Origin of the sequence: Streptomyces sp. SAJ15 (assembly GCF_007595705.1) — a bacterium.
Taxonomy (GTDB): domain Bacteria; phylum Actinomycetota; class Actinomycetes; order Streptomycetales; family Streptomycetaceae; genus Streptomyces.
In genome coordinates this window covers 226,375-282,678 of the sequence record NZ_NISY01000003.1, presented here as the reverse complement: position 1 = coordinate 282,678, position 56,304 = coordinate 226,375, and the positions used below count along the sequence as shown (strand labels likewise).

At 72.7% G+C, this 56,304-nt stretch carries 47 protein-coding genes, 4 tRNA genes and 3 pseudogenes (1 of these 54 only partly in view); 27 read left to right on the top strand and 27 right to left on the bottom strand.

Going from position 1 to position 56,304, the window contains the following annotated elements; genetic code table 11:
• Positions 1–970 carry the 5' portion of a PP2C family protein-serine/threonine phosphatase gene (locus CD790_RS11405; protein ID WP_144383064.1) on the bottom strand. It extends 662 nt beyond the left edge of the window, so 970 of the gene's 1,632 nt are visible here — the first part of the coding sequence; its start codon is at positions 968–970; its stop codon lies beyond the left edge, outside the window.
• Positions 971–1,721: 751 nt separating this feature from the next.
• Between CD790_RS11405 and CD790_RS11400 the strand changes: the two genes are divergently transcribed.
• The gene (locus CD790_RS11400) at positions 1,722–2,450 is read left to right on the top strand and encodes a bifunctional DNA primase/polymerase (RefSeq protein ID WP_144383063.1); all 729 of its coding nucleotides are present in this window, start codon (positions 1,722–1,724) and stop codon (positions 2,448–2,450) included.
• Between the two features lie 661 nt (positions 2,451–3,111).
• The gene (locus CD790_RS11395) at positions 3,112–3,690 is read left to right on the top strand and encodes a hypothetical protein (protein ID WP_144383062.1); all 579 of its coding nucleotides are present in this window, start codon (positions 3,112–3,114) and stop codon (positions 3,688–3,690) included.
• Between the two features lie 763 nt (positions 3,691–4,453).
• Here the strand turns inward: CD790_RS11395 and CD790_RS11390 are convergent.
• From CD790_RS11390 to CD790_RS11380, 3 genes and pseudogenes are all read right to left on the bottom strand, one after another.
• On the bottom strand, positions 4,454–5,434 hold the full coding sequence (locus tag CD790_RS11390; protein ID WP_144383061.1) for a DUF5926 family protein: 981 nt from the start codon (positions 5,432–5,434) through the stop codon (positions 4,454–4,456).
• A 641-nt stretch (positions 5,435–6,075) separates the two neighbouring features.
• Positions 6,076–6,615: pseudogene (locus CD790_RS11385) on the bottom strand (ATP-binding protein); the annotation flags it as partial.
• A 217-nt stretch (positions 6,616–6,832) separates the two neighbouring features.
• The gene (locus CD790_RS11380; protein WP_144383060.1) at positions 6,833–7,657 is read right to left on the bottom strand and encodes a glycerophosphodiester phosphodiesterase; all 825 of its coding nucleotides are present in this window, start codon (positions 7,655–7,657) and stop codon (positions 6,833–6,835) included.
• Between the two features lie 192 nt (positions 7,658–7,849).
• Here CD790_RS11380 and CD790_RS11375 point away from each other — a divergent pair, with 192 nt between their 5' ends.
• Together CD790_RS11375 and CD790_RS11370 are read left to right on the top strand one after the other, a co-directional pair.
• Positions 7,850–9,496: a S1C family serine protease gene (locus CD790_RS11375; RefSeq protein ID WP_144383059.1), complete on the top strand. Its 1,647-nt coding sequence runs from the start codon at positions 7,850–7,852 to the stop codon at positions 9,494–9,496.
• Between the two features lie 43 nt (positions 9,497–9,539).
• Positions 9,540–9,626 (top strand) — tRNA-Ser (locus CD790_RS11370).
• A 212-nt stretch (positions 9,627–9,838) separates the two neighbouring features.
• Here CD790_RS11370 and CD790_RS11365 read toward each other — a convergent pair.
• Together CD790_RS11365 and CD790_RS11360 are read right to left on the bottom strand one after the other, a co-directional pair.
• Complete coding sequence (locus CD790_RS11365) at positions 9,839–10,186, bottom strand: DoxX family protein (protein ID WP_144383058.1); 348 nt, start codon at positions 10,184–10,186, stop codon at positions 9,839–9,841.
• Between the two features lie 265 nt (positions 10,187–10,451).
• A complete protein-coding gene (locus CD790_RS11360) occupies positions 10,452–11,480 on the bottom strand; it encodes a bifunctional DNA primase/polymerase (RefSeq protein WP_144383361.1) in 1,029 nt (342 codons plus the stop codon).
• Between the two features lie 683 nt (positions 11,481–12,163).
• Here CD790_RS11360 and CD790_RS11350 point away from each other — a divergent pair.
• From CD790_RS11350 to CD790_RS11325, 7 genes and pseudogenes are all read left to right on the top strand, one after another.
• Positions 12,164–12,469: a hypothetical protein gene (locus tag CD790_RS11350; RefSeq protein ID WP_144383057.1), complete on the top strand. Its 306-nt coding sequence runs from the start codon at positions 12,164–12,166 to the stop codon at positions 12,467–12,469.
• Positions 12,470–12,632: 163 nt separating this feature from the next.
• Positions 12,633–13,628, top strand: a pseudogene (locus tag CD790_RS11345) (bifunctional MaoC family dehydratase N-terminal/OB-fold nucleic acid binding domain-containing protein); the annotation flags it as partial.
• Positions 13,605–14,066, top strand: coding sequence for a MaoC family dehydratase (locus CD790_RS36790; protein WP_399217441.1), 462 nt, complete (start codon positions 13,605–13,607; stop codon positions 14,064–14,066). The pseudogene CD790_RS11345 and the gene CD790_RS36790, both read left to right, overlap by 24 nt.
• Positions 14,063–15,271, top strand: coding sequence for a lipid-transfer protein (locus CD790_RS11340; protein WP_144383055.1), 1,209 nt, complete (start codon positions 14,063–14,065; stop codon positions 15,269–15,271). The genes CD790_RS36790 and CD790_RS11340 overlap by 4 nt, the downstream gene beginning before the upstream one ends.
• A gap of 117 nt (positions 15,272–15,388) precedes the next feature.
• On the top strand, positions 15,389–16,633 hold the full coding sequence (locus tag CD790_RS36785; protein ID WP_144383054.1) for a DUF1906 domain-containing protein: 1,245 nt from the start codon (positions 15,389–15,391) through the stop codon (positions 16,631–16,633).
• A gap of 252 nt (positions 16,634–16,885) precedes the next feature.
• Entirely contained in the window at positions 16,886–17,464 is a 579-nt protein-coding gene (locus CD790_RS11330; protein ID WP_144383053.1) for a SigE family RNA polymerase sigma factor, read from the top strand.
• 246 nt (positions 17,465–17,710) lie between these two features.
• Positions 17,711–19,363 carry a long-chain fatty acid--CoA ligase gene (locus CD790_RS11325; protein ID WP_144383052.1) on the top strand — a complete coding sequence of 551 codons (1,653 nt, stop codon included), beginning with the start codon at positions 17,711–17,713 and terminating at the stop codon, positions 19,361–19,363.
• A 384-nt stretch (positions 19,364–19,747) separates the two neighbouring features.
• Here CD790_RS11325 and CD790_RS11320 read toward each other — a convergent pair whose 3' ends face one another.
• The gene (locus CD790_RS11320) at positions 19,748–25,597 is read right to left on the bottom strand and encodes a PAS domain-containing protein (protein WP_144383051.1); all 5,850 of its coding nucleotides are present in this window, start codon (positions 25,595–25,597) and stop codon (positions 19,748–19,750) included.
• A 180-nt stretch (positions 25,598–25,777) separates the two neighbouring features.
• The gene (locus CD790_RS11315; protein WP_144383050.1) at positions 25,778–26,347 is read right to left on the bottom strand and encodes an SSI family serine proteinase inhibitor; all 570 of its coding nucleotides are present in this window, start codon (positions 26,345–26,347) and stop codon (positions 25,778–25,780) included.
• Positions 26,348–26,553: 206 nt separating this feature from the next.
• Here CD790_RS11315 and CD790_RS11310 point away from each other — a divergent pair.
• Both CD790_RS11310 and CD790_RS11305 read left to right on the top strand, forming a co-directional pair.
• A tRNA-Ser gene (locus CD790_RS11310) sits at positions 26,554–26,644 on the top strand.
• 559 nt (positions 26,645–27,203) lie between these two features.
• Positions 27,204–27,276, top strand: a tRNA-Arg gene (locus CD790_RS11305).
• 90 nt (positions 27,277–27,366) lie between these two features.
• Here the strand turns inward: CD790_RS11305 and CD790_RS11300 are convergent.
• From CD790_RS11300 to CD790_RS11290, 3 genes are all read right to left on the bottom strand, one after another.
• Positions 27,367–27,495, bottom strand: a complete 129-nt coding sequence (locus tag CD790_RS11300; RefSeq protein ID WP_260867499.1) for a hypothetical protein — start codon at positions 27,493–27,495, stop codon at positions 27,367–27,369.
• A 1,724-nt stretch (positions 27,496–29,219) separates the two neighbouring features.
• Positions 29,220–29,507, bottom strand: a complete 288-nt coding sequence (locus CD790_RS11295) for a hypothetical protein (protein ID WP_144383049.1) — start codon at positions 29,505–29,507, stop codon at positions 29,220–29,222.
• Positions 29,491–29,823, bottom strand: a complete 333-nt coding sequence (locus CD790_RS11290) for a DUF6415 family natural product biosynthesis protein (protein WP_260867498.1) — start codon at positions 29,821–29,823, stop codon at positions 29,491–29,493. Before CD790_RS11290 ends, CD790_RS11295 begins: the two co-directional genes overlap by 17 nt.
• A gap of 161 nt (positions 29,824–29,984) precedes the next feature.
• Between CD790_RS11290 and CD790_RS11285 the strand changes: the two genes are divergently transcribed.
• Both CD790_RS11285 and CD790_RS11280 read left to right on the top strand, forming a co-directional pair.
• On the top strand, positions 29,985–30,728 hold the full coding sequence (locus CD790_RS11285; protein ID WP_144383047.1) for a helix-turn-helix domain-containing protein: 744 nt from the start codon (positions 29,985–29,987) through the stop codon (positions 30,726–30,728).
• 2 nt (positions 30,729–30,730) lie between these two features.
• The gene (locus CD790_RS11280) at positions 30,731–31,201 is read left to right on the top strand and encodes an NUDIX domain-containing protein (RefSeq protein ID WP_144383046.1); all 471 of its coding nucleotides are present in this window, start codon (positions 30,731–30,733) and stop codon (positions 31,199–31,201) included.
• A gap of 998 nt (positions 31,202–32,199) precedes the next feature.
• Here CD790_RS11280 and CD790_RS11270 read toward each other — a convergent pair.
• The 5 genes from CD790_RS11270 to CD790_RS11255 form a co-directional block, all read right to left on the bottom strand.
• Complete coding sequence (locus CD790_RS11270; RefSeq protein WP_144383045.1) at positions 32,200–33,057, bottom strand: hypothetical protein; 858 nt, start codon at positions 33,055–33,057, stop codon at positions 32,200–32,202.
• Positions 33,038–33,931, bottom strand: coding sequence for an aldo/keto reductase (locus CD790_RS11265; RefSeq protein WP_144383044.1), 894 nt, complete (start codon positions 33,929–33,931; stop codon positions 33,038–33,040). Before CD790_RS11265 ends, CD790_RS11270 begins: the two co-directional genes overlap by 20 nt.
• Positions 33,928–35,112, bottom strand: a complete 1,185-nt coding sequence (locus tag CD790_RS11260) for a cupin domain-containing protein (protein ID WP_144383043.1) — start codon at positions 35,110–35,112, stop codon at positions 33,928–33,930. The genes CD790_RS11265 and CD790_RS11260 overlap by 4 nt, the downstream gene beginning before the upstream one ends.
• Before the next feature lie 19 nt (positions 35,113–35,131).
• On the bottom strand, positions 35,132–35,263 hold the full coding sequence (locus CD790_RS35670; protein ID WP_260867497.1) for a hypothetical protein: 132 nt from the start codon (positions 35,261–35,263) through the stop codon (positions 35,132–35,134).
• Between the two features lie 167 nt (positions 35,264–35,430).
• Entirely contained in the window at positions 35,431–35,658 is a 228-nt protein-coding gene (locus tag CD790_RS11255; protein WP_144383042.1) for a hypothetical protein, read from the bottom strand.
• A gap of 235 nt (positions 35,659–35,893) precedes the next feature.
• Here CD790_RS11255 and CD790_RS11250 point away from each other — a divergent pair, with 235 nt between their 5' ends.
• Positions 35,894–37,177: a helix-turn-helix domain-containing protein gene (locus tag CD790_RS11250; RefSeq protein ID WP_144383041.1), complete on the top strand. Its 1,284-nt coding sequence runs from the start codon at positions 35,894–35,896 to the stop codon at positions 37,175–37,177.
• On the opposite strand, the gene cutA is transcribed toward CD790_RS11250, so the two are convergent.
• Positions 37,174–37,491: a divalent-cation tolerance protein CutA gene (gene cutA / locus CD790_RS11245; RefSeq protein WP_144383040.1), complete on the bottom strand. Its 318-nt coding sequence runs from the start codon at positions 37,489–37,491 to the stop codon at positions 37,174–37,176. The genes CD790_RS11250 and cutA overlap by 4 nt on opposite strands.
• A gap of 375 nt (positions 37,492–37,866) precedes the next feature.
• Here cutA and CD790_RS11240 point away from each other — a divergent pair, with 375 nt between their 5' ends.
• Positions 37,867–38,544, top strand: coding sequence for a hypothetical protein (locus CD790_RS11240; protein WP_144383039.1), 678 nt, complete (start codon positions 37,867–37,869; stop codon positions 38,542–38,544).
• A 44-nt stretch (positions 38,545–38,588) separates the two neighbouring features.
• On the opposite strand, the pseudogene CD790_RS11235 reads toward CD790_RS11240, so the two are convergent.
• A pseudogene (locus tag CD790_RS11235) lies at positions 38,589–39,353 on the bottom strand (class I SAM-dependent methyltransferase).
• A gap of 129 nt (positions 39,354–39,482) precedes the next feature.
• Here CD790_RS11235 and CD790_RS11230 point away from each other — a divergent pair.
• Positions 39,483–40,253 (top strand): SDR family NAD(P)-dependent oxidoreductase, encoded by a 771-nt coding sequence (locus CD790_RS11230; protein ID WP_144383038.1) that lies wholly within the window; start codon positions 39,483–39,485, stop codon positions 40,251–40,253.
• Between the two features lie 105 nt (positions 40,254–40,358).
• Positions 40,359–40,814: a MerR family transcriptional regulator gene (locus CD790_RS11225; protein ID WP_144383037.1), complete on the top strand. Its 456-nt coding sequence runs from the start codon at positions 40,359–40,361 to the stop codon at positions 40,812–40,814.
• A 107-nt stretch (positions 40,815–40,921) separates the two neighbouring features.
• On the opposite strand, the gene CD790_RS11220 is transcribed toward CD790_RS11225, so the two are convergent.
• A complete protein-coding gene (locus CD790_RS11220; RefSeq protein WP_144383036.1) occupies positions 40,922–41,650 on the bottom strand; it encodes a hypothetical protein in 729 nt (242 codons plus the stop codon).
• 229 nt (positions 41,651–41,879) lie between these two features.
• Here CD790_RS11220 and CD790_RS11215 point away from each other — a divergent pair.
• The 3 genes from CD790_RS11215 to CD790_RS11205 all read left to right on the top strand — a co-directional run bounded on the left by CD790_RS11215 (position 41,880) and on the right by CD790_RS11205 (position 44,852).
• Positions 41,880–41,953: transfer RNA gene (locus tag CD790_RS11215), tRNA-Met, on the top strand.
• Positions 41,954–42,273: 320 nt separating this feature from the next.
• Positions 42,274–43,812, top strand: a complete 1,539-nt coding sequence (locus CD790_RS11210; protein ID WP_144383035.1) for an MFS transporter — start codon at positions 42,274–42,276, stop codon at positions 43,810–43,812.
• 116 nt (positions 43,813–43,928) lie between these two features.
• The gene (locus CD790_RS11205) at positions 43,929–44,852 is read left to right on the top strand and encodes a TetR/AcrR family transcriptional regulator (protein ID WP_260867496.1); all 924 of its coding nucleotides are present in this window, start codon (positions 43,929–43,931) and stop codon (positions 44,850–44,852) included.
• Positions 44,853–45,250: 398 nt separating this feature from the next.
• Here CD790_RS11205 and CD790_RS11200 read toward each other — a convergent pair whose 3' ends face one another.
• Entirely contained in the window at positions 45,251–46,963 is a 1,713-nt protein-coding gene (locus CD790_RS11200; protein WP_144383034.1) for an MDR family MFS transporter, read from the bottom strand.
• Between the two features lie 24 nt (positions 46,964–46,987).
• Positions 46,988–47,773 carry a MarR family transcriptional regulator gene (locus tag CD790_RS36780; RefSeq protein ID WP_399217328.1) on the bottom strand — a complete coding sequence of 262 codons (786 nt, stop codon included), beginning with the start codon at positions 47,771–47,773 and terminating at the stop codon, positions 46,988–46,990.
• 223 nt (positions 47,774–47,996) lie between these two features.
• On the opposite strand from CD790_RS36780, the gene CD790_RS11190 reads away from it, so the two are divergent.
• The gene (locus CD790_RS11190; RefSeq protein ID WP_144383033.1) at positions 47,997–48,209 is read left to right on the top strand and encodes a hypothetical protein; all 213 of its coding nucleotides are present in this window, start codon (positions 47,997–47,999) and stop codon (positions 48,207–48,209) included.
• A 91-nt stretch (positions 48,210–48,300) separates the two neighbouring features.
• Here the strand turns inward: CD790_RS11190 and CD790_RS11185 are convergent, their stop codons facing one another.
• A complete protein-coding gene (locus tag CD790_RS11185) occupies positions 48,301–48,981 on the bottom strand; it encodes a LysE family translocator (RefSeq protein ID WP_144383032.1) in 681 nt (226 codons plus the stop codon).
• 187 nt (positions 48,982–49,168) lie between these two features.
• On the opposite strand from CD790_RS11185, the gene CD790_RS11180 reads away from it, so the two are divergent.
• Positions 49,169–49,621 (top strand): Lrp/AsnC family transcriptional regulator, encoded by a 453-nt coding sequence (locus CD790_RS11180; RefSeq protein WP_144383031.1) that lies wholly within the window; start codon positions 49,169–49,171, stop codon positions 49,619–49,621.
• 25 nt (positions 49,622–49,646) lie between these two features.
• On the opposite strand, the gene CD790_RS11175 is transcribed toward CD790_RS11180, so the two are convergent.
• The gene (locus CD790_RS11175; protein WP_144383030.1) at positions 49,647–49,919 is read right to left on the bottom strand and encodes a hypothetical protein; all 273 of its coding nucleotides are present in this window, start codon (positions 49,917–49,919) and stop codon (positions 49,647–49,649) included.
• A 160-nt stretch (positions 49,920–50,079) separates the two neighbouring features.
• Here CD790_RS11175 and CD790_RS11170 point away from each other — a divergent pair, with 160 nt between their 5' ends.
• Positions 50,080–50,418, top strand: a complete 339-nt coding sequence (locus CD790_RS11170) for a hypothetical protein (RefSeq protein WP_144383029.1) — start codon at positions 50,080–50,082, stop codon at positions 50,416–50,418.
• Positions 50,419–50,858: 440 nt separating this feature from the next.
• Entirely contained in the window at positions 50,859–51,356 is a 498-nt protein-coding gene (locus CD790_RS11165; RefSeq protein WP_144383028.1) for an RICIN domain-containing protein, read from the top strand.
• A gap of 119 nt (positions 51,357–51,475) precedes the next feature.
• On the opposite strand, the gene CD790_RS11160 is transcribed toward CD790_RS11165, so the two are convergent.
• Positions 51,476–51,826 (bottom strand): hypothetical protein, encoded by a 351-nt coding sequence (locus tag CD790_RS11160; protein WP_144383027.1) that lies wholly within the window; start codon positions 51,824–51,826, stop codon positions 51,476–51,478.
• 145 nt (positions 51,827–51,971) lie between these two features.
• A complete protein-coding gene (locus CD790_RS11155) occupies positions 51,972–53,213 on the bottom strand; it encodes a helix-turn-helix transcriptional regulator (RefSeq protein WP_144383026.1) in 1,242 nt (413 codons plus the stop codon).
• An 89-nt stretch (positions 53,214–53,302) separates the two neighbouring features.
• Between CD790_RS11155 and CD790_RS11150 the strand changes: the two genes are divergently transcribed.
• Positions 53,303–54,547, top strand: coding sequence for a helix-turn-helix transcriptional regulator (locus CD790_RS11150; RefSeq protein WP_186318973.1), 1,245 nt, complete (start codon positions 53,303–53,305; stop codon positions 54,545–54,547).
• A 23-nt stretch (positions 54,548–54,570) separates the two neighbouring features.
• Here the strand turns inward: CD790_RS11150 and CD790_RS11145 are convergent, their stop codons facing one another.
• Positions 54,571–55,392: a hypothetical protein gene (locus CD790_RS11145; protein WP_144383025.1), complete on the bottom strand. Its 822-nt coding sequence runs from the start codon at positions 55,390–55,392 to the stop codon at positions 54,571–54,573.
• 70 nt (positions 55,393–55,462) lie between these two features.
• On the bottom strand, positions 55,463–56,293 hold the full coding sequence (locus tag CD790_RS11140; protein WP_144383024.1) for an RNA polymerase sigma factor SigF: 831 nt from the start codon (positions 56,291–56,293) through the stop codon (positions 55,463–55,465).
• Positions 56,294–56,304: the final 11 nt, after the last annotated feature.

The window sequence follows — 56,304 nt, the reverse complement described above, 5'->3', positions numbered from 1 at the left end:
GGGCGTCGTACCAGTCGCCGCCGCCGTGGGGGCCGGTGCGGTGGCGTACGGCGAGCCGGACCCCGGCGATCCGCGGCAGCCGCGCGGGCAGCAACTCCTCCTGGAGGGTCGCGGCGGTGGCGCGGGCGCGGGTGAGGTCCAGCAGCCGGGCGAGGTGCTCGGCGGCGTACGCGCAGTACAGCCCCATCAGATGGCGCTGCCGCTCGACCGGCTCGGTCGGCTCGTCGTAGAGCCATACGGCGGCGCCCAGCCGGCCGGGGGTGGCGCTGCCCTCGTCGGGGTGGAGATCGGCGGCCCCTCCCGCGCGGGGAGTCACGGGAGGGGCGGACAGGGGGGACGGGGCGGACGCGGCGGACACGAGGGCGGACGGGGCGGAGGGGGCCGGCGGGGTGACGGGCAGGAGGGGAGAGCGGGCGCCGGGGCCGGGCTCGCCGTGCGGGTCCAGCGGGACCGCGTAGCTCGCGGCGTAGCCGAGCCGGGCGGCGACCTCGCGGTGGCGCGGGTCGAGGTCGGCCTCGCGGGCCAGGTCGGGGTGGATCACCTCGGGCCGCTGGGCGTGCGGCTCGGGGAGGCCGTCCAGCAGGTGGGCGGCCGAGGCGGTGCCGCGTGGAATCGTTTCGATGTGGCCGAGGTCGGCGCGGCCGAGGCCCAGGCCGACGGTGGTCACGGGGCCGAGCCCGTCCGCGGGTTCGAGGGCGACCAGCCCCCGGCGGGCGCCGACCAGGGTGGCCCCGGCCTGCAGCAGTTCGTCCAGCGCGGTGTCCAGGGTGGCGGTCCTGGCGAGCCGCTCGGTCAGCTCGTGGAGGGTGGTGAGGTCCGAGACCCAGCCCGCGAGGCGGTCGAGGACCAAGCCGTTCGGCGGGGGAGCCGGGGCGGGGGCGGGGGGTGGGGCGACGGGGTCGGCAGTGTGCGCGGGGGAGGGAAGTGGCGGATCGATTCCAGCCACTTTCGGCAGGTGCCGGGCGCTCATGGCGTGCTGCCCGGGGGGATGGTTCTCGGCAACGGGGGCGATGGCCGGGAATCGCCGCCGGGCCCACCGTCAGAGTAGGGAGATCGCGTGCTTTGGGGAGGATTTTTGCAGGTTGTCGCGCGCTCGGCCGGACGGTCCGTACTGCTCCATAGCATCGCAAACCCCCTGTCGTGCTGCGCCGCTACTGCCCTCAGATGTACACGCACCGGCGACGCGATGTCCAGCATCGGACCGGTGGGGATATTGGTGTCTGTGGGGAATCGAAGATGGCCGAAAAAAGGCCACGACCCTTCAGATCTGCTGTCGACTGGCGAGCACTGGCAGCGCGTCATATCGAGCGCGGTGGGTACGTATTCGGAGACGGGTGGGGGCGGTTGACGTCGCCCCGGAACCCCGTGGCCGGGCCGAGCGTCTTAGTCGGCGACGGCCGCGCCCATCCCCGAGTGGCGGGGGCGGTACACCGGGGTGGCAAGCGCCATGCGCGCGCCACCCCCCGCCACGTTCCACGCTCGGCCCGCGGCGTGATGCGCTGCCCTGTACGCGCAGTGACTTGTGATCCACATTGGCGTGACGGTTCGAGTAATCCCGGCAAGCGCCACGTAATGCCTTGTACAGCGGTGCTTGCGGCCGACGGTTGCAGGCGCTCGTAGCAGTGCCCTGTAGTGCGGCGCCTCGTGGTGAGTGGCGCCTCGTAGTGCGACGGATTGCTATGGATACGGTCCCTCGGCGTTTACGGAAAGGACGAGCGCTCATGCGCGAGATCCCCGGAAGGCGACGCAAGTTCTCGCTTCTGCGGCCCAGTGGGAGCCCCACCGCGGCGCTCCGCGCGGCCCTGGTCTGTGCCACCGAGTGGCAGTGGCCGGTCCTGCCCGGCGTGGGCCTCCAGCCCGCCGGCGAGGACCCCGGCGGCGGACGCGGCGGCCCCGACGCGGGCGACGCCGAGGCGCGCCCGCGCGAGTGCGGCTGCCCGCACCCGGACTGCGTGGTGCCCGGCGCGCACCCCTTCGACCCGGGGCTGCTCGCCGCGACCACGGACGCCCGCATGGTGCGCTGGTGGTGGACCAACCGCCCCACCGCCCCGATCATCCTGGCGACCGGGGGCCGCGCCCCGTGCGCGGTGAGCCTGCCGGCCGTGGCGGCGGGCCGGGCGCTGGCCGTCCTCGACCACGCGGGGGTGCGGCTCGGCCCGGTGGTCGCCACCCCCACCCGCTGGTCGTTCCTGGTCGCGCCGTACGGACTCGAAGAGCTCGGCGAGCTGCTGCACCGCCAGGACTGGGTGCCCAGCTCGCTGCGGTTCCACGGGGAGGGCGGCTATGTGGTGCTGCCGCCCTCGCGGACCGGGGCGGGCCGGGTGCGCTGGGAACGCCCACCGCTGCGGCGCGCCCGCGCGCAGTGGCTGCCGCGGGTCGAGACCGTGGTGGACGCGCTGGTCGAGGCCAGCGCCGGCGCCCCGGGCGGCGGCAGCAAGCTCGCGTACTGACCCGCCGGTCGAGACGGACCGCGGAACGCGGCCGAACGGTCGGGGCGCGCCGGGGCGACGGTGGCGACGGGACCGGTCGGGCGCGGTACGGCGTGGGGGCGCCGGGTCGGTCCGCGGTGACGGCCGTCGGCTGTGGGTGACGGCGGAAGAGTGCGCTGGGCGGAGGCAGCGGACTCGCTCATGAGGGCCGTACGGCGGTGAAGCCGTGCGGCCCTCGCCTCACTCGTTCGGGTGCCGTGTGCGGGGAGTCCCCCGGATGGGGGGCGCGGTAGATCGGAATGGTGCGATCTGAGCGCTATGTTCGGCATGCCGACAAACGTTCCCCGAGGTGCCGATGGGGGTCTCCATGGCGCGCAGGTTCCGGCCCACCCGGCCCACCGAGCCCTCCCGGCCCGCCGGGGCCCGCCCCGGTGCCGGGGGCCCGGCCGGCCATGCCCGGGGCGTGGCCCGCCCGGACGGCTCGGGGCGCCCGGCGCGCCTGCGACTGGTCGCGCTCGCCGGCGTGGTCACGCTCGGCGCGGGCGTGCCACTGGCCGTGGCGACCGCGGGCTCGGTCGGCTTTCCGGAATCATCTGGTCCAGAGGCGGCTCCAGTTGGCCTGAATCACCCGGTCGATGGGCGGTTCCACCCGGAGGGAGGAGGCCGAAACCCGAGCATCCGGGTGGGTCCCGGCACCACCGCCGCCTGCGGCCCCGAACTCGCTTCACCCGAAGGGGTGGAGGCGCAGACCTGTGTGCTGACGGAAGGCCGGGAGAGCTGGGCGCGCACCTACTACCGCAACGCCACCGGCGGCCCGCTGACCGTCGCGCTGACCCTCATGCGCGCGGACGGCCAGACCCGGCAGGTCTACTGCCCGGTGGCCGCCGACGACGACCCCGCGACCTGCGAGACCCCGCGCGGGGCGGCCTCACGCGGGGCGGAGACGCGACGTGGGGCGACCGCCCAGGAGGCCCCTGAGCAGGGCTCCGAGCCGTCGGGAGCGGCCCCGGAGGCCGCTGACGGCGCCGCTGAGCGGGTCGGCGGCCCCGGGGTCGCGGAAACCACCGCGATGGCGGAGGTGGCGTCGGCGGAGGGGCTGCTGCTGCTTCGTTCCGGCAGCTCGGACGACACCGTCACGGGCACGGAGAACGGCCGGGAGAAGGGCCGGGAGAACGGCTCCGGAGGCGGGCGGCGGGACGCCGTGGATCTTGCCGGCACGGGGCGCTCGGCGGGCAACTCCGCGCGGGAGGCGGGGCGTTAGCCCGTACGCCTCCCCGGACCGGGCCCGGGCATGGAAGCGCCCGGTCGCTGGCGACGGGGGATGCACCAGCGACCGGGCTTCTAGAACCGTAACAAGAGATCGGCGGTTCGCAAATTCGATCGCGGATTTCCGGACGCCCAATTCCCGGCCACCGACGCGAGTTGTGAGCAGGGTCACGCCACCTTGACGACGCTCCGGAGGCCGCCGCGAGCCGGGCGCGTGCCGGGCGCGGGGCGACCCGCGCGGCGCGCGCCGGAGATCGCCGGCGAGGCGTGCGTGCGGGGGGCTGGAGATCGTGGGCGGGTCGCCTGCGTGGGGGCCGGAGATCGTCGGCGGGATCGCTCGCGTGGAGTGTGCGGGGGCGGATCCTCGGCGGGCCCACTGCGCGGCGTGGCGTTGAAGATCGTCGAGGTTGCCCGTGCGGCGTCCCGTCGATCCTCTGCGGGTCACCCGCGCGGAGTGTGGGAGATCCTCGGCGGGGTCGCCCGCGCGGCGCGCGCGGGGACGGATCCTCGCCGGGGCACTGCGCGCGGGGCGGGGCGGATCTTCGGCGGGCCGACCGCGCGGCGTGTTGCGGGGCGGATCCTCGGCGGGCCGACCGCGGGGCTGTTGCGCGGCCGATCCTCGGCAGGCCGACCGCGGGGTGTGTTGCGGGGCGGATCTTCGGCGGGCCGACCGCTGGGCTGTTGCGCGGCGGTTCCTCGGCGGGCCGACCGCGGGGCGTGTGCGGGGACGCCCGCGCGGTCGGCTCGTCCGTCGGGCGTCAGCTCAGGGTGACCTGACGGTTGGTGAGACCGCCGCGCGCCCGCCGCTCTTCGGGGGTCAGCGGGGCCTGGGAGGCCAGCGCCTCGCCGAGCCGCTCCGCGAAGGCAGCGGCCGGCTTCTCCACGTCGTCCGCGCGGACCGACTGCGGCAGATCCCACACCGGCACGACCAACCCGTGCGCCCGGAAGGAGCCGATGAGCCGGGTGCCCTCGCCGAGCGAGGACGCACCCGAGGCGTGCAGCCGCGCGAGCGCGTCCAGCAGCTCCTCCTCCGGGTGGGCCATGACCCAGCGCAGATGGTTCTTCTCCGTGGCCTGGCACCAGTACGCGGCCTCGACGCCGGTGAGCCGGGCGGTCGGGATCGCGGCGGCGTTGGCCCGCTCCAGGGAGGCGGCGACCTCGCCGCTGGCCCCCTCCGCGTTCTCCAGCCAGAACTCGAAGCCCTCGTGCACGACGGGCGTGAACGGCGCCGCCGGGTCCAGCAGGTCCTGGAGCCGGACCCCTTCGACGCCGGCCCGCGCGGCGGCCACCGGCGTGCCCGGCTCGGCGGTCAGCGCGCGCTGGAGGGTGTCCGCCAGGTCGCGGCTGATGTCGCCGGAGGCGGTGTCGTTCTGCAGCCCGAGGAGGACGGCGCCGGTGTCCCGGCGCAGGGCCGGCCAGGCCATGGGCAGCACGGTCGCCAGCGTCACCGACGGAACGCCCTCCGGCAGGCCGTCCTTCAGGCGCAGTTCGGCGGTGGCGGCGGGCACCAGCTCGCGCAGCGCCACCCAGTCGCACTCTCCGGGCAGCCCCTCGAACGGCCGCTGCACCAACTCGGTCGCGGCGTGCGCGGCGGCCCGCCCGTGGCACGCCTTGTAGCGGCGACCCGAACCGCACGGGCAGGGCTCGCGGGCGCCCACCACCGGGTAGGTGGCGTCAGCGGATCCGGGGCTGACCCGTGCTCCTGCGGCCTTCGTCTGGGGGCGGCGCTTCTTGGCCATGGTGTGGCTGTCTCCCGGTCGGTACGGCTCAAGGCGGGCACCGCACGGGTCGATGCGGCCCGTACGGCGGTTACGGGCGCGAGCCTAGTCCTTGGGTCGAAGCTCGTCGGTTACGCCGGCTCGTCCAGGTCGGCGAAGTCGAGGCCGTCCAGGCCGTCGAGGGCCTCGTGACCGGAGGCCGGGCGGCCGTGGGCGGCGCGGCCGTGTCCGTAGCGCCCGGGAACGCGGGGGCGGGGCGCCCGCGGACCGGAGCCGCCTCCCTCGCGGAGACCGGGCTCGGGGCGGTCCCGCTCGGAGCGCTCCCGCTCGGAGCGGTGCGGGCCGGAGGGGTGCCGGACCGAGTGGCCGAGCTCGGAGACGCCGAGCTCGCGGGGGCCGCGCTCGGAGCGCTCGGGCTGGGAGGGGACGCTGCGGGAAGGGCCCGGCTCGGAGGGGCTTGTACTCATCCGGCGGGCGCCCATCTCGGGGACGCTGTCGGGAATTCCTTCGGGGATCCCCTCGGTGATTCCTTGGAGGATGCCTCCGGGGATCCCCTCGGGGATGCCTCCGGGGTTGGCTTTCGGGGTGTGGCCGGGGACGTTCCCCAGGACGCCGCTACCGGTGGCCTCCTCCTCGCCGTGGTCGATGTCGGGCGAGAGCATGACGCGCGTAGCAAAAGCGTCGCGGGTGGACAGGACGGCCCATACGGTGACCTCGCCGGTGGCGTCCCGTACGCCCCAGTCCTTGGACAGGGCGGTGATGATGTTGAGCCCGCGGCCGCCGCGGGCGGTCACCGAAGGTGTGGCCGGAAGCGGTCTTGTGGGTCCACCGCCGTCCGTGACCTCGACGGTCAGACACGCGCGGTCGTCGACGCGCCAGGCGGCTCGTATGTCCCCCCGGCCCTGAGCGTCGGTGCGGAGCGGGCGGCCGTAGCGACACGCGTTGCTCAGGAGCTCGGAGAGGATGAGAACCGCGTCGTCGATGACCGAATCCGGCACCCCGCTCCGGAGCAGATCCCCACGCATCCGGCGCCTGGCCTGACCGACACCCATCGGACCATGGGGTACGGCCATGCTCGACGACGTCGGCACCTCCTGTGCCACCACCAACGCCACCCCCGAGACCTCCTTTGCCCCACGCCAGGGGATGGATGCCCCGCGCAGCTGGAACGGAAACCGGCCACCTGGCATCGAGTGACGCACTCGTCACGATCGAACACCTTCCGAACGCGCCGGTGCACTCCATGTAATGGCCGCAGAGCGGGAGGACGGGGAGGATTACGGGCACGCCGTCGCGCGGCCGAGCGTCCAATTCCGGCCGCCGCCCGAGTGTGGCCCGAGTGTGGCCCGAGTGTGGCCCGAGTGCGGGTCGAGCACGGGCCGAGCGTGGGCCGGTCGAAGGCCGTTCTCGCAGGTGGCGTCAGCCGCGGCCGAGCTGGGCGAGAACCTCCTTGGGCCGGTTGGTGATGATCGCGTCCACTCCGAGCGCGACACACAGCTCCACGTCCTCGGGCTCGTCCACGGTCCAGACGTGCACTCGGTGCCCCGCGCGGTGCAGCCGGGCGACGTAGTCGGGGTCCTTCCGGACGATCCGGATGCTCGGGCCCGCGATGTTTACGCCGGGCGGCAGCTGGCCGTCGCGGTGGCGCGGCAGCACGAACTGCATCAGATAGACGGTCGGGAGGGCCGGGGCCGCGGCCCGCACCCGGTGCAGCGAGCGCGCGGAGAAGCTCATCACGCGGACCGACGAGGGCTGGCCGGCCGGGGGCGCGTCCAGGCCGAAGCGGCGCAGCAGCTCGAGCAACCGCGCCTCGACCTGGCCCGCCCAGCGGGTGGGGTGCTTGGTCTCGATGGCGAGCTCGACGCGGCGCCCGGCGTCGGCGACGTACTCCAGCAGCCGCTCCAGGGTGAGCACCGCGGTGCTGTCGCGGTCCGGGGATTCGGGGTCGCCGCCCCGCCCTTTCCAGGAGCCGAAGTCGAGGGCGGCGAGGTCGGAGAGTTCGAGCGCGGAGACCGCGCCGCGGCCGTTGGAGGTGCGGTTGACCCGGCGGTCGTGCACGCAGACCAGATGCCCGTCCGCGGTCATCCGGACATCGCACTCCAGGGCGTCGGCGCCGTCGTCGATCGCGCGCCGGTACGCCGCCAGGGTGTGTTCGGGCGCGACCTCCGAGGCCCCGCGGTGGGCGACGACGGCGAGGGTGTGCGGACTGGGCTGGATCTCCTCGGCCGGGCGCGCATAGGTCATCGCGTTATCGTGCCACCGCTGGGCAGGAGTCCGTGGATATGGTCTACCTACGGTCCGCTATGTCTGACTTATCGCGCCTGTCGCTCCTTACGGTGGCCTGACGTGCGGTGGGAAAAGCTGGTGGAAGGCTCGTCACCACGTGTCGTGGGCCGGCCGTGCTGTGAAAACCGTCGTGCACCTGAGGAGAGAGCTGTGAGCACCGAGAACGAGGGCGCCGCCGTTCCGTCTGCGGCGCTTCCGGCGCCCGACGTCGAGCCCGCGGTGGCCGGTGCCGAGTCCGGCCCGGCGACGGAGCGGGCGACAGGACCGACACCGGAGGCGCGGGAGACGCGCGAGGCGCGGGCGGACGGCGACTACGACCTGCCGGCTCCGGCTTCGCCCCCGGCTCCGGCTTCGCCCCCGGCTGTGGCCGCGCCCGCGGAACCCCTGGCACCGGCGCCCGCGTTGGAGACTCCACCCACGTCGGAGTTCGCGTCCACGACGGCCACGGCGGCCATGCCGGCGACCGCCGCGGCGGCGGGGTCGGCCACCCCGCCGTCTCCGCCCCCGCCGCCCCCGGCCCAGGACGGTTCGGGGACCTGGTGGGACGGGACCGGTGCGGGTGCTCCATACGGTTCCGGCGGCCCGGTCGACGGCGCGGCGGGCGGCGGCTTCGCCGGTGGTCCGGGTGGCGGCGCGTGGGGCGCGCCGCCGATGCCGCCTCCGCCGCCCGGCCGCAGGCGCTCCGGCGGGATCGTCGCCGCGGTGCTTGCGGCGGTGCTGGTGGCCGGCGGGATCGGCGGCGGGGTCGGCTACTGGGCCGCGGACCGCGACGAGACGTCCACCTCGACCACCGTCTCCTCCTCCGGCGATCCCAAGGCGGAGAGCCGGGCGCCGGGCTCGGTGGCGGACATCGCCGGCAAGGCGCTGCCCAGCGTGGTGACCATCGAGGCGCGGGGCAGCAACGGCGAGGGCGGCACCGGCACCGGCTTCGTCTACGACAAGCAGGGCCACATCCTCACCAACAACCACGTGGTGGCCTCGGCCGCCGACAGCGGCAGGCTCACCGCGACCTTCTCCGACGGCAAGCGGTACGACGCGGAGGTGATCGGTCGCGCCGAGGGCTACGACGTCGCCGTGATCAAACTGAAGAACGCCCCCGACGGTCTGAACCCGCTCCCCCTCGGCGACTCCGACAAGGTCGCCGTGGGCGACGCGACGGTGGCGATCGGCGCCCCCTTCGGTCTCTCGGGCACGGTCACCACGGGCATCGTCAGCGCCAAGAACCGTCCGGTGGCCTCCAGCGACGGCGGCGGCACCAACGCCTCGTACATGAGCGCGCTGCAGACCGACGCCTCCATCAACCCGGGCAACTCCGGCGGCCCGCTGCTCAACGCCGACGGCGCCGTGATCGGCGTCAACTCCGCCATCCAGTCCGCCGGTGGCGGGGGTGGCTTCGGCGGCGGGTCCCAGCAGTCCGGTTCCATCGGCCTCGGCTTCGCCATCCCCATCAACCAGGGCAAGAACGTCGCCGACCAGCTCATCAAGACCGGCCAGCCCGTCTACCCGGTCATCGAGGCCACCGTCAACATGAAGGACACCGGCAACGGCGCCACCATCGCCTCCACCGGCGCCGGCGGCAGCGACGCCGTCGCCGCGGGCGGCCCCGCCGACCGCGCCGGCCTCAAGCCCGGTGACGTCATCACCAAGCTCGACGACACCGTCATCGACAGCGGCCCCACCCTGATCAGCGAAATCTGGACCCACCAGCCGGGTGACAAGGTCACCATCACCTACGAACGCGACGGCAAGCAGTCCACGACCCAGCTCACCCTGGGCGAGCGCCAGGGCGACAGCTGACGCGCTAGGCTGATCCCCGCGTCTCCCCTTCGGGGTGACGCGGGGAGAGTTGCCCGAGCGGCCTAAGGGAACGGTCTTGAAAACCGTCGTGGCGGCGACGTCACCGTGGGTTCAAATCCCACACTCTCCGCCGAGGTCGGCTACGTAGCTGGTCAGAAGGGGTGCCCCAAGGAACGGGGCACCCCTTTGTGTTGGGCTCTGTCCTGTGGCCAACGTCTGGCCCACCGTTGACCGGCGCGTGGGGGCCAGGCGTGGACCAAGACGGCCCGGCCTCTACGCGTTCGCGGCGTCCGTGTCAGTGGCTCACCGGCGCACGCCGGCGCGCGGCTGCGGGACGTGGGCTCAGGAGGTGAGGCCCAGGGTCAGGGAGGCGGCCGCCGGGGCCAGGTAGATGAGGGGGAAGGCGATGTGGCCGTACCAGCGGGCGCGGGCGACGGTGATGACGGCGCCGGTGAAGTAGAGGATCAGGCCGATGGCGGCCAGCGCGCCGATGACCGGTATGGCCAGGCCCACGAGGAGGCCGATGGCGCCGGCGGCCTTGGCGATGCCCAGCCAGGTCCACCAGCCGCGCGGGACCCTGTAGTCGATCATGGGCTGAACGACCCAGGGGGCGTTGAAGAAGATCGAGCCCGCGGAGAAGCCCGACATGACGGCGGCCAGGACGGTGACGACGACGTAGGTGGTGGACATCCGAGGGTGCTCCTCATCAGGCGGTGTACCGGTGCGGGCCGCGCCGGCCGGGCGCGGTGAGCCCGTCACCTGATTGACACGGCGCACCGCGCGCGTGTGACAGGAGCGGTGAAGATTTTTTCCGGACCGGGTGGGAGTGGGGGCGGCTGCCGGCTGACTGGTCGTTACTTGGCTGGTCGGATCGGGAGTTCGGCGTCGGCTGCGGCCTGGAGGAGGTGGCGGACCGGTGCGAGGGGCGGGCCCGGGAGCACGGCCAGGGAGGTGGTCAGGGTGAGCCCGGCCAGCGGTCGGAGGGCGACGCCGGGGAGCGGCGGCAGCCCGACCACGTCGTAGAAGACCGTCGGAGCCCGTCCCGGCGCGCCGCCGAGGCGAGTGTGGCGGCGGCTTCGTGCGGCGGGAGGCCGGTGCTGAGGGCCGCGTCCAGCAGGGCATGGGTGAGGGCCGGGTCGGCGCCCGCGTCGCAGGCACGGCAAGCCGCCCAGTAGAGGCGGGAGTTGCGCTCCCCCGGACGGGAGGCGCGGACGAACGCGACCAGGGCGGCGGCACGATGGCGCGTGAGGGGTCGGGTCGGCCGCGGGTGGGAGACGGGACGGGGCGGGGCGAGCAGGCGCAGCAGCGCCTCCGGCGCGGGAGCCGGGGTCCAGAGAGGGGAGCCGGGGGCCCGGCGGTAGTCGCCGCGCGAGCTGCGGGAACCCGGCCCGACCAGATAGCCGCCCAGGCCGCGGATGTCGACGCCGCGTGCCAGCCGGCCCACCGAGTTGTGGACGGGGGCGTTCCCCGGGGCGGTGAGCCACAGATGGCGACCGCCGCTGGGGGTGAGGACGGTCACCGTGTGGGGGACGGCGAAGGCGTGCTCGCGCGCCAGCCGGGCGAAGGCCGCCAGGCCGTCGGTGGCCGTCGCGGGCTTGTGGTCCAGGTCCACCCCGACCAGGTGGTGCGGGGGGACTCCGCACGCGATGCCATAGCCCGTGGCCCAGGGGGCGGCGGCGAAGAGGGCGCGGATGGTGTCGGGGTCCGTCGAGGCGTCGTAGACGCCGTGACCGAGCCGTCCGCACTCACCGTGGCAGGGGGCCGCCCGTGCGGGGCCGGGCGTCGCCGGTCCGGGTCCCGGGATGGGCGTCACCGGTCCGGGTCCCGGGATGGGCGTCACCGGTCCGTGCCCCCGGCCGGGCGTTGCCGGAGCACCCCCTGGCCCGCGGCCCGACCTCGGGCCCGTGCCGACGTCCGGGCTCGGGCCTGCGCCAGCGTCCAGGCTCGGGCCTCTGCCAGCGTCCGGGCTCGGATCGATGCCCATGACCGACCAGGGGTCCGTACCCGTGACCGACCAGGGGTCCGTACCCGTGACCGACCACGGGTCCGTGTCCGTGAACGACCACGGATCCGCGGCCCTGGCCGCCCTCGCGCCCGCGCCGGTGGTCGGGGCCCGTCCCCGTTCCGGCTCCGGAGGCTCGGTGGGGTCCGGGGCGACCGCCGGTGGTGGCGCGCAGGCCGGGTCGCGGTGGTGCGGGGAGCGCACGGCGGGCAGTTTCGCGCGGGTCAGTGGGATCACCGCGAAGCCGTGCGCCGCGGCGGCCAGGGCGTGGACCAGGGGGTTGTCCGCCATACGGCCATTTTCGCGCTGATGTTCGATTCTGGGAAGAGGGGGGAGGTTCGGAGGGCGGGGTCCGGGGAGGCGGGGGCCGTACACGGCCGAAGGCATGCGGGAACGGTTCTCCCCTTCTCCCTTGCGGCCCGTGACCGCCTGGGGTGCGGCAGAGGGTGCATTGGGGGCGCAAGCGGTGTTTAAGCAAGGTTCCTCATACCTGCGAGGTAATTGGGACAACACGGGTGGTTCGCCAGGGAGTTCATGGGCAACTCTGCTTCCGCGGCGTCGTCACGCCTCAGCACCACCGTGGCGGAGCGACGCCGAGGGGTGGCCGGCCGACCGCCATCCCGGGCTCCCCACACCTCGGCTCTCGATTTCCTGGAGGAATGGACATGGCGCGTATCCGTCCCGCCCGCACCCTGGCCGCCGTTGCCGCTCTCCCCCTCGCCGTCGCGCTCTTCGGGGGCGTTGCCCACGCGGACGGGGACGACGGCGCGGGTGACGGGCCGAACAAGTCCGTGGGGTCCATCGTCGGCAGCGGCGTCGGCGACGACAACAACGGCAACTCCACCACCACTCAGCAGATCGCCACCGGCACCGGTGCGTCGAACCAGAACAACACCGCCAGTGTCATCGGGGCCGAGGACGTCTTCATCGACCAGCACAACGCCACCGTCGTCTTCGTTCCGTGGTGGTGATGCGGTGAACTGAAAGGGACTGGGTGAGGTCAGATGGTCGCGCGGCGGCACTTCGGTGCCGTCGCGCTTCCGTCTTGACGGATCCCCGGGCCCGGCCGTCTCCGCCCGCTCCGCGACGCGATGTGTTGACGGGACAGCAGAGCTGACGGATAGTCAGAAAACCATGAGCGCCGACTCCTTCTACCAGCAGCTGAAGGCGTACGAGGGCCACGCCGCCGTCACCGGCGGGCGCGGCAAGGACCCCGTCAACGAGCCGATGATCCGGCACTGGTGCGAGGCCGTCGGCGACACCCACCCCGGTTACCCCGCCGTCGCCCCGCCCGCCATGCTCCAGGTGTGGACGATGGGCGGGCTCTCCGGCCACGGTGCCGGCGGCGGGCGTTCGAGCGCCTACGACGAGCTGCTGTCCCGGCTGGACGGGGCCGGCTTCACCTCCGTCGTCGCCACCGACTGCGAGCAGGAGTACCCGCGCCCGCTGCGTCCCGGCGACCGCGTCACCTTCGACGCCGTGATCGAGTCCGTCTCACCGCTCAAGACCACCAGGCTGGGCCGCGGCCACTTCGTCACCACGCGCATGGACCTACGGGCCGACGGCGAGCTCGCCGGGACTCATCGCTTCCGCATCCTCAAGTACGCGCCGCCCCGCGCCCGGCTGGAGCGGCCCGACCCGGCCCCGTCCCCGGATCCCGCCCTGTCCCCGAATCCCGCCCCGCCCCCGGATCCCGCCCCGCCCCCGGATCCCGCTCCCGTCCGCACCGGTCATCGGTCGGCGCGTCCGCGGCCCGTCGTGAACCGCGACAACGCCGGGTTCTGGGAGGGCGTCGCCGCCGGTCGGCTGCTGATCCAGCGCTGTGTCGACTGTCGTGCCCTGCGCTTCCCCTGGCTGCCGGGGTGCAACGGCTGCGGCGGGCAGGGCTGGGACACCGTGCGGGCTTCCGGCCGCGGCACCGTCTTCAGCCGCGTCGTGATGCACCACCCGCGGTTCCCCGCGTTCGACCCCCCGTATGTCGTCGGGCTCGTCGAGCTCGCCGAGGGCGTCCGGATGATCAGCAACATCGTCGGGGTGCCGCCGGAGGCGGTGCGGATCGGCATGGAGGTCGAGCTGGAGTTCCTCCATGACGCGGAGGGGGAGCCGCTGCCCGTTTTCCGCGCCGCCGGGGCGCCGCCCCCGCTCCGCATCCCCGTCACCCGCACCCTCATCGTCGCCGGGGCCCTCGCCTCCCGTGACTTCCAGGACGTGCACCACGACCCGGAGGCGGCACGGGCGCGCGGGACGCCGGACATCTTCATGAACATCCTGACCACCAACGGCCTGGTCGGTCGCTACGTCACCGACTGGGCGGGCCCGGGCTCCGTGCTGCGTCGGCTCGCCATCCGGCTCGGAGCGCCCAACTATCCGGGGGACGAGTTGACGTTGACGGGGACCGTCGCCGCCGTGGAGGGGAGCACGGCGCGGGTACGGATCGTCGGCCGCAACTCCCTGGGACGGCATGTCACCGGCGAGGCCACCGTCGAGCTGGGCTCCTCCGCACGACGCACACCACCTGGGCCCTCCGAGTCGCCCCGGTCCGCCCCCCGGAGCCGGAGGACGCCATGAGTCTGCACCGTGCCGACAGCCTCGGCGGTCGGGCCGCCATCGTGGGGATCGGCGCCACCGAGTTCTCCAAGGACTCCGGCCGCAGCGAGCTGCGGCTGGCCGTGGAGGCGGTGCGGGCGGCGCTCGACGACGCCGGGCTGACCCCCGCCGACGTGGACGGGCTGACCACGTTCACCATGGACACCAGCCCGGAGATCACCGTGGCACAGGCGGCCGGCATCGGCGAGCTGTCCTTCTTCTCCCGGGTGCACTACGGCGGTGGCGCCGCCTGCGCCACCGTCCAACAGGCCGCGCTGGCCGTCGCCGCCGGGATCGCGGACGTCGTCGTCTGCTACCGCGCGTTCAACGAGCGCTCCGGCCGTCGCTTCGGCTCCGGCGTCACTCACCGCGAGCCCTCCGCCGAAGGCACGGCGCTCGGCTGGGCGCTGCCTTTCGGCCTGCTCACCCCGGCCTCCTGGGTCGCCATGGCCGCGCAGCGCTACCTGCACACGTACGGGCTGACCCCCGAGGCGTTCGGCCATGTCGCGGTCACCGATCGCCGGCACGCCGCGACCAACCCGGCGGCGTACTTCTACGGCCGTCCGATCACCCTCGCCGACCACGCCGCCTCGCGCTGGATCGTCGAGCCGCTGCGGCTGCTGGACTGCTGCCAGGAGACCGACGGTGGGCAGGCCCTGGTGGTCACCGGCGTGGAACGGGCCCGGACGCTCCGCCACCCGCCGGCCGTCATCCGCGCCGCCGCGCAGGGGGCGGGCCGCGCGCAGGAGCAGATGACCAGCTACTACCGCGACCGCGGCTACGACGGCGGGCTCACCGGGCTGCCGGAGATGGGCGTGGTCGCGCGGCAGCTGTGGCGCACCAGCCGGCTCACCCCCGAGGACATCGACGTGGGCATCCTGTACGACCACTTCACCCCCTTCGTGCTGATGCAGCTGGAGGAGTTCGGCTTCTGCGGGCGGGGCGAGGCGGCGGACTTCGTCGCGGCGGACGCGCTGCCGCTCAACACCCACGGCGGCCAGCTCGGCGAGGCGTATCTGCACGGCATGAACGGCATCGCCGAGGCGGTGCGGCAGCTTCGCGGCACCGCCGTCAACCAGCTGCCGGAGGTCGACCACGTCCTGGTCACGGCGGGAACCGGGGTGCCTACGTCCGCCCTGATCCTCGGCACGGACGACGGGACGGCCGGTCACCCGACCCTGACGTGACACCCTCGCGGCCTCGGAATCGGCGCAGGCGGTCGAATCGGTGCAGACGGCTGAATCGCGGCTCCCCGCGCGCGTGTCTACGGGACCGGTCCGGCGGTCGCCGCCTTGACTCGCCGTATGGACCGACTCAAGACGATCAGACGAAGAAAGATCACCGGATTTACGGTCGGCCTGCTCGCGGTGGTCGCCGCGGGCGCCGGGCTGGCCGGGCAGACCGTGTTCGCCGGTGCCCCGCAACCCGGCTCCACCCACGCCTCCGCCGCCACTCCGGCGGTCGCGGCTTCCTCCGCCGATCCGTCCACTGTCGCCCGGCTCGCCCTGACCAGTGCGGCCGCCGCCGCGGTGGCCGCCGAGTCCATGGCCACGCAGGCGGCGACGGCGGCCCAAGCAGCGAAGGCCGCCAGCGCCGCCAAGGCGGCCAAGGGCGCCCGCGCACCGAAGACGACCGCGGACGGCAAGAGCACGAAGGCCCAGGACACGACGGACGCGAAGGGCGCCGAGGACCCCAGGAACGCGAAGGCAGGGAAGGAAGAGAAGGAAGAGAGGGAAACGGCGGGGGTGAAGGGCGAACGGGACGCCATGACCGGGCCCCGCGCCGTCGGCCCCGCCATTCCCGCCGCTCTCCCCGACCCCCGCGTCCACGGCGCCCGCATCTTCCGCGGCTGGGGCATCGACACCTGCCACGCCCCCTCCCTCGCCACCCTCCGTGCGTGGCGCTCCTCCCCGTACCGCGTGATCGGCGTCTACTTCGGCGGCCGCGGGCGCGCCTGCCCGAGCCAACCCCGGCTCACCCGCTCCTGGGCGCTGGGCGCCGAGGATCTGGGCTGGCGGCTGCTGCCGGTGTACGTCGGCTCGCAGTCCCCGTGTGTGCGCAACTCGGCGAAGATGGGCGTCCGGATCGGTGCCCACCCCTGGGAGCAGGGCCGCAACGAGGGCCGCGACGCGGTGCGGCGCGCGGAGGCGTTCGGCCTGCGCCAGCGCAGCGCCCTCTACCTCGACATGGAGGCGTACGACCACACCCGCCGCGCCTGCGCCCGTGCCACCCTCTCCTTCATCCGCGGCTGGAACCGCGAGGTGCGCGACTCCGGCTACTTCCCCGGCTTCTACAGCAGCGCCGAGTCCGGGGTGCGTCACCTGGAGCAGGCCCGACGGGCCGGGGTGCGTGATCTGCCGTCGGCGATGTGGTTCGCGCGCTGGCGCGTGAAGGCCACGGTCTTCGGGGAGCCGGTACTGCGCCCGAACGCGTGGCAGCCCCACCGCCGCATCCACCAGTACGCGGGCAACGTGAGCGAGAAGCACGGCGGCAAGCGGTTGAGCATCGACCGCAACAGGGTGGACGCCCCGGTGGCGATCGTCCGCTGACCATCGGAAGTTGAGTGATGAATAAGCACGGATGGCCGCCGGCCCCTGCCTCGCGGGTCGGCGATCATCGGCCTGACCACCGCTGATACCGGGGTCCAGGGGCCGCGACCCTCAGAGTCGACCCTGAAGGACCTCCTCCTCCCGTCCGCCCCCAGGAGGTGGTGCCAGCCCCACCCCTACAACCTGAGGGGGATCCGGCTTCGGCACCTGCGGCCGATCCGTGAGGCGCTAGGCGCTCATAGCGTGTAAGCCATGACCACGCCAGTGTGCCCCAGCGCATCGACCGTCGTGTTCCCGTCGTTCTCCTCGTACGTCCGGGCGCGGGGGCCGGTTCTGCTGCGTACCGCCCGCTCCCTCACCTCCAACCCCTGCGACGCCGAGGACCTGCTGCAGACCGCGCTGACGAAGACCTATCTGGCGTGGGAGCGCATAGAGGACCACCACGCGCTGGACGGCTACGTCCGCCGCGCGCTGGTGAACACCCGCACCTCCCAGTGGCGCAAGCGCAAGGTCGAGGAGTTCGTCTGCGACGAGCTGCCGGAGCCCGATCCGATCCCGGCCCCCGACCCCGCCGAGCAGCAGGTGCTGCGCGACGCGATGTGGCGAGCGGTGCTGCGGCTGCCCGCCCGCCAGCGGGCCATGGTCGTCCTCAGGTACTACGAGGATCTGAGCGAGGCTCAGACGGCGGAGGTGCTCGGGGTGTCCGTCGGCACCGTCAAGAGTGCCGTCTCCCGCGCTCTCGGCAAGCTGCGCGAGGACCCCGAGCTGAACCCCGAGCCGACCCCCGAGCCGCAGCTCGGCCGCGGCGCCGAGCGGCTGCGCGCCGCCTGAGCCCCGCCCCCGACGGCGTCCGACGGCGTCCGACGGCGTCCGATGACGTCCGACGGCGTCTGACATGCCCGACGGCGTCCGACGCGCCCGATGGCGCCGGTGGGCGCTGATGGCGCCGGCCCCGCATCAGGCCCCCTCGCGACGCGCCGAGAGGGCTCGGTCACGCCGAAGTAGTGACATCCCGCCCGGTCGAATGGAGAATCAGCGGCACCTACTGGCGCGTAACCGGTCCTTCAGGAGGCCCCGGTGCTCAGCACGATGCAGGATGTCCCGCTGACCGTGAGCCGCATACTGCGGCATGGCGCGGTCGTGCACAGCGGCTCGTACGTCGTCACATGGACCGGGGATTCCACACCGACCAGGCGCACGTTCGGAGAGGTCGGCGCGCGCTGCGCGCAGCTCGCCCACGCGCTGCGGGACGAGCTGGGCGTCACCGGCGACCAGCGGGTCGCCACCCTGATGTGGAACAACGCGGAACACCTTGAGGCGTATCTGGCGGTCCCCTCCATGGGCGCCGTGCTGCACACCCTCAACCTGCGGCTGCCGGCCGAACAGCTCGCCTGGATCATCAACCACGCCGCCGACCGGGTCGTCATCGTCAACGGCTCGCTGGTGCCCCTGCTCGCCCCGCTGCTGCCGCACCTGCCCTGCGTCGAGCACATCGTCGTCGCCGGCCCCGGCGACCGCGGCCCACTGGAGGGCGCGCGGGCCCGGGTCCACGAGTACGAGGAACTCATCGCCGGCCGCCCGGTGGAGTTCGACTGGCCGGAGGTCGACGAGCGCGACGCCGCCGCGCTCTGCTACACCTCCGGGACCACCGGCGACCCCAAGGGGGTCGCCTACAGCCACCGCTCCATCTATCTGCACTCGTTGCAGCTCAACGCCGCGGAGTCGTTCGCCCTCGCCGCGCACGACGTGCTGCTGCCGGTCGTGCCGATGTTCCACGTCAACGCCTGGGGCACACCGCACGCCGCCTTCATGGCGGGCAGCTCCCTGCTGATGCCCGATCGCTTCCTCCAGCCCGCACCGCTCGCCGAGATGATCGAGCGGGAGCGGCCCACGATCGCGGCCGCCGTCCCGACCATCTGGTCCGGGCTGCTGACCGAGCTGGACGCCAGGCCGCGGGACGTGAGCTTCCTGGGGCGCGTGATCATCGGCGGCGCGGCCTGCCCGCCCGCCCTCATGCGGGCGTTCCAGGAGCGGCACGGGCTGCGCGTGATCCACGCCTGGGGCATGACCGAGACCTCGCCGCTGGGCTCCGTCGCCCACCCGCCGGCCGGTCTGACCGGGGAGGACGAGTGGCGCTACCGCGTCACCCAGGGCCGCTTCCCCGCCTCGGTCGAGGCCCGGCTGCGCGACGGCGAGGGGCGCGTCCTGCCCTGGGACGGCGCCTCGGCCGGCGAGCTGGAGGTGCGCGGCCCGTGGATCGCGGGCGCCTACTACGGGGGCGAGGGCGCCGCCCCGCTCCGCCCGGACGACAAGTTCAGCGAGGACGGCTGGCTGCGTACCGGCGACGTGGGCACCATCAGCCCCGACGGCTATCTGACGCTGACCGACCGGGCCAAGGACGTCATCAAGTCGGGCGGCGAGTGGATCTCCTCCGTCGAGCTGGAGAACCACCTCATGGCCCACCCGGCGGTCGCGGAGGCGGCGGTCGTCGCCGTCCCCGACGACAAGTGGGGCGAACGCCCGCTGGCCACGGTCGTGCTCCGGGACGGGAGCACCGTCGACTACCGGGAGCTGCGCGCCTTCCTCAGCGAGCGGATCGCGCGCTGGCAGCTCCCGGAGCGGTGGGCGCTGGTCCCCGCCGTGCCCAAGACCAGCGTGGGCAAGTTCGACAAGAAGGTGATCCGGCGTCAGTACGCGGAGGGCGAGCTGGATGTGACGACGCTGGACTGAGGCCGGTACGGCGGGAGAGCGGCGGCGCCCTTGGGCGCCGCCCCTCCGTACGCCGCCCGTATGGCGTCGGTACGGCTTTCGTGCGGCGCCCGTGCGGGGGTGGGACTCCGCCCGTACGGCGCTCGGCTCGGCCGTTCGGCGTGACCGCCCCGTGTCGCCCGGTGGCAGGCCGCGTCCGGCGCCCGGCTGACTGGTCGCTCGTCGCGCGTCACGCGTCCGTGTCCGCTGGCGGCGTCCGCGTCGGTGTCCGCGTCCGTGTCCGCTGGCGGCGTCCGCGTCGGTGTCCGCGGCCGTGTCCACTGACGGCGGCCGCGTCGGTGTCCGCGGCCGTGTCCACCGGCGGCGTCCGCCGGACGCCGTCAGCCGGTCGACGGCCGGACGCCGTCAGTTGGTGCCGATCTTCGCCAGCAGGTCCACGATCCGCGTCTGCACCTCCGCGCTCGTCGAGCGCTCCGCGAGGAACAGCACGGTCTCGCCCGAACTCAGCCGGGACAGCTGGCCCGGGTCGATGTCCGCCGAGGTGTAGACGACCAGGGGGGTGCGGTTGAGCAGCCCGTTGCCGCGCAGCCAGTCCACGATCCCGGCCCGGCGACGCCGCACCTGCATCAGGTCCATGACCACCAGATTGGGCCGCATCTGCCCGGCCAGCGCCACCGCGTCCGCGTCCGTCACCGCCCGTGCGACCTGCATCCCGCGCCGCTCCAGCGTCGCCGTCAGCGCGCCGGCGATCGGCTCGTGCTCCTCGATCAGCAACACCCGCGGCGGGTGCTGCTCGCTGTCGCGCGGCGCGAGCGCCTTGAGCAGCACGGCCGGGTCGGCGCCGTAGGCGGCCTCGCGCGTCGCCTGACCGAGCCCCGCCGTCACCAGCACCGGGACCTCGGCCGCGACGGCGGCCGTGCGCAGCGACTGCAGCGCGGTCCTGGTGATCGGACCGGTCAGCGGGTCGACGAACAGCGCGGCCGGATACGCCGCGATCTGAGCGTCCACCTCCTCCCGGGAGTTGACGATCACCGGGCGGTAGCCGCGGTCGCTCAGCGCCTGCTGGGTGGAGACGTCGGGCGCCGGCCAGACCAGCAGCCGGCGCGGGTTGTCCAGCGGCTCCGGCGGCAGTTCGTCGTCCGGCGGCGGCTGCGGGGTGCGGTCGTCGACGACCTCTATGGCGCCGTTCGGCCCGTCCAGCGGCTGCGGCCCCTCCTCGCCCTCGTCCGGCGCGCCGATCGCGAACGTCCGTCCGCGCCCGGTGGTGCCGTCCGCGGGCGCCCCCGGCCGGTGCGGCTGCGGCGGTGTCCCGGGCAGCGCGGGACCCGCGGAGCCCTGCGGCTGCGCGCCCTGCTGCGGTCCGCCGGGCGACTGCGAACGCGACTGCGAACGCGGCTGAGGGTGCGGTGGGGTGTGCGGCGGCGTGGCGCCCGGGCGCCCGGCGGGCATCGGCCCGACCTGCTCGTCCAGTTCCGGTCGCGAGGCCAGCTTGCGGCGCCGGCCCGAACCCGCGACGGGCATGCCGCCGGCCGGGGTCGGCGGCCCCTGCCGCTGCGGGTCGGTGCCGGGCGGCGCGAACGGCACGCCCTGGCCCAGCGTTCGCACGCTGATCGGCCGCCCGTGGGAGGTGTCCTGACCCGACTGCACGGCCCCGCCGGGCACGCCCTGGCCCAGGCCGCCCGGCCCAGGTCCCATGGCCAGGCCCGTACCGGGTCCGGGCTCCGCCGACTGGCGGGGCTCCTCGGCCAGGGGGCGTCGGGCCCGCCGTCGGCCGGTCGGCTCCTGCCCCGGCGTTTGCGGCTGTCCAGGCGCGATGGGCCGCGCGGGGTCGTACGGTGCCCCGTCGCTCGCTTCGCGCGCGGCCGGCAACGCGTGCCCGAGCGCGGCTCCGTCGGCGTCGAGACCCTCGCCGGGGCCGGCCGCCGTCGGGCCGTCCGCCGGGTAACCGGTGCCCCGGCCGCCGTCCGGCCGTCGCGCGGCGGGCAGACCGGCGGCCCCGGGCCCGTGCGGTCCCTCGTCCGCCCCCGTCCGCTGGCCGGGGGCCGGGGCGTCGCCGGCCCAGCCGCCCTGCGTCCCGGGGTCCTCGTCGAAGGCCGGCGCGTCCACGTCGGGGCCGTACGGTCCCGCCGCCCGCCGGCCGTCGGCCCAGCCGTCCCGCGCCGCCATGGCGCCGTCGCCGTACGGGGGTTGGGCGCCGCGGGCGCCGGTCGAGGCGGGAGCCCCCGGGGCCTGCGGGCCGTCGGCCCAACCGTCGTCCAGGGCCGCGTCGTCATCGGTGACGGGCATACCGCCCGGACCGTACGGGGGTTGGGCCCCGCGGGCGCGGCGCGCGCCGGGCACGGCGGCCGCGCCGGGGGCGTCGTCCTGGCTGTCCTCGGGGGGACCGAGGGCGTCCGGCCCCTGCGGATGGCCCGGGCCCTCCGCCCAGTCGGCCGAGGCATCGCCGGCACCAGGAGCACCAGGAGCACCGGGAACGCCCGGGGCGCCCGGCAGCGCGGTCGCGGGACCGCCGCGGTGGGCGCGTCGGCCCGCGGCGGGCGCACTCGCACCGGCGACGGCCTGTGGCGCACCGTGCTGGGCCGGGGCGAACGCGTCGCCCGGAGCGTGGCCCCACTCCTCCGTCCGCGACGCGGCGCCGTGCGGGCCGTCGGGCCAACCGGCCCCGGCTGCCCCGGCATCGGCCTCGGTTGGCCGGCGGTCGTCGTCCCGCGCCGGCAGGGCGCCGCGCGCACCGGCCTGTTGCGGTACGGGCATGCCCGCGGCGTCGTGCGGGGCGGCGCCGCGCGCCGTGCGGACTCCAGGGCTGCGCGGATGGGGTGCGCCGCCCGGAGCCGTGCCGTCGTCGAGCCGTCCGCGCGTGGCGGCGCCGGGCCCCGCCAGCGCCATGCCTCGGGCGGCGGCGAGGTCCTGCGAGCCGGGCAGGCCGTGCGGGACCCGCTGGGTGGCGGGCACGCCGTTCACCCCGTCGGCGTCGGACCCGTCCACACCCTGTGCGCCGGGAACGGCCCGCGCGTCGGCGGCCGCCGGGGCGCCGGGAACGGGCAGGGGGGCGGCGCCGCCCGGCAGACCGCGTTCGTCCGGGGCGAGCTGGGGACCGGGCACAGCCGGCAGCCCGGCGGGGCCGTTTCCGCCCGGCGCGTCGCCGGGCACACCCTGGGCGGGCACCAGGCCCGCCGGACCCGGGTCAGCCGGAGTCAGGCCCGCCGGACCCCGGTCTGCCGGACCCAGGTCGCCCGGCAGCGGGGACGCGGGCGCGCGGTCGGCGGCGGCCGGGGGGAGGGCGAAGGGAGCGCGGGCAGCCGGCGGCGCGCCGCCGTCGGCCGGGGCGCCCTGGGGCTGCGGGCCGGTGGCCTCGGGAGCGTGGGGCGCGCCGGGTCCGGCCTGGTCCGCGCTCTCCGAAAGGGCGCGCCGGGCGCGGCGGCGACCGGTGCCCGGAGGCGCCGGCTGGGCCTCGCCGGGAACAGACACGGCGGGCAGTGCGGGGACCGGGCCGTAGGCGCCCGTGGGCCCCTGGGGCGGGGTGGCGGCGGCGTCGGCGGCGGCCGGGGGGAGCGCGAAGGCCGCACGGGCACCCGCCGGGGCCTCCGACTCCTGGGCGGGGGCGCCGCGTCGGGCTCGGCGGCCGGTCGGCGCGGGTGCGGAAGGGACGGCCTCGCCCGCCGGACCCTGCGAGGGCACCAGCCGCTGGCCGGCCGGCCCGACCCCCGCGGGGCCGACCGGGCTCAGCCCGGCGGGGCCGTCGAGGGCCGGGATTCCCTGCTCGGGAGTGTGGCCGTCGCCGGGCGCGCTGGAGCGCCCGGCGGGCGCGGCGGATCCGTCAGGAGTGGCGGCACCGGCCGCGAGGACGCCGGGAGCGTCGCCGCGCGCCTGCCCCTGGGCCGTCGCGGGCAGCGGTTCGGCGCCGGGAGCCTGCTCCGGGGCGCGGCGCGCCCGACGCCGCCCGGTCGGCCGGGGCAACTCCTCCGGCGCGACGGCAGCCGCGTCCGCGACCGCCACCAGGCCGTTCGGCGCGCCCGCGCCGGCCCCCGGAGCCGCCATGGGGAGCGCGCCACCGTCGGTCGCGGGCGGGAACTGATCCTGGCCTCGGCCCTGGTCCTGGTCCTGGTCCTGGCCCTGGGCTCGGGCCGCGGTGCCGTCGCCGGGCGCGGCGCGGCGGGCACGGCGACCCTTCGGGGCGTCGGCGGCCGTGGGCTCCGCGCCGGCATGCGGCTTGGCGTCCTGGTCCGGCTCGCCGTCCTCGACCGGCACCGGGGTCGAACCGGTGGCGGCGACGGCGCCGTCCGTGCGGCCGCTCCCGTCGGTATGGCCCGCGCCGTCGGTCGCGTCCGCGCGGCCCGTGGCGTCCGCACCGTGCGTGGCGTCTGCGCCGTGCGTGCCATGCGTGGCGTCCGCGCCGTGCGTGGCGTGCGTGCCGGCGGTGCCGTTCGCGCCGTTCGTGCGTTCGCCCGAGGCGGCGGCTCCAGGGAGAGCGGTGGCTGCGGCGGCCGCGGGGCCGGCGGCCGCCGCCGAGGCCGGCACGTCCAGGACATACGCGCTGCCGCCGCCCATTCCGGGCACCTCGTGCGTCTGCAGCACCCCGCCGTGCAACCGCACGATGCCGCGGACGAGGGGACCGTGCACCGGGTCGCCGCCCGGGAAGGGCCCGCGGACCTCGATCCGCACGGCCTGGCCGCGCTGGGCGGCCGCGACGACGATCGTGGAGTCTCCGGCGGGGATTCCACCGCCGGCCGCGTTCCCGGTGGAGTCGACCCCGGCGACGTCCGCGATCAGGTGGGCGAGCGCCTGGGCCAGCCGCACCGGGTCCACCTCGGCCTCGATGGGCGGCGCGTGCACCGCGAACTGCGCCCGGCCGGGGCCGATCAGCTCGACCGCGCCCTCGACACCCGCGGCCACCACGGCGTCCAGGGAGACGCGCCGCCGCTCCAGCCGCTCGGCGCCGGTGTCCAGGCGCTGGAAGCTGAGGACGTTGTCGACGAGAGTGGTCATCCGGGTGTAGCCGGCGGCCAGGTAGTGCAGGATCTGGTTGGCCTCGGGCCACAGCTGGCCGGCCGGGTCGGCGGCGAGCGTGCCCAGCTCGGCGCGGAGCTGCAAGAGCGGCCCGCGCAGCGACTCGTCCAGCACGGCGAGGAGTTGCGAGTGCCGGGCGGCCAGCGCGTCGTGGCGCGCGGTCTGCTCGGCGAGCATGGCGTCGTACGCCTCGGTCTTCTCCGCGAGCATGGCGTCGTAGGCCGCGGTCTTCTCGGCGACCATGGCGTCGTAGCGTTCGGTCTGTTCGGCCACCATCGCGTCGTAGCGCGCGGTCTGCTCGGCGAGCATGGCGTCGTACGCCTCGGTCTTCTCGGCGACCATGGCGTCGTACGCCTCGGTCTTCTCCGCGACCATGGCGTCGTAGCGCTGGGTCTGCTCGGCCACCATCGCGTCATAGCGCTCGGTGTGCCGGGCGACCGTCGCCTCGTACTGCCGCCGGTCGGTGAAGGTCATCACCGCGCCGACCAGCTGGTCCCCGTCGCGGACCGGGGCGGTGGTCAGGTCGACGGGCACCTTGGTGCCGTCCTTCGCCCACAGCGTCTGGTTGCGCACCCGGTGCTTGCGCCCCGAGCGCAGCGTGTCGGCGAGCGGGGACTCCTCGTACGGCAGCGGGGAGCCGTCCGCGCGCGAGTGGTGCACCAGCGGGTGCAGCTCCTGGCCGCCCAGGTCGCTGGCGCGGTAGCCCAGGATCTGCGCGGCGGACGGGTTGACCAGGACGACCTTGCCGTCGGTGTCCACGCCGACCACGCCCTCGGCGGCGGCGCGCAGGATCATCTCGGTCTGCCGCTGCTGGCGCGCGAGTTCGGCCTCGGTGTCCACCGTGCCGGTCAGGTCGCGCACGACGAGCATGAGCAGCTCGTCGCCGGTGTAGCTGTGGTTGTCGGCGTACGGGGTGCGGCCGTCCTCCAGATTGGCACTGGTCACCTCGACCGGGAACTGGAACCCGTCGGTGCGCCGCGCCATCATCCGGGTGGGTCGGGTGCGGCCGCCCTCGCGGTCGTCGATGGGGCGGCGCATCGATCCCGGGATGCGCTTGGAGTCGAAGTCCGGCAGCAGATCGAGGAGCCCACGGCCGACCAGCGCGGTGCCGGGCGTCTCGAAGCTCTCCAGTGCGATGTGGTTGGCGTTGACCACCGTGCCGTTGCAGTTGACCAGCAGCAGCGCGTCGGGAAGGGCGTCGAGTATGGCTGCGAGGCGAGCAGCGCCTCGGGATGGCCTGCTGCTCACGACGACGCTTCCTCCCTGGTTACCGCACCTTGCCGACACTCGCGGCCAGTCTGCCGCCCGGCCCTTGGAGTGTCACTAGAAGGGAGTCTAAGGGCAGGGGATACGGGAGCGGCGGCGGATGAGAGGGAGGTTCTGCCACGCCTTTGTGCGACTCGCCGCACGCCGGACATGTGGCGTCCGTCACGAGCCGATCTTCGGCAACAGGGGCACGAACTTGTTCCAGCGGGCAATCTCGCAGCCGTCCTCGCGGTTGAAGTGCGCGTCTACGGGGCGGCCGGCCCAGACTCCGGTGACGTGTGCGGTGGCCGGTCCGCCGTACTGCAGGGTGCAGTTCGAGCCGGGCGAAACGGGGGCGAACAGGTCGCGACCCCAGCGGGTCTGGCCGTCCAGCGTCGTGCACGCCTCCTTCGCCTTGGGGTGGTCGCCGCCGGTGGGGTGGCAGGTCAACTCGTACGTCCCGTCCGTGCCGAGCCCCGCGCCGTGGACGGCGACGGTGAGGTGCTGCTCCGGATCGCGCGGCTCCTCGGCCTCGCCGGCCCCCGCCCCGTCGCCCGGCCGGCCGACGGGGTCGTGCACCGGCCCGCCCGGCGCCGAGCCCTCGGGCGCGGCGCGGTGCTCCCGCTCGGGGAGCGGCAGCGGCAGCGGTGCCGCGAGGGCCGTCGCCGGGACGCTGGTCAGGGCCGCGGCGGCCGCGGCGGTGGCGACGGCGGCCCGCCGCAGCAGCAGCGGCAGCGGCGTGGACGTGCTCATGGTCGTACTCCTGGGCTCGGAGGGCCGGGGGCACACACTGCCCCCTTTCCTCTAACGCGCACACGCCTCGCACGTTGCGGCCCCGGCGAGCGCTTTGCTCCGGTGCCGGGCGGCCTAGTACCGTAGAACGCGATTGGTGACCTGCCGCACGGCTGTGTCATCATCTGCACACGCCACCTCGCGCTTGCGCGGTGTGGAGTGGCAATGGAGGCGTCGCCTAGTCCGGTCTATGGCGCCGCACTGCTAATGCGGTTTGGGGCTTACCCCCCATCGAGGGTTCAAATCCCTCCGCCTCCGCTTACGAGAAGGGCCCCGGTCGCTACCGACCGGGGCCCTTCGCCGTTCCCGGCCAGAGGGCTCTTCCCGCTTCCGACCCGACGGGTTCTTGCCCCTCTTACCGGTCCTTCCGGCCGGAGGGCTCTTCGCTCTTCCGGCCGCGCGGCGCTCCCTTCCGGCCGACAGGCTCTTCCCGCTTTCGACCGCGTCGCGCCCTTCTCCTCTTCCGGCGGACTCGCATGGCCCTCTGGTGGTCTCCGGACACCTTCCGGCGCGCTCCCCGTCCACCCCTTGGACAACCTCGACCCGCCGTCCGCCCATCGGCGCCCCCTCGAACGCCCCTCGAACGTCACTGCCGCGCCCCTCGGACATCCCCGACGGCCCTCAGGGATGTGCAAGCGCTCACATTCGGCCCTCCGAAGCGGTCCGCGCTCCGCGTGGGCCCACACCGGTCGATCTTGCGTAGTCGGCGTTTTCGCAGGTCAGAGGGGGTGTGGCAAACGGATTTCGCGTGACGGCGCAGGTCATGTAATGTTGTTCCCGCAACGCCGACCGGCAAGAAAAACCGCCGGGAAGCCAAGCGCTCGTAGCTTAACGGATAGAGCACTTGACTACGGATCAAGAGGTTGCAGGTTCGAATCCTGCCGAGCGCGCAGCAGGCCAGAGGCCCCTTCCGGGAACGGGAGGGGCCTCTGGCGTTTGCGATGACGGCAGTTTTGACGGCAACCGCTCCGCAGGGTGGATCAGACCGCTGCCAGCACACCGCCCGCGCCGGCATCGTCGTCTGGCTCGTTGCCGTCACGCAGGGCGTCGCCGACGCGGTCGAAGGCGGCACGCTGAGAGTCCAGCCGGACGAAGGTGTAGATGTCCATCGTCACGCGTATGGAGCTGTGCCCGAGAACTTCCATGATCGTTCGGGCGTCGGCCCCGCGCTCGCGGAGGCTTCCCTGCGCAGACGGTCGACCATCTCTGCGATCTCCGCGAGCAGCGCGCGGCCCTCCGGGCTCAAAGTGAATCCTCCCCGTGCTCGTACATGCCAGAACTGCCAGGACTTGCAGGGCCTCGGGCGGACAGCTCCGCCTACCCACCGGCCAGGAGCTGTTCAGAGTTTCTTTACTGGATCAAGGCGGCCCGCTTGCGCGGGCCGCGCGCGCTGGCGGCCCGTGGCCGCCGCCCGCTCCTGTCTACCGCCCCGCTCGCGCCGCCCCCGGCCCACTCAGCGCGCACCCCCAGCAAGCGCCCCGGCCGCGCCAGCGAGACACCCGGCAGCCGGCAACCGCTCCACCAGGCCGACGCCGACGACGAGCCCCTTTCGGCGACCACCACCAGGACCACGCGCTTGCGACCCCGCTCCACTGCCCACCAGCGGGAACGACGAGCGGCTGGCCGGAGCGGCGCCTACGACCGTAAGCCTCCGTGGCCAGCACCATCGGCGACCGCGGCCCGTCCGGGCGACTCACAAGCGGCCAGCAGCGGAGGAGGGGGCCCGGCTGAACTCCGGCCGCTGTCCGCACCCCCGGCACGTGACCGGCCGCCGTACCCCCGCCGTCACGCAGCTGCTGCCGCGTGGTGGCTGAGCCCGCCGCGGTCGCTCCGCGTCGGCTCGCGCATCGTCGTGGCCGAGCAGCGTGACGACACCCCAACACAACCGCCGTGCATCCGGACATCCGAGCCGGCCCCCTTCACTCCCTGGTCTGCGAACTGGAGGGGCTGATCGAGCGCGAGCACGACAACCACCCCGGTACCATCGGCACCGGGGTCTTCACAGAGGGCTCCCGACCGGATCACCCGCAGCCTGCCAGGGTTTGAGGGGTGGTCCGGTCTTTTGCGTCTGAAGTTGTCGAAAGCGGCCCGGCCCCTCCAAGGCCGGGAGGGCTGGCCGGGACCGGGCCGCAGGGCGGCAGATAGAGAGAGCCGCCCCCTTCCCCCGCGCGTCTTCACCAGGCAACGGGGGGTACCTGGGCTTCGACAGACACACCGGGGGGATCAAGGACAGGGTCGACGCTTACTCCCCAGGGCGACGACCCCGCCCAGCTCTACGGAGGCCTGCTCCCGCCGGCGCAGCCTCCGTCCAGTGCGGGGCCGGACCCATCGGCTGCCAACGACCACGCCCGCGGGTCCATCTCACGAAGTCGCCGGGCAGAGTCCGCCTGAAGATCGGGCTCGTCCACCAGGTGCAGCCCGGCGGCGTCCTGTCGGCCTTTGTCCAGCCACTCGTAGAACTCGCGCTGGCTCAGGTGCCGGCCCCACCAGGTGCTCACCGCGTCAACGACCCGCGAGCATCCTCGCTCCACGGTGCGCGCCCATCGGACACCCCACCGCCCACCACCGGCCCGGTTCCTCGACCCGGACCGGACCGGCACTAGTTGAGCACCGGGCCCACCAGGGTCAGTCACCGCCCAATAGCGCGTCACCGTCTCGGTGAACCGCTCATGCTCCCGGAACCGAGCACGATGCAGCCGCATCCACAGCTCGAACAGCGGCGCGCCCTCGGTAGCCCAGACAGAGCCGGCCCCACACGCGTCGCAGGTCACCCGGACCCGCAGAACCGGCGCATCCGGCGCCACCTCGAACCGCAACCGTGACACCAGATCGATCACGAACACCCACCCCCCGTCACCGAGACGAGCCGGCCCTCACGCTCCACCAGGAGCCGCGACTGATCCGGCAGCCACCACGTGGACCCCGCGTCGAAGACCAGCACCACAGCCGGCGCACCGGAGGCGTACCGACCCGACTGCACCGCGCGCACCGGCAACCAGCAGCCCGCCAGCCGCACCCGATCCCCCGGCACCACCGCAGCCGCAGCCACCTGAGGACCGGCAGGCCAGGTGGAGGCGAGCCCCGACGGCGCCACCAGCCGCAGGTCACTCCTCATCGTCACCCACCGGCCCCTTCAACCCGGAGTTGTCCAACAGGAACTGGCAGGTACGTCCCAGGTGTCGAACGTGATCGCTGGCCGACTGCAAGCCCGGCCCGAGCCCCGCGATCAGCAGGTGAGGAACCGTGTTCAGCTTGCAGCGCCGTCGGTACCACGCAACCGAGCCCCGCCACAGGCCGTCAACCTGCCGCTCAGCCAGCGGCAACAACACCACCGCATGCCCCAACAGCGCCCCATACAGCTCGCGCAGTTCCTCATACGCGGGCAGCGCCGACCGCTCCACCACGGCTCGGGCGATCGTCGTCTCGATCTCGTCCACATCAATGTCCGTTCGAGGACTCGTAGTCCTGTCGGTGCCCATGGACCGGAGCATCTGGCAGTTGGCCGGGACGTCGGAACTACCGACAAACCCCACTTCGGGACGTCCCGCATCGGGTAGAACGTCCCTAGTGCCGTCCTCGGATACAGGGAGAGACTGAGATGCCGAACGAGAGGCTACGTGCCGCAATGGCTGCTGGCGGCTGGACGTGCGCCACCCTCGCAGACAAGGTCGAAGTCGATCCCAAGTCCGTCGAACGCTGGGTCAACCTGGGGCGTACTCCGCGTCGTGCCACGGCCATGTTGGCGGCCGAAACACTAGGAGAAGACGTGCATGCTCTATGGCCAGCGCTCCGCCAGGCGCGCGCTGCCCGCGCAGTCAGCCCGGAACTCGTGGCGCTCTACGATCAGCGGGCGGACATCCCCGTGTCCGCTTTCGTGGACATGCTGACCCAGGCTCGCGAGCAAATCGACGTGCTGGTGTATGCCGCTGTGTTTCTGCATGAGGCGTACCCGCGCCTCAACGATCTCTTGCGAGAGCGAGCGACCGAGGGCTGCGCGGTCCGCATCGCGGTCGGCGACCCGGACAGTGCGAATGTCCGGCAGCGTGGCGAAGAAGAGAGGTTCGGGCACGGGATTGAGTCCCGTTGCCGATTGGCTCTCATGCACTACCGCCCTCTTGTCGGGGTACCCGGCATCGAGGTGCGGGCCCACTCGACGACGCTCTACAACTCGATCTATCGCGCAGATGATCAGATGATGGTCAACGCCCACGTCTGGGGTGTGAACGCCTTTGGTGCTCCTGTGTGGCATCTTCGACGGAGCGGAGAAGGCGGCATGTTCGACACATACGTCGACAGCTTCGACGCGGTGTGGGGGACCGCGACGCCGGTACGAGAAGGGTGACCATGGCGCGGACCGAGTACTACGACGACCCAGCGGCACCCGAGCCGAACAGTTTGGTGGTTGCTGCATCTGCCGTGGTCACCGACCAAGAGGGTCGCATTCTCCTTCAGCGCAGACGAGACAACGATCTCTGGGCGCTGCCCGGTGGCGGCATGGAGATGAACGATTCACTGCCAGGAACGGCCGTCCGGGAGGTGAAAGAGGAGACGGGCCTGGACGTGGAGATCACGGGCCTCGTAGGCACCTACACCGACCCTCGGCACGTCATCGCCTACTCGGACGGCGAAGTCCGCAGACAGTTCAATATCTGCTTCACAGCCCGCGTGGTCGGCGGCCGGCTGGCGATTTCGGATGAGTCCACTGAACTGCGGTTCATCCAACCCGAGGAAATTGATCAACTGCCGATGCACCACACGCAGCGGCTCCGACTCCGCCACTTCCTGGAGCACCGCGGGCGACCCTATCTCGGCTGATTTCGTACGCCCCAGTAACGACAATGACAGCACCTAGATGATCTATTCCAAGTGAGTTTAGGGGTGATCCCGACAGTCGGTCGCCACGGTGCGAGATGCGGCGATGCCTTCAGCAGGTCGTCGGATTTCACGTACAGTGCGGTGGCGAGGGAGGCCAAGTCTGGCGTCACAACCGCACTTTGGGCTCCCTCGCCTCATGCGCGCAGCCGATCCCTTGGAATCGATCATCTAGGGGCGGCGGCATCCACAACCCCCTTGAAAGCCGTTGTGGCGGTGCGTCACGTGGAGCGCAGCTGACATCAGTGCTGACATCAACGACGGCACACGATGCCCGCCACCGGGCCGCCATGAGCACCAGACCAGAGTGCGGTCGAGGGCTGTACCAGGACCCCGCCCGAACCTACGGATCAAGAGGTTGCAGGTTCGAATCCTGCCGAGCGCGCAGCAGGCCAGAGGCCCCTTCCGGGAACGGAAGGGGCCTCTGGCGTATGTGGTGACAGCAACGGTGACAGCAACCGCCGGGCGAGTTGCATCAGACTTCGGCCGGGACTCCGCTCAGACCATCGTCGTCGCGGTCGTTGCTGTCACGCAGGGCGTCGCCGACGCGGTCGAAGGCGGCGCGCCGACAGCAGCGGGACGTACGCCAGGCACGCACAGGTCACCGCGGATTGCCCTTCACCCAGATGTGGCCGGGGCGGTCGGCCTCCACGGCTTTACCCACCTGTTCGGCTCGGGGCCCGTGTCGGGCAAGTCCAGGGGGCCACTCGTGCTCATTTGCGGTCAGGCCCCAAGCTTGCCCGAGTTGCCGGCCAGCGTACGGCCCGTGAACATGCCCGACCCCAACCCGAACAGGTCACCGGCCAAACCGCTCCGGCCGACCGCGATGCACAGGCGCGGCAGCCGTCACCAAATGCCACGGAGAGGGCGGGAAGGCGGGAGTTAACGTACGCGAGCCCCAGCGGGGAGGGGTGCGCTGGGGCTCGTACGGGAGGCGCCAATCAGGCGGTCGGATGGGCGAGGGCCGGGGCCGGGGGACGGACCCCCGTCAGTTCCTCCGCTCGCTCTCGCAGGAGTGGGGCCAGCTCGACGTACCAGCCACGGCCCACGGCTTGGAGCATCTCGGCGAGGGCGATCTGTTGGCCGATCCGGCCGGCGGGGGTGTCGAGGACATGGGCGAACTCGGCACGGATGCGGTCGGCGACGGTGGGGACGCGGAGGCTGTTCACGTAGAGCATCGCGGGGTCGTAGCCGACGGGGACGGCGCCCCAGCGCTCCCAGTCCAGGATGACGAGCGGGTCATGGGTGAGGTTGGCCCACTGGAGGTCGGCGTGTCCGGTGACGCGTTCGGTGATGGCCGGGGCGGGGATCCCCAGGAACTCGGGGAAGACCCGGTCGGCCCAGGACTGGCGGATGGTCTCGCGGGGCGGTTCGGCGGTGCTGAGGGCGTCCAGGCTTTCCCGCAGGGTCGTCCACCAGGAGTCCGGCAGGCCCGGATCCTCGGTGAGGTCGGGTGTCTCCGGCGAGATGACGGGCTGAGCGATGTAGTCGATCAGCTCCGCTTCGAAGACGTACTCGCCCCCGTCCCAGCGGTACAGGTCGTGGAGGTGCGGGCGGGACACCTTGCCGGACACCCGTTCCTCGGCGAGGGCGATCCCCTCGTTCCGGGTGGCGGGGGTCTTCGCTGCCTCGCCGCAGTGGACGCGGAGCCAGTGGCCGCCCTCGGTGCGGCTGCCGATGGTGCGGCCGAGCCACCCCCAGGCCGGCGCACCCGTCGTCGTGGCGGCGAGGTGGGCAGCGGCGTGGGCCAGGGCGTCCTCCATGCGTGCCCTGGTGGTCTCATCCTTGGGCGAGTACATCGGTGACCTTCCTGAGGTGGCCCGGATCGAGCGGGGCGGCAGTGGTGGCCTTTGCGGCGGCCCAATGGTGGGCGGTGCCAGCAGACAGCAGTACCACGTCCAGGCTCGGGCAGGAGGCCGCAGCGAGGAGACAGGCGGTGGCCGGCGAGGCCCCCGGGCGGATGAACTCGGCGAGTTCGGGCGTGACGAGGCCCGGCAGTTCGCCGCCGTGCAGAGGCGAGGAACCGAAGGTGATCAGGCCCGCCGCACGGGCCAGGATGAGAGGGCCCCGGCCATCGAGGGCGAGGGCGATCGGCCTTGCCATGACGAGGCTGACCGGCTGTTGGACGGCCCGCAGGTGATGTTCACCCGAACCAGCGGCCTCGATGGCCAGGCCCAGGAGTTCGGACACCGAGAAGGCGTCGTGCAGGAACCCGGACCAGGTGGCCACTCCGTACCCGCCGATCCTGCCGGCGGCAGCGAACTCCTCCAGCACCGCGAACACATCACGAAGCGCCGAATGAAGCTCCGTGGGACACAAGCCGGCGTGCTCCGGGTTGTGGACGAACACGAGGTCGATCCGGCCGAGAGCGGCCAGGGACCTATTCGTCTGCCATCGGACGAAGCCGGGGTCGAGGCTGTGTCCGGCCCGGACCTGGGCAGCGGTGAGGAGCCCGGCTCGAAGAGCAGCCGCGCCTTCATCCGGGCCGAAGAAGCCTGTCTTCGTTGCCACCATGGCGCGCGGGTGGTCGGCGATGACGGGGCCGAGCGCCTGGTGGGCGCTGCCGTAGTTGGGGGCGGTGTCGATCCACACGAGCCCGTCGGTGCAGGCGGTGCGGGCCGCCTGTTCGACGGCGCGCACCCGGTACGTTCCCAGTCCCAGGGAAGCGGTCACGAGGAGCCTCCGACCACGGCGACGGCCTGACCGGCAACCAGCGCGGAGACGACCTCCGCCACCTGGACGAGGGTGAGAGCGGACTCGGCGGCCAGGTCCGCGAGGGTGGCCGGCGGTCCACCAGCGAGGAGGCGAAGGACCGGGGCGGCGGGGAGGGCGAAGGTCCACTCGTTCCCCGCCCCGGCGAAGGTCACGGCCTGGTCGTCCTGGTCGATCCGGGCACGGGGCACCGTGGCCTGCACCGTGATGCCTGGTTCGGCAGGCACGGCGGTGAGGTGTGGCAGTGACAGGCGCGGGCGCCCGGGGTGCGTCGCGTCCAGAGACCTTTCCCAGCGGTCCAGAACCGCAGGGTCGTCCAGGGCGGCCAGTACATCCTTCCGTACAGCAGCCAGGTAGTCCGCCCGCTCCTCCGGAGTGCCGAAACGCGGTACGTCCGCCCGGACGGTCACACTCGCCCGCAGGTCGTCGCAGAGCCAGCCCAGGAACTCGGCGCCGGTCCGTGTGGCGAGCCCGAAGGTCAGGTGCAGTGAGGCGGTGCCCTGGTCGGCGCTCACGGCGTGCCACCAACCGCGCGGCAGATAGAGCACGTCGCCGGGCGTCAGGACGATGTCCGCGATCGGGTCGCCTGTCGGGACCTCCGGAGCTTCCACGTCGCGCCAGGCGGGGGCCTGCCGGGTGGGGCCGTAGATCTTCCACCGCTTGGAGCCTTCGAGCTGGAGCACCACCACGTCGTGGTCGTCCCAGTGGGTGCCGAAGCCTTCCTCGGCGGTCCACGAGGCGTACGCGTTGACCTGCACGGAGGTGCGGAAGAACTGTTCGAGGCCGGCTGCGGCTTCCCGGACGGGCGGGTGGATCTGGTCGATCGCGTCGATGACGAGGGACGCGCCCTCGGCGAGCCGGGCGTGGAACTCGGCAGGCTGGGGCTGGTACCAGGAAACCCCGCGACGGTTCGTGCGGAGGATCGAGTACGTCGTGGCGGGGACGGCTTCCCCGGTGCGAGAGAGCCGCATTCGGGGAGGTTCGAGCCGGTGAGCGGCCACGATCTCGTTGAGGTCGTCCCAGGCCAGCAGCGAGGGGTGGGCGTTGCCATTGGAGCGGATCACTTTGTGGGCCCGGAAGCACGTCTGGGCGAGGAACGTGTCCCCGCCCAGACGCTCGGCCCACGATGCGGAATCGATCACCGTGGGTCTCCTCGGTCGATCAGGTGTCGTTCATGTCCGACTTGCCGCCGGTGTTGTCCGAGGCTTCCTCGGCACGCGAGCGGGCCGCGGCGATGCGGCGGACACCGATCAGCAGGCCACTGGTCTGCTCGGCGGGAGCGTTCTCGTTCATTCCGTACTCCTTCCTGATCTCGATGGGTCCCGCCGGGGTCCCGGCGGGAACTCTGCGGGTCAACTCCCGTGGTCTCCAGCTACGGTCAGGGTGACCACCAGGACGCTGGGCGACGACGTACAGGAGGACGGCGAGCTGTTGACGCCAACCCCAGGGGGCGCGTGCGGTCAGCCGCGTTCCAGGCTGGAGGGGTCCTCGACCACCCACTCCACCCCGCCGCTCTCCGGCCGGGCGAAGACGGCGTTCTGCATGACGACGCCGGTCTTCGGGTCCTCGAACTCGCCGATGAACTGCACGATGCCGGTGCGGCCGTTCAGCGGGTCGCGGATGAGGGTGCCTTCGCTGACCCAGCCGGGCACGGTCTGCCGTTGACGAGTACGGCTCTTGGTGGACACTGCGCCTCTCCTCGGTCTCGGTCGGGCACTGCACTCCAGGGACACAGCGGCCACAGGTCTGACGTCGCGGACGGTCCTACGGCCCGCTGCGAGGGGGGAGACCGCCTCTCCGGGCGGCTGTGACCAGTCAACTGCCGTCAGCGTTTGGACGGATGGGCCGGAAGGCATGGCCATTCCGGGGATATAGCCAGGCTTTATGGCCAGGCTGGGATCTGGGCTCAGTGGACAGCCGAGGATGGCGATGATGACCACGAACGAGGACGACGGCGTGGAAACGATCGGGCCGCTGTTGCGGCGCCTGCGTATGGCTAGCGGTCGCACTCAGGAGGAACTGGCGGCTGATCTCTCCGCGCGGCGGGGGTACCCGCTGGAGCAGGGTGCGGTGTCGCGGTGGGAGACCCACGAGCGTCTCCCGGACCCGGCTTCGCGGGCGCTGCTGTCCGCGGAGTTCGGCGTGCCGGAGGAGGAATTGCGGCGGGCCGTCACTCTCGCTCGGCGTCTGCGACGTCAGGAGAAGAAGGGCGAGACCGACCAGGAGAACGACGTGTTCGACCGCCGTGGATTCATGACGGCTACGACCGGCGCCGGGATCGCCGTCATACAGCCCTCTTCTCTGCTTTCGCCGGGGAGGAGGATCGGGGCCGACGTCCCGAAGCAGTTGAGCCACCGCACCGCCAGGCTCCGCCGCCTGGACGACTTCGTGGGTGGCGGAGACACGTACCAGATGTATGTCCAGGAGCTGGAGAACACGACCCGGCTGGCGGACGAAGGGGTCTACAGCGAGGCGACAGGCCGGGGCCTGCGCGGAATCATCGCTGAACAGGCCCAGCTTGCGGGCTGGGCGGCGTATGACGCCGGGAACTACGAGGGGGCTCGCGGGCACTACATGACGGCTTTAGCCGCGTCGCGGGCCGCAGAGGACACCGCCCTGGAAGGCAACTCGCTGGCGTTCCTGGCTTACCTGGAGTGGACGGTGGGCGGTGGCTCCGGGATCAGGTTCGCCACGGCCGCGTACGAGGCACTCGGCTCCGGGACGGCGCCTGTGGTGCGGGCGCTGCTGGCGGACCGGCTGGCGTGGCAGCACGCGACCGCGGGAAACGGCCGGGAGGCGGACTACGCCCTGGGCGTTGCCGAAGAGGCCATCCACGAGCACAGCGACGAGCCAGGCCCGGATTGGGCGTACTGGGTTGACCGCGACGAGATCGCGATCATGACGGGGCGCTGCTGGGCGGAGCTGCACCGACCGCTACGAGCCATCCCAGCCTTGGAGGACGCTTTGGCCCGGTACGACGACACCCGGGCTCGGGACAAGGCGCTGTACCTGTCATGGCTGGCAGCGGCGTACCTGGACGCGGGAGAGGTCGAGCACTCGACCGCGATCACGGCGCGGGTGTTCGACCTCTCCGAGGGACTCGCGTCGATCAGACCGATGGCGCGAGCCCGTCTGATGGCCAAGCGGCTGGAGCCCCACCGGTCCCTCGCCCCGGTCGGCGCGCTACTGGAGCGTGCGAAGGGCTAGTGGGTGGCCCGGGTGATCCAGTCCAGGTACTCCGCACGGCCGGCATCGATCGTGAACGCGATGACCTCCGGCGAGTCGTAGGGGTGGTTATCCACCAGGTGCTTCTCCAGTGCCTCACGCCGGTCACCGGTCGTACGGAAGGTCACCTGATACTCGGTGCCCTCTGAAACTTCGCCGAGGTGTCGGTACGTCGTCTCGATGGGTCCGGTCACCTGCCCGGAAGCGGCTAGGCTCGCCTCCACCGCCGAGCGCGACAGCGTCCGCGCAGCGTCCTGATTGTCCACGGTCGTGATTACGATCAAGAAGTCAGCCATGGGGGCAACGTATCCGCCCCATGCATCGCGCCCATACGGTGCCAGCGGACCAGGTGTGGACCACCGGAGGCCCCGAGGGACCCGAGAGGCCGGGGGAACGAGCAGGTCGGGCACGGCGAACACGCTCCCCGCAGCACCCTCTTGAAAACCGTCGTGGCAGTGCATCACGTGGGGCCCGAGGACTTCCATGATTGTTCGTGCGTCGGCTCCGCGCTCGGAATCGCGCCCTGGGACCTCCGGATGACGCCGCCTCAACGGCAGGCAGCCAGCCATCCCGGGGCGTCGCCCCCTCGGTGAGAACTGGTTGGCGTCGTGAGTGAATCGTGGGATTGACTGTGTACATCCAAGTTAGGCCCGATGGTGAGGGAGCTGGGCGTGTCCAAGTGGGGGCGGGGGGTCGTGGCGGGTGTGGCGCTGATGGCGGTGCTGACCGGTTGCGGAGACGAGGACAAGGGCGGCGACGGCGGTGGCTCACATAAGGGTGCCGTCGGGGGAGCGTTCGGCGACGGGCAGAAGTCCGCGTCCGGTATCAGCAGCACGCAGCAAGTGGGTCAGGCACTGCCCAGCACGCGCAGCCTCGGCGATGAGTGGCAGCTGATGAACCAGCCCACATTGCGCGACAGCGCGGAGACCGCCAGCGCATGCCAGAAGTACTCCGGGACGGCCTGCACCGGGGTGTTGGCCGGCGGCGGTAACAAGTTCATTCTGGAGAGCCAGGGCTCGTCCGCCGTCTTCGCGGAGTTCTCGATGTACGCGGTCGACTCCCCGGAGAACGCCAAGGTGGTCTACCAGGCGATGCAGACCTCGATGGGGCAGAACGCCTACGGCGATCTCCAGCAGGAGACGGTTGACGTGGGGGCCGACGAGTCCTACGCCTACGCCGACTCCGACGGCCCTCACGTGATGGTGCGAGTCGGTGGCACGATCGCCCTCATCGAGGTGCGGGGCGAGGACCTCGACGACACCTCCAAGCTCGAAACGGCCGAGAAGTACGCCAACCTGCAGGCCGAGCGGATCAAGAAGGTCGCGGCGGGCGAGAACCCCGACGCCTGACCTGCGTCGGTCGTACCGCCCGTAGCCGGCCTTATCCCCCCGCGTCAGGCCGGCTTGCGGGCCTCGATCAGGAAGCGGGTGGTGTGCGCCAGGAACGGGCCCTCGGACCGGATCCGGTCGTGCAGCTCGCGCAGTCGGTCCCGGTACGCGTCGACCGTGAAGCCCGGCACCATCCAGATGACCTTCCGCAGGAAGTAGATCACCGCGCCGATGTCCTGGAACTCGGTGCGCAGCGACTCCGCGCGCAGATCGACGACCTCCAGCCCGGCCGCCTCGGCGGCCCGGCGGGCGTCGTCGGGGTGCCGGCGGCGGCGGACCTCCTCCGGCTGGGGGCCGAGGAAGTACTCGACCAGTTCGAAGACGCTGGCCGGGCCGACCTGCTGGGACAGGTAGGTGCCTCCCGGGCGCAGGACGCGGGCGATCTCCTCCCACCACACGGTCACCGGGTGCCGGCTGACCACCAGGTCGAACGCCTCGTCGGCGAAGGGCAGCGGCGGCTCGTCCTCGTCGCTGACGACGACCGCCCCGAGCGGATGCAGCAGCCGCGTCGCCTTGGCGACGTTCGGAGGTCAGGACTCCGTGGCCACCGTCAGCGGCGGCAGCTTCGGTACGCCCGCCAGCACCTCTCCACCGCCGGTCTGGATGTCCAGCGCGGCCGAGGCCCGCGCCATCCGCTCGCCCATCAGGCGCTGGTAGCCCCACGACGGGCGCTCCTCGGTGGCCCGGCCGGCCAGCCAGGAGAAGTCCCAGCCCTCCACCGGGGCCGTCTCCGCCTCCGCCACCAGATCTTCAAACGTACTGCCTGCCATATACGCATCGTTCCAGCTCAGCCCCCGTATCCGCGAGCGGGAATCCCCCGGCGCCCGTCGGCGGTCCGGCTCCGTACGCCGTCCGGCGCTTGACCTTGACGCTGGCGGCAGGGTTTCAGGCTTGCGCCCATGAACCACACGAGCGAGAGCGACAACACGCTGCGCGGCAAGGTCGCCGTCGTCACCGGGGCCGGTACCGGGATCGGCCGGGCCACGGCGCGGGACCTGGCGGCCGCGGGCGCGCGGGTGGTCGCGGTGGGGCGCCGGCCCGGGCCGCTGGCCGAGACCGCCGACGGCTTCCCCGGCATCCATCCGCTGGCCGCCGACATCACCGCCGACACCGCCCCGGACGACATCGTGCGGAGCGTGCTGGACTCCCACGGCAGGCTCGACATCCTCGTCAACAACGCGGGGATCGTACGGGGCGGCACCTTCGGCGGCGTCACCCGCGAGCTCTTCGAGACCCAACTGGCGACCAACCTCATCGCCCCGGCCCTGCTGACCCAGGCCGCGCTGCCCGCGCTCGAGGCGGCCGGCGGAGTGGTCGTCAACGTCAGTACGGCGGTGGGGCAGCGCGGCTGGCCGGGCGGGTGGGTCTACGCCTCGACCAAGACGGCCCTCGAACTGCTCACCCGCAGCTGGGCGGTGGAGCTCGCCCCGCGCGGCGTACGGGTGGTGGCCGTCGCGCCCGGAGCCATCGAGACCCCGATCGCCGACCACTCCGGCTTCACCCCCGAGGAGCGCACGGCCACCCGCGCCTGGCAGATCGCCCACACCCCGCTGGGCCGCATCGGCGGCGCCGAGGAGGTCTCCTGGGCCATCACCCAACTGGTCTCGCCGGGCGCGTCGTTCGTGACCGGCGTGGTCCTCCCGGTGGACGGCGGCGCCGTGGTCGGCTGATCGCCCCGATCACTCCCGTACCCCGGTCGCCCCGATCTCCCCCGTCGCGGAACCCGTGGAGAGCCCGACCGCCGGCCCCGTGCCTGGTAGAAACGGGGCCCGGAGGTGGAACGGTTGCGGATCGGGGAACTCGCACGGGAGACGGGGGTGACCCCGCGTGCCCTGCGCCACTACGAGCAGGCCGGGCTGCTCAGCTCCGAGCGGGGGCACAACGGCTACCGGGACTACACCGAGCAGGCCGTCCGGCGGGTGCGCAACATCCGCTATCTGCTGGATGCCGGGCTCACCCTGGAGGACGTGAGCTGCTTCCTCCCCTGCCTGGACGGCGACCTCGCCAACGGGCCCGTCGGAGCCGCCGGTCTGAACGTCGCGCGCAACCGGCTCGCCGTCCTGGACGCCCGCATCGCCGCCCAGACGCGGGTACGGGACCGGCTGGCGAGCGCGCTGCGCGCGGTGGACGTCGGAGAGTCGGACACTCCCGTGCCGGACCCCCCGTCGGACCCGTCGAACCCGTCGGACCCGTCGGGGCCGTCCAGGCCGCCGGGTGGGCCACGGCCCTGATCTTGACCGTGTCCGCAGAGGGTGCGCAGGGAGCCGGAAGGGCCCGTCTCGCCTCGACGGGCCTTCCGGCGTCAGAGAGCGCGTCAGCGCGTCACCGCGTCAGCGCGTCACCGCCTCTTCGTGCCCTTCGACGTCTTCGGGTTGTCGGTGCCAGACCCGCCCGTCGAACCGGACCCTCCGGTCGAGCCCGCCCCGCCCGTGGTGCCCTTCTTGCTCTTGGAATCCTTCGCCTCCGTCACCTTCCAGAAGACGGGCTCGGTGTCGTAGTCGCCGCGGTAGAGGACGACGGACGGGGTCTCGCCCTGGGGGAGGAGGAAGACGGTGCAGAGGGTGACCGTGGCGCCCGCGGTGAACTCGTCCGGGTCCTTCCCCGGGCACGGGGTGACCTCGTCGCCGATGGTGACGGGGGACTTGGCGTCCTCGCCGCGGCCGTCGCGCAGGTCGACCGGGGAGGTCAGGAAGGGGTACGTGATGGTGTTCTTGCCGATGTTCTTGAAGTCGAGGGTGACGTAGTACGGCTGGAGCTTCCGCTCGGCGGCGTCCAACTTCACCGCGCCCAGGTCGGCTTGCGACCCCTTCTTCACGCTCGTCGCCGCCACCTGGAGCGTGGCCTTCTTGTCCGAGCCCCGCTTGTACGTGAGCGGGGTGGCCTCGCCCAGGTCCAGGGTCTTGCCGGCGTCGCTGTCAACGGCCTTGCTGGGCGCTGGCTTGGGCTGCTGGCTGGGCGACTGGTCGGCGCCCTGACCGCCTTCGGCGAGGTTGTCGTTGCACGCGGTGCCGAGCAGGGCGAAGCTGGTCGCGCAGGCGAGGGCGGCGGCGGAGCGGCGTATGTGCATGGAAGGGATCCCCGTGGTGATGTATGCGTGAGCGGGCCGATGCGCGCAGGGCAGACGGTTCTGGTGGGGGCTACGCGATCTTGTGCGGTACATCTTGGCGGGGCCGGATGGCATGGTCATGCATAAAGATCCGTCCGCAGCGAGGCTGGGACTGTGCCGTTGCAAAGTAACGTCGCCGGAAACCCGATTTCCCCTCACCGGCCCGGTGCCGTATGGTTGTGCCTACCGACGCGGGGTGGAGCAGCTCGGTAGCTCGCTGGGCTCATAACCCAGAGGTCGCAGGTTCAAATCCTGTCCCCGCTACTGAAGCGAAGGGCCCGGCACGTGAGTGCCGGGCCCTTCGTCATGCCCCGGTGTCTTTCGTTCAGCCGGTGTCTTTCGCCGGGTCTGGGTCTCTCGCCCGTGCCTCGTGCCTCCGGGTCTCGTGTCCCGCGCCCCCTTGTCCCGTGCCCCCCGTGTCTCATGCCCCCCGCACCTCGTGCCGCTGCTGGTCGTGGTCTGCGGGTCGGCGCTCACCTGACCTGTCTGGACGGGATCTGATCAAGCCGAGCGGTTAGGCCGGCCGTCCGAGCCCCTGTACGGTGTAGGGCGATCCAGCCTCGTACACCGTATAGGGAGCCCGCATGACGGCGGTGCCAGCAGAGACCACCACCGCCGCGCCGGGTGCGGCACCCCCGGACGAGGGCCATCCGCAGCGCTGGCTGATCCTCGGCGTCATCTGCCTCGCCCAGCTCACCGTGCTGATCGACAACACCGTGCTGAACGTCGCCATCCCCTCCCTCACCGAGGAGATGGACGCGTCCACCGCGGACATCCAGTGGATGGTCAACGCCTACTCCCTGGTCCAGTCCGGTCTGCTGCTGACCGCCGGCAGCTCGGCCGACCGCTACGGCCGCAAGAAGATGCTCGCCGTCGGGCTGGCCCTGTTCGGTCTCGGCTCGCTGGCGGCCGGGCTCTCGCAGACGACGGGACAGCTGATAGCCGCCCGCGCCAGCATGGGCGTCGGCGGGGCGCTGCTGCTCACCACCACGCTCGCCGTCGCGATGCAGATCTTCTCCGCGGAGGAGCGGATCCGGGCGATCAGTGTCTGGGCCGCGGTCAACGCCCTGGGCTTCGCCACCGGGCCGCTGCTCGGCGGGGTGATGCTGGACCACTTCTGGTGGGGTGCGATCTTCCTGGTCAACCTGCCGGTGGTGGCGATCGGACTGGTCGCCGTCCTGGCGCTGGTGCCGGAGTCCAAGAACCGGGAGGGCGACCGGCCGGACCTGGTGGGCGCGGTGCTCTCCACCGTCGGCATGGTCGGGGTCGTCTACGCGATCATCTCCGGCCCGGAGCACGGCTGGACCGCCGCCCCGGTGGTCGCCGGCGGCCTCCTGGGGCTGCTGGTCCTCGGCGGCTTCGTCCTGTGGGAGCGCCGGGTTCCGTACCCCATGCTGGACCTGCGCTTCTTCCACGACCGTCGGTTCTCCGCTGCCGTGGTCGGCGCGGTCGTCATCACCTTCGGCATGGGTGGGGCGCTCTTTCTGCTGACCCAGCAGCTCCAGTTCGTCCGCGGCTACGGGCCGCTGGAGGCCGGGCTGCGGACGGCGCCGCTCGCGCTCACCATCGTGGCGCTCAACTTCACCGGGATCTCCGCGCGGGTCACCCGCCTGCTCGGCCTGCCGGGCGCGCTGTGCACCGGGATGACGCTGCTCGCGGTGGGGCTCACCAGCGTCGCCTTCCTCGGCGGAGCGGGCCATGGCTACGGCGGGCTGCTGCTCGGCCTGGTGCTCATCGGCGCGGGCTGTGCCTTCGCCAACCCCGCGATGGCGGAGGCGATCATGAGCGCCATCCCGCAGGAGAAGGCGGGCGTGGGCGCGGGTGTCGACGGCACGGTGGTCGAGTTCGGCAACGGACTCGGCGTCGCCGTCCTCGGCGCCGTCCTCAACGCCCGCTTCGCCGCGCTGCTGCCCGCCGTCGCCGCCGGTGCCAGCTCGCTGCCCGCCGCGATCGAGGCGACGGACGTGGGGAGCGCGGACCGGGCGGCCGTCGTGGACGCCTTCGCCTCCGGGCTCCAGACCAGCCAGCTGGTCGGTGCGGTCGGGGTGCTGGTCGGCGGGGTGCTGTCGGCGCTGCTGTTGCGGCGCGCCCAGCGGCTCTCGGCCGCGACGCCCGCGGAATAGCATCGTTTACGTAGCGCGGGAACAGGACGAGCACGCCCAGTACGACCAGTACGACGAGCACCACCAGCACGACGAGCACGACGCACCGCAGCGGCGTCGGAGAAGGGGAGCGCGCCTTGGCAACCGGCCGCCGCGTCAGCCGCCCGCGTATCAGTGTCTGGCTCGCGGAGCGCCCGGCCTCCCGGCGCAAGCCGCACCAGGCCCCGGCGCCGGAGCGGGGGGCGGTCCGCGCTCCGGACCAGGGTCCGGGCCGCGAGGCCGCACAGGGCGCCACCGCACAGGACGCCAGCGAGCAAGGGGCCACCGACCAGGGCGGCACCGGCCAGGGTGGCGCCGAGCAGATCGGCACCGAGCAGGCGGCCGGGCTCGATCTCGACCGGATCGTCGCGGCCACGGTACGGCTGCTCGACGCCGAGGGGCTGGCGAAGTTCTCCATGCGCCGCCTCGCGGCGGAGCTCGGCGTCACCGCGATGTCGGTTTACTGGTACGTCGACACCAAGGACGACCTGCTCGAACTCGCCCTGGACGCGGTCAACGGCGAGATGGCGCTCCCGGACCCGACGGACGAGTCGGCCGACTGGCGCGAGCAGCTGCGCCAACTCGCCGTCGAATACCGTCGGCTGCTCCTGGCGCACCCCTGGGTCTCCCAGCTGACCGGCCAGTTCATCAACGTGGGCCCGCACTGGCTCGCCTTCTCGAACGCGACGCTGCGCGTCATGGGGCGCAGTGGACTGCCCATGGAGGGGCGCACCGGCGCGATCGCCGCCGTCTTCCAGTTCGTCTACGGCTTCGCCACCAACGAGGGCCTGTTCGACGCCCGCTGCAAGGAGGCGGGGATGGAGATGGACGACTACTTCAAGCACATCATGACCACCATCCGGGCCCGCCCGGAGTTCGCCGAGCCGCTGGCCGAGCCGGCGAGGGTGATGGAGGCACGCGGCGGCAGCACCCTCCAGGAGATGCGCGAGCGGGACTTCGGCTTCGCCCTCGACACGGTGATCGCCGGCATCGAGGCGATGCGGGACCGCGGCGGCCGCTGACCCGAAGCGATCGGTGCGGGGAGGGCGACGTCCCTGTGGCGCGGCGGCGCGGTGGCGCGGTGGCGCGGTGAGGCAGTGACGCGGTGCGTATGGCACCGCCCGTACGACGGCGGGGGGCATCGTACGGGCGGCGGCTCGGTGCGGCCACGGTGCGGCGTGCGCGAGTCCGGGCGGCGGCGGGCAGGCCGTCCCCTGCCCGGCCCGCCACCGCCGGGACCCACTCTCCGGAACCGTCCGTGGCCGAACCGGTCCCGGGCCGGATCCGGGGCGCGTCTCCGCTCATCGCGCGCTCCGGACCCGGGGTCTTGTCGCTCTCTTCGAGGCTTGTCGCTCGCCTCTCGAGTCTTGCCGGTCTCTCCTCGAGGTCTCCTCGATGCCTGTCGGGCTCTCCTCGCGGGTCAGTCCTCGGTGCGGGTGAGCGCGGGCCGCCGGCCCCGCCCGTCCGCGGTCGCAGTCTGAACCGCGCCGGCGGAGTCCCGCTGGACCTCGGAGCCCTGCCGGGTCCCGGCGCCCTCCGGGACCCCGGGGCCGCCCTTGAGCGCGACCTCCTTGATGAACATCGAGACGACGAAGGCGATCAGCGCGGCCGGCGCGGCGTACAGGAAGACGTCGCCGATGCCGTGCCCGTAGGCGCTCTCGAAGACCTCGCGCAGCGGTGCCGGGAGCTTGTCCAGGTCCGGGATGCCACTGCTGGAGCCATGGCCCGCCGCTGCCGCGCCCGCCGGGCCGAGGGCGGTCAGGCCGTCCTCGACATAGTCGGTGACGCGATGGGCGAGCACGGCGCCGAGCGCCGAGACGCCGACCGCGCCACCCAGCGAGCGGAAGAAGGTCACCACGGAGCTGGCGGCGCCGAGGTCCTCGGGGGCTACCTGGTTCTGCGTGGCGAGCACCAGGTTCTGCATCATCATGCCGATGCCGAGGCCCAGCAGCGCCATGTAGACCGCGGTCTGCCAGTACGGGGTGTCGTAGCGCAGGGTGCCCAGCAGCCCCAGGCCGGCGGTCACCAGCGCGCCGCCCGCGACCAGCCACGCCTTCCAGCGGCCGGTCTTGGTGATGGACCGGCCGGAGACGGTCGAGGAGACGAAGAGTCCGCCGATCATCGGGATGGTCAGCACGCCGGACATGGTCGGCGACTCGCCGCGCGCCAGCTGGAAGTACTGGCTGAAGAAGACCGTGCCGGCGAACATCGCCACACCCACGAAGAGGGAGGCCAGCGAGGCCAGGGCGATGGTCTTGTTGCGGAACAGACGCAGCGGGATGATCGGCTCGCTGGCCCTGGACTCCACCAGGACGAAGAGCGCACCGAGGGCGATCGCGCCGCCGACCATGGCGTAGGTCTGCCAGGAGATCCAGTCGTAGTCGTCGCCGGCCAGCGTCACCCAGATCAGCAGCAGGGAGACGGCGGCGCTGATGAAGAAGGCGCCCGCCCAGTCGACCTTCACATCCCGCTTCACGACGGGCAGCTTGAGGGTCTTCTGCAGCACGATCAGCGCGATGATCGCGAAGGGCACGCCGACGTAGAAGCACCAGCGCCAGCCGAGCCAGTCGGTGTCGGTGATCACGCCGCCCAGCAGCGGGCCGCCGACGGTCGCCACCGCGAAGGTGGCGCCGAGGTATCCGCTGTAACGGCCGCGCTCGCGCGGGGAGATCATCGCGGCCATGACGATCTGGGCGAGCGCGGAGAGACCGCCGACGCCGATGCCCTGGACCACGCGGCAGGCGATCAGCATGCCGGTGTTCTGCGACAGACCGGCCACCACCGAGCCCGCGACATAGATCACCAGGGCTATCTGGACCAGCAGCTTCTTGCTGAAGAGGTCGGAGAGCTTGCCCCACAGCGGGGTGGCGGCGGTCATCGACAGCAGGGCGGCGGTGACCACCCAGGTGTAGGCGGACTGGCTGCCGTGCAGATCGGTGATGATCTCCGGCAGGGCGTTGGAGACGATCGTGGAGGACAGGATCGCCACGAACATGCCGAGCAGCAGCCCGGAGAGTGCCTCCATGATCTGCCGGTGGGTCATCGGGGCCTCGGTGTCGCCCCCGTGGCCTCCGGCATGGGCGGGGCGCCCCGCGGGTCCCCGCACACCGCCGTCCGGTGTGGTCGTAGCCATGAACTTCCTTTGCGTGTGCGAGTGCTAGGTGTGTGCGGGTGTACGGGTCGCGGGTGCGGCCGGCCGCCGTGCGCCGGCCGTCGGGCCAACGGAGCCAGTCGCCGTGCCGGCCGTCGTGCCAGCGGGTTCAGCCGTCGTGCCGGCCACAGTGCGGACGGGGCCAGTCCCCGTGCCGGCCACCACCGTGTCGACGGGGCCAGTCGCCGTGCCGGCGGGTTCAGCCGTCGTGCCGGCCACCGCCGTGTCGGCCGCCGGTGGGCCGGCCAGGTCAGCCGCCGGTGGGCGGGTCGCGGGCTCGCCCGACGTGGGCGTACGGGCCGTGGAGCAGGACGCGACGTCGGCCGCGGTGCGGGCCGCGGGCTCCGTCGCCGTACGGCCCGTCGTCCCCTCCGTGAAGCCGGCGCGCAGTCGGACCAGCAGTTCGTTGAGACGGCCGACGTCGTCGTCCGACCAGTCGCCGAGGCGCTCGGCGAGCACGTCGACGTAGCGCGCGGTGACCTGGGCGAGCAGCGCCTCGCCGTCGGTGGTCGCGCGGAGCAGCCGGGACCGCCCGTCCTGGGGGTCGGGGAGCCGCTCGATCCAGCCGCGCGCCTCGATATGCGCGACATGGCGGCTGGTGACGGAGATGTCGATGTCGAGCAGCTCGGCGAGTTTGCTCATGCGCATGTCGCCGTAGCGGTCGAGCAGCATGAGGGTCACCACCGATGCCGGCGGGCAGTCGGACGGCAGGAACCGCCCGAGTCCGCGCTTGATGCTGCCGATCGCGCTCAACTGTCGTGCGAGTTCCTCGTACTGGCCTCGTGCCGCCATGGCCGTCCACCTCCCGTCGCGGGCCGTCGTCGCGACCAATAGGTTGCTTAGGGCAACCGTAGCCTTAGTTAGTTGCTACAGGCAAACGAAAAGTGGCTTTGCTGAGTAAATTGCGGACAAAGGCTGGGTCGGGGTGGGGTCAAGGCGGCGGGTGTCCGACGCCGACCTGGGCGGAAGCCCCGGGACTGGGTGATCTTGAGAGTCTTCGCTAGGGTCGGGCCCCATGGCGAACAACCCCCATGGCCCCGAGGGCAACTACGACCCGGCGGGCAGCACGCAGATGTTCCGCGCCTTCGTCGACGAGGGCGGCCAGCAGCAGGGTGGCCAGCGCCGACAGGCGGCGGCGACCTCCAGTGGCCCGCGCCTCGGTGTGATCGTCGGCGTGGTCGCCGTGATCGCCGTGGTCGCGGCGGTGGCCTGGCTCGCGCTCGGCTGATTCCACGAGCTGAATCGGCGAGCTGATTCCACGAGCTGAACTCGCGAGTCGATTCCGCGAGCTGATTCCGCGAGCGTCCGCGGCCGGTCGGTCAGCCGGCCGCGGCCACCTGCTCCACCAGCAGGAACGCGCCGATGGCCAGCATCATCACGCCGGCGGTGCGGGTGACCACGCGGGCCGCCGACGGCCGGGTCCGCAGCACGGTGCGGGACAGCATGCCGAGCGAGAGATAGACGACGGCGCAGTTGGCGGTGTGCAGCGCCCCGAGCAGCCCGGTCTGGGCGGCGACCGGCCAGCCCGCGTCGGGGCTGATGAACTGCGGCAGCAGCGAGAAGTAGAGCAGCAGTCCCTTGGGGTTCAGCCCGCTGATTCCGGCGCCCTTCAACACGGCCTGCCAGGGCGTGGCCGCCAGCGCGACCACGCCGCCGGCCCCGCCCCCGGTCGCCACGGCGACACCCGCCGACCCCGCGGCCCCCTCGCCCACGGGGTCGGCCGGCGGCGAGGACAGCACCTGCCACCCCAGCCAGCACAGATAGCCGGCCCCGACCACCGTCAGCACGGTGAGCAGGCTCGCCGACTGCGACACGAGCAGGGCCAGCCCGCACAGCGCCAGTAGGGTGTGGGCGGCGTACCCGGCGACCAGCCCGGAGACCGCGGGCACCACCGAGCGGTCCCGCAGCCCCGCGGTGATCGTGTACGCCCAGTCCGCCCCCGGGGTGCAGACCAGCAGCAGATCCACCGCGAAGAAGGCCGCTACCGCGCCCACGTCCATGCCGTGCTCTTCCTCTTCGTACCGTTGCGTTCCGTAGCGTTGCGTCGCGTTCCGGACTTCTCCGGACCGTTGGGAACGGCTCCGGGCCGTCGTCGGAGGACGGCACCGAGGAAGATTAGGCTTATTTACGCCAAATATGTTTCCAACATCTACCCGTCGCTGAGAAAACTGGGGAAGGATCTGCCTCATGGACGCCCTTGACCGCAAAATCCTTGCCGAGCTTCAGCAGGACGGCCGGCTGACGGTGACCGAGCTGGCCGCGCGAGTGCAGCTGAGCGTCTCGCCCTGTCACCGCCGCCTGCGCGACCTGGAGCGCACGGGAGCCATCCGCGGCTACCGGGCGGTCGTGGACCCGGTCGCCGTGGGCCTGACCTTCGAGGCGCTGGTCTTCGTGCTGTTGCGCCAGGTGGACCGGGCCGCCGTCGCCGAATTCGAGCAGGCCGTGGCCGAGGTCCCGCAGGTGGTGCAGGCCCAGCGGCTCTTCGGCGACCCGGACTATCTGCTGCGCGTCGTCACCGCCGACCTCACGGCCTTCCAGCGCCTCTACGACGAGCAGTTGGCCGCTCTGCCCGGCGTGCACCGGATGAACTCCACCCTCGTGATGAAGCAGGTGGTCAGCGACCGTCCGCTGCCCGGGTGACCCGAGGTGTCCCGCGGCGCGGGCGCTATTCGGGGTCGTGGATCTCGAATCCCACCTTCTTCAGCAGCGGGTCGATGACGGTGCGCAGGGCCCTGAGCCGGGCGCCGCACTCGTCCTCCCGGTACCGCGACTGGTACCAGGTGTCCTCGGCGTTCATCTTCTCCTCGACCGTCCTGCGGTCGACCTCCTCGAGCTCCCTGAAGTGCGCCGTCTTCAGGAACACCACCATGCTGTCGTAGTAGTGCACATAGGCCCCGACGTCGTGGTGGGGGTCGTGGTCCTGGTCCTCGGTGGCCATGCGCGGTCCCTTCGTGTGGTGTGCCGCTTCTCGTGTGGTGTGCGGCGTCGCGTCCGCCCGCGACGGTGGCCAGTGAAACCGGTGGGCGTGCGACAGCTCACGATGACTCGCCGTCGAGTCCTCGCGCTGAGCCGTTCGTGGCCGCGAAAAGATGTGGACCATGACCTACGAGCTCCCCGCCGTGATCGCCGACATCGCCGACGCCGAGAAGCAGGCCACCCGCTCCGAACTGACCAGGTTGGACCTGGGCAAGGCCACCGGACCGACCCGCTACGAGATCGCCTTCACCTATGACCCGGAGGGCAAGGGCCTCGGGGTGATCGCCCGCTTCGGGGCCGACACCCCGGTGCCCATCCCGGCCGTGGGCCAGACGGTGCACGTCTACGGCCATGGTCCGCTCACCGTCCGCAAGGTCGACACCGACTACGAGGTCAACGAGGAGCACGGCGGGCTCTACGTGGCCGCGACCGTGGACGTGACCCTGCCGGACGAGGACTGACCGCCGCGGGGCGGGCGGCGCGGAATGTCTCTTCTACGCGACTATCGGCGCGACTATCGGACATGAGCGCTTCGCAGGGATCGCGCCGTCCCGCCCCGTGCGTGGTGTGCTGCCCTGGCTTGAACCCGGTGCCCGGTATGCGGCCGCGCCCGGGGTGCCACCTTCGTATACGCGCCGCCGCCCGCGGCGTTGCGGTGAAATGCGGCCAACGACGGGCTGGCCGCTTTTGCCTACTTGCCCGGCCCGCGGTTTCTGCGGGAATGCGGATGCTTGAAAACTCCACTTTCATTTCGGTGCGCTGACCTGATCCGGCCCTACCTCCCCGGTGCGCCGGCCCCTAGGGTTTCCGGCGAGGCGAAAGCCTCGGAAATTGGCACCGCATTCCGCACCTCAAATTCCGCGTTGTGTGGGCCCCGCGGTTCACACGAAAGGGAGGGAACGTGGCGAGAATCAGGAAGACCGCAGTCGCCGTGTCCGCCGCCGCCCTGCTCGGCGCCGGCATGCTGGCCGCCGGAACCCCCGCGTCGGCCGCCCCGACGGGTCAGACCGACGTCTGGTACACCTTCCAGAACGTCGCGAGCGACCTGAACCTCGACGCCTTCGGCAACGGCAACGTCCTGTCCTGGACGGCCGACAGCTCCGGCACGCAGGACTTCTACCTGCGCGACGGCAGCCTCCCCGGCTACCAGCTGGAGAGCAAGTACTACCCCGGCCGCTGCGCCACCGCCAAGGGCGCCGACAAGCAGATCACGCTGGAAATGTGCAACTCCAACGTTCAGGCGCAGTACTTCGACTACGACCTGAAGGACTCCGGCTCCACCTTCGCGAGCCGCAAGTTCCGCAACAACTGCATCACCGACGAGGGCGACCGCAATTCCGCCATCCTCCGGCACTGTACCTGGGCCGACAACCAGGTCTACCTGGCCCTGGCGTACTAACGCCGAGCGCGGCCATTCCGCGCCCCCGGACCGCTGATTCCGGGGCCGTGACACTTGGCTCCCCCGGGGCCCGCGCGAAGAAATTCGCCGGCCCCGGGGGAGTCCCATGTCCACCCCCGCTACCCGATTCCGAACCGCCTCCGCGCGGCCCGCCGCCACTCCGCGGGCCCGTCACCCTCCCCGTCGTCGTATACGGGGATCGGCAGCCGGTCGCCACGACTCTCGGCGACCCGCAACGCGTTGCGCAGCGCCACGGTGAGGCAGTCGCCGAGGAAGTGCAGCGCGCGGGCGTCCGTCTTCGCGTCCCTGAGCATCTCGTCGGCGGTGCCCAGCAACTGCGCCCCCGCCGCCAGCTGCACCGTCTCCAGCTCGTCCGCGAGCCGCCACAGGTGCCCCGTCCCGTCCCCCACCAGATAGCAGGGCTTTCCGTCAGGCCCGTTCCAGGGCAGCAGCCGGGGTCGCTGGCTCACGTCGCCTCTCCCATCCAGTTGCGCACGCCCCGGGTCGGTCGGACCAGGAGCGCTCACGGTCGCGTGGGAGCCGACCGTACGGCCCGTGCGGACCGGCGAGGGGTAGCGGACCTACCCCCATGCGGAGAGGTACCACCGGTACCCGTCACGCGGCGGTGGGCATGCCGAGCTTGGTCGTCAGATAGCGGACGTCGTCGCGGATGACCGCGTTGGGCGAGTCCGCGAGCTCCACCACCGTGGAGCGCGCGAACAGGTTGAAGCGCGCCGTCTCCGGCGAGGTCTCCAGCGCCTTCCTCAGCAGGTGCACGACCGCGACGTGTTCGCCCTGCAGGCGGTAGGCCCGCGCCGACTCGATCAGGTGGAAGGACCTCCGAGTGGCCGACGGCACGGAGGCCAGGTCCACCCGCTCCGCGGCGCTCACGGCCCGGTGGCCGCGGACGAGGTCGGCGTTGACGGTGATGGCGTAGGCGTCGACCATCCTCCGACCGAAGACCAGGTAGGGGTGGACGTAGTCGTCACCGAGACTCCGGGCGACGGCGTCGGCGCGGTCCCAGTACCGCTCCGCGTTCCCCCGCTGGCCGATCTTGGCGTACGACAGCGCCGCCGCGAGGTGGAGCAGGCCCCAGAGCGCGCGGTCCTCCACGTCGGCGTCCGGCCGGAGCAGGGCGGCCGCCTTCATCGCGAGGTCCACCCGGGCCTCGTGGCGCTCCCCGGCTTCACGGAACACATGGTTCATGTACCAGGCGGCCGTCGCGATCGCGCGGGGGCAGTCCGCGTCCTGGGCGGCCGACATCGACCGGTCCCCGGTGAGCGTCACCAGCTCCGGAACGGGCTGGAACGCCAGGTAGAGCTGGGCGAGATGGTAGGTCTGTGCGAGGCCCGCCAGCGCCCGGCGCCGGCCCGCGCCCTCCAGGGCTCGGGCCGCGTGCTGAAGGTCGCCGAGGAGATCCGGCAGCACCCTCGCGACCCGTGTGCGGTGCTCGCCGCTGCCGTGCCACAGCTGCCACGCCTCGCTCACCCGGCTCAGGAGCTCCTCGACCCCTTCGGGTTCCTCGTCCGCACCGCCGAGTCGATAGGTGGTCAACGCCTGCCGCACAGCGGGCAGGGCGCTGTGCGCCGCCTTCGTATAACTGGCCGCGGACACCCGCTCGTCCCCGGTCAGCTCCGCCAGGTCGGCCACGCCGAGCACATCGGCCAGCCGCAGCAGCAGCGGCAGCCGCGGGGTGTTCAGCCTGCCGTTCTCGATGGCCTTCACCCACTCCGCGGACCGCCCCACCAGGCCGCCGACAACCGGTCGCGTCAACCCGTTCCGCTCCCGCGCCCGGCGCACGCGCTGCCCGAACGTGAGCGTGGAGTCGTCCGAAGCGATGTCGGTGTCAGCAGGCATGCGGGGCCTCCGTTCCGCGGCGACAACTGCACCGTACCCCTGGGACGTTCCGTGAGAACGGGGAACGCGAAGAGCCCTACATTGGGCCCATGGAGGGTCACGCTGTGGATGTGTGGGATCACCCTCGGCTCGTCGTGGCGGTCGCCCGTGAGGAGTGGGGCGCCGTCCTCCGGACGTACCGAGAGCTCATGAAGCTGAGTCAGACGAAGGTCGGCCAGCGGGTCGGGCTCGCGCAGCCGGATGTGTCCGATATCGAGCGCGGTCGGCGGCGGGTCACCTCCCTGGAGGTCCGGGACCGGATCATCGAAGGGCTTGGGGTGCCCACGCGGTTGCTGGACGGCCGGGCCCCCGCGGCGGGGCCGGTGGCGGGCATGCGACTGGAGGGAGCGGCGCCGGACGCGGATCTGCTGGACCGCGTCGTCGGGGTGGTCGCCGGTGGCCGGCGCGTGGACGCCGCCACCCTGGACTGGCTCGACCGGCTCCTCGACGAGCATCGCCGCGCGGAGGACGTCATCGGCTCGCGGCCGCTCGGCGACGTGATGCGGCAGCAGCTGCGCACCGTGGTGGAGCTGCACGCCGGGGCGCGCGGCGCGCTCGCGGACCGGGTGGTCCGGCTGGCGGCCGAGCACGCGCAGTTCATCGCCTGGATGGCCCAGGACCAGGACGACGCCGCCACCGCCCTCGCCTGGTACGACCGCTCCCACGAGTGGGCGCTGGAGGCGGGCGACGCCGACATGGCGGCCACCACGCTCAACATGAAGGCGCATATGGCCTGGTCCAAGGGGCGGGCCACCCGGTGCGTGCGACTGGCGGAGGCGTCGCGTTGGTCCGCGCCCGGCACCTCGCTCGGCGTGCGGGGCATGTCCGCCCAGATGGCGGCCCGCGGCCACGCCCTCGGCGGTTCAGCCGCCGACGCCGTGCGCCTGATGGACGAGGCGCAGGAACTGATCAACCGCGCCGGGGAGCGACCCGGCGACGAGCCGCCGTGGCTGTACTTCTACGACGAGAACTGGTTCACCCTGCAACGCGGCATGGCCGACATGCACCTGCGCGCCTGGCAGTCGGCCATCACCCGCCTCGGCGCCGGGCTCGACGCCCTGCCCGACGGCTATCGCCGGGACAAGACCTGGTACCGGTCCTGTCTGGCCCACGCGTTGGCCGCCGCGGGCGAAGGCCCCCAGGCACTGAAGGTCGCCCTCCACTGCCTCCCGGACGCGGCTGCCGTGGGCCGCCCCCACTCCTGGAACGAACTGCACACCACCGCGGCCGTACTGCTGCGCCGGGGCGTCCGGGAGGGACGGGAGCTGACCGCCGCCCTGGCGGAGCTGGACTGAGCCGGCGGCCCGGTTCGCCGCCGTCACCGCCAGTCGGCGGTCACCTCGCGGGTCTCCACGTGCATGCCGAGGGGCACCCGCCAGGCGTCGACGCACACCTCCCAGGTCGGCTTCCTGCGCTCGCCGGGGGCGATGGGGGTGGGGAGATCCGCCGTGGACTCGACCGTCGACCAGTCGGTGCCGAGCAGGTCGACGATGTGCGTCGCGAAGGTGAGGGTGCCGGCGCGGACGGGGGAGCCGCCGGTGTTGTGGAGGGTGAGGGTGACCTTCTCGCACCAGCGGTCGGCGGCCGGCGCGCGTTCGGGGTCGCCGAGGGAGAGGGCGGCCGGGCGCGGGCTCGGGGGTGGGGTCGTGGGGCGCGGGTGCGGGCGCGACGGGGTGGGGCTCGGGACGGGGGACGAGGGCGACGACGGCGGGGAGGGGGGCCCGGGCGGGCGAGGGGCGTCGGTGCGGGGCCGCCCAGGGGCGGACGGTCCGGGCCCGCCGGGCGCGGAGGTGGCCGGGGCCGGGGCGGCGGTGGCGTCGGCACTCGGCTCGGCGCTCGACGCCGCGTCGCGGCCCGACGGGGGCGCGGCGGATCGGCGATCGGAGTCGACGCCGCGCGCCGAGGGGCCGACCGGTTCGGCGCTGCCGCGGGCCGGGGCACCGTCGAGCGGGCTCAACTCCACCCGGCCGGTGGGCGGGACCCGACTGGCCGGGGCGGCGGCGTCCAGAGGGAGGCGACCCTCACTCCCACCACCGGCGCAGCCGCTCAGCAGCGTGGCGCCCACACACAGCGCGGCCGCCGAGGCGGTGATCGTCGATCCTCGGCGGCCTGGCGCGCGGCCTGTCCGGCATCGTCGCATGGCGGACAGTGTGTATGACGGAGCGTCAGATGTATAGGAGAAGGGAACGGGGTGGGACTCGATCGAAGAGTCAGTCGGAGATGAGGCCCTCGCGCAGCTGCGCCAGGGTCCGCGTCAGCAGCCGCGAGACATGCATCTGGGAGATCCCGACCTCTTCACCGATTTGCGACTGCGTCATGTTGGCGAAGAAGCGCAGCATGATGATCTGGCGCTCGCGCGGCGGGAGTTTGGCAAGGAGCGGCTTGAGCGACTCGCGGTACTCCACCCCCTCCAGCGCGCTGTCCTCGTAGCCGAGTCGGTCGGCCAGCGAGCCCTCGCCGCCGTCGTCCTCGGGGGAGGGTGAGTCGAGCGACGACGCGGTGTACGCGTTGCCCACCGCGAGCCCGTCGACGACGTCCTCCTCCGACACCCCGAGCGCCGTGGCGAGTTCGGTGACGGTGGGGGAGCGGTCGAGTCGTTGGGAGAGCTCGTCGCTCGCCTTCGTCAGCGCCAGGCGCAGTTCCTGAAGCCGCCGGGGCACCCGTACCGACCAGCTCGTGTCGCGGAAGAAGCGCTTGATCTCGCCCACGACGGTCGGCATCGCGAAGGTCGGGAACTCGACGCCCCGCTCACAGTCGAAGCGGTCGATCGCCTTGATCAGACCGATCGTGCCGACCTGGACGATGTCCTCCATCGGCTCGTTCCGGCTGCGGAAACGCGCCGCCGCGTACCGCACCAGGGGGAGGTTCAACTCGATGAGGGTGTCACGCACATAGGTGCGTTCCGCGCTGTCCCGGTCGAGGGCGGCGAGCCGCAGGAACAGTGAGCGGGAGAGGGTGCGGGTGTCGATGGCGTCGCAGTCGTCAAGCACGTGCGGTGCGTCGTTGGTGAGCACCTTCGAGCTGCCCAGTTCTGCGGACATGCCACCCCCTT

What these genes read in the sequence shown, in the direction of transcription:
- CD790_RS11400 (WP_144383063.1), top strand. Translation starts at nt 1,722, where the DNA reads ATGCGCGAGATCCCCGGAAGGCGACGCAAGTTCTCGCTTCTGCGGCCC.
- CD790_RS11390 (WP_144383061.1), bottom strand. Translation starts at nt 5,434, where the DNA reads ATGGCCAAGAAGCGCCGCCCCCAGACGAAGGCCGCAGGAGCACGGGTC.
- CD790_RS11380 (WP_144383060.1), bottom strand. Translation starts at nt 7,657, where the DNA reads ATGACCTATGCGCGCCCGGCCGAGGAGATCCAGCCCAGTCCGCACACC.
- CD790_RS11365 (WP_144383058.1), bottom strand. Translation starts at nt 10,186, where the DNA reads ATGTCCACCACCTACGTCGTCGTCACCGTCCTGGCCGCCGTCATGTCG.
- CD790_RS11360 (WP_144383361.1), bottom strand. Translation starts at nt 11,480, where the DNA reads ATGGGCATCGATCCGAGCCCGGACGCTGGCAGAGGCCCGAGCCTGGAC.
- CD790_RS11350 (WP_144383057.1), top strand. Translation starts at nt 12,164, where the DNA reads ATGGCGCGTATCCGTCCCGCCCGCACCCTGGCCGCCGTTGCCGCTCTC.
- CD790_RS11340 (WP_144383055.1), top strand. Translation starts at nt 14,063, where the DNA reads ATGAGTCTGCACCGTGCCGACAGCCTCGGCGGTCGGGCCGCCATCGTG.
- CD790_RS36785 (WP_144383054.1), top strand. Translation starts at nt 15,389, where the DNA reads ATGGACCGACTCAAGACGATCAGACGAAGAAAGATCACCGGATTTACG.
- CD790_RS11330 (WP_144383053.1), top strand. Translation starts at nt 16,886, where the DNA reads ATGACCACGCCAGTGTGCCCCAGCGCATCGACCGTCGTGTTCCCGTCG.
- CD790_RS11315 (WP_144383050.1), bottom strand. Translation starts at nt 26,347, where the DNA reads ATGAGCACGTCCACGCCGCTGCCGCTGCTGCTGCGGCGGGCCGCCGTC.
- CD790_RS11300 (WP_260867499.1), bottom strand. Translation starts at nt 27,495, where the DNA reads ATGGACATCTACACCTTCGTCCGGCTGGACTCTCAGCGTGCCGCCTTC.
- CD790_RS11285 (WP_144383047.1), top strand. Translation starts at nt 29,985, where the DNA reads ATGCCGAACGAGAGGCTACGTGCCGCAATGGCTGCTGGCGGCTGGACG.
- CD790_RS11280 (WP_144383046.1), top strand. Translation starts at nt 30,731, where the DNA reads ATGGCGCGGACCGAGTACTACGACGACCCAGCGGCACCCGAGCCGAAC.
- CD790_RS11270 (WP_144383045.1), bottom strand. Translation starts at nt 33,057, where the DNA reads ATGTACTCGCCCAAGGATGAGACCACCAGGGCACGCATGGAGGACGCC.
- CD790_RS35670 (WP_260867497.1), bottom strand. Translation starts at nt 35,263, where the DNA reads ATGAACGAGAACGCTCCCGCCGAGCAGACCAGTGGCCTGCTGATCGGT.
- CD790_RS11250 (WP_144383041.1), top strand. Translation starts at nt 35,894, where the DNA reads ATGGCGATGATGACCACGAACGAGGACGACGGCGTGGAAACGATCGGG.
- cutA (WP_144383040.1), bottom strand. Translation starts at nt 37,491, where the DNA reads ATGGCTGACTTCTTGATCGTAATCACGACCGTGGACAATCAGGACGCT.
- CD790_RS11230 (WP_144383038.1), top strand. Translation starts at nt 39,483, where the DNA reads ATGAACCACACGAGCGAGAGCGACAACACGCTGCGCGGCAAGGTCGCC.
- CD790_RS11220 (WP_144383036.1), bottom strand. Translation starts at nt 41,650, where the DNA reads ATGCACATACGCCGCTCCGCCGCCGCCCTCGCCTGCGCGACCAGCTTC.
- CD790_RS11210 (WP_144383035.1), top strand. Translation starts at nt 42,274, where the DNA reads ATGACGGCGGTGCCAGCAGAGACCACCACCGCCGCGCCGGGTGCGGCA.
- CD790_RS11200 (WP_144383034.1), bottom strand. Translation starts at nt 46,963, where the DNA reads ATGGCTACGACCACACCGGACGGCGGTGTGCGGGGACCCGCGGGGCGC.
- CD790_RS36780 (WP_399217328.1), bottom strand. Translation starts at nt 47,773, where the DNA reads ATGGCGGCACGAGGCCAGTACGAGGAACTCGCACGACAGTTGAGCGCG.
- CD790_RS11190 (WP_144383033.1), top strand. Translation starts at nt 47,997, where the DNA reads ATGGCGAACAACCCCCATGGCCCCGAGGGCAACTACGACCCGGCGGGC.
- CD790_RS11185 (WP_144383032.1), bottom strand. Translation starts at nt 48,981, where the DNA reads ATGGACGTGGGCGCGGTAGCGGCCTTCTTCGCGGTGGATCTGCTGCTG.
- CD790_RS11180 (WP_144383031.1), top strand. Translation starts at nt 49,169, where the DNA reads ATGGACGCCCTTGACCGCAAAATCCTTGCCGAGCTTCAGCAGGACGGC.
- CD790_RS11175 (WP_144383030.1), bottom strand. Translation starts at nt 49,919, where the DNA reads ATGGCCACCGAGGACCAGGACCACGACCCCCACCACGACGTCGGGGCC.
- CD790_RS11170 (WP_144383029.1), top strand. Translation starts at nt 50,080, where the DNA reads ATGACCTACGAGCTCCCCGCCGTGATCGCCGACATCGCCGACGCCGAG.
- CD790_RS11155 (WP_144383026.1), bottom strand. Translation starts at nt 53,213, where the DNA reads ATGCCTGCTGACACCGACATCGCTTCGGACGACTCCACGCTCACGTTC.
- CD790_RS11150 (WP_186318973.1), top strand. Translation starts at nt 53,303, where the DNA reads ATGGAGGGTCACGCTGTGGATGTGTGGGATCACCCTCGGCTCGTCGTG.
- CD790_RS11145 (WP_144383025.1), bottom strand. Translation starts at nt 55,392, where the DNA reads ATGCGACGATGCCGGACAGGCCGCGCGCCAGGCCGCCGAGGATCGACG.
- CD790_RS11140 (WP_144383024.1), bottom strand. Translation starts at nt 56,293, where the DNA reads ATGTCCGCAGAACTGGGCAGCTCGAAGGTGCTCACCAACGACGCACCG.